Genomic DNA, 56,854 nt, shown 5'->3' on the forward strand with positions numbered 1-56,854 from the left:
ATGACATTGAACGCACCCGAGCCAATGATGACGGCGAGGCCGAGAGGGATGAGGTGCCGGCGAGTTAGTCTTCGCTCAACCCCCGAGACATCTCGGATAAGCTCTTCCACAGACTTGCGAGCACTCGCCTCCTTCCGCATCGCACTCCACAGACCTCGAGGCTGCGGACTTCCATGCTGGGTGGCTTGATCCCCCATTGCGACTCACATCTCCCCCGCAAGAGCCCTATCGCGATCCGTCCCAAACGATGCTTGCCTCTAAGAGCTCGCGCCCTCGACGGTCCGCACTGGACCTCGAGTTGATCAACTCGAAGGCGCGTAGGCGCCGGTAACGACGACGCGGGCGTGGCGATCCGAAGCCCATGGCGGGATAGTCGGACTCGTCGCTCAGAGCGTTACGCCAAGAGAGCTAGAGTCGTATCGCGGTGAGACTGCGCCGCTGCGCTCTGCGGACGCCGACACAAGCCTGACAGTTGGGCCGAAGGTAGCCCTGGCGCCTGAGTCGTTGGTGCAGTTGGCTCAGAGGGGCGCCCGTGCGCTAGGCGTCGCCCTGTTCGCCGTCCTCCTGACGACCATGGCCGCGATCCTCGCGTGGTCAGTGTGGCGGTCCGCTCTCGGCGAGACCGCGCTCCGCGTCGGGCTGGGCTCTGCCGCCCTCACACGGCTCCCTCAGCTGCGTCGCCGCGATCTTCGGTGGCCTAACCGTCCGCATCGCCGACATGGGCGGGGGCGCTGACCTCGTCGCCGGCACCTACACGGGGTCAGTTCGTCGCCCTCGGCGCGTGCGCGCTCCCGAACATCGCCATGATCGCGGGGATCGCGCGGGCACGCCTCGGATGGGACTAGCGCTCACCTGGCTGATCGCGGTCGGCGTCGTGGCCGCCGCCGCTCGCGTCATGGCGGTGTTCGCGCTCGACGGCCCGGCCCGGCTCTACGTCCCGCTGACCCTCGTCGTCCGGGTCGTCGCCCTGGCCGCCATCCTGCTCACCCGACCACGAGCCGCGACCCGGGAACGGTGACGACGGTTCACAGCTCGAGCACGGCCCGCAGCGCGTTGTCCACGGCATCCACCTGTTCCGAGGTCACCTCACCCAGGCGCTCGGTGAGCAGGGACCGGGGTGGCCGGTCGAGGAGGAGCACCGACGCCCATCCCCACTCCGTCGCGACGGCGAGCAGCGAGCCCGGATCCGAGTCCAGCACGTGCAGGGCGTAGCAGGTGGCGACGTCGTCGCTCTCGTTCAGCACGTCCGCCGAGACGACCAGCCGCTTGTCGGACTGACCGCGCCGGCCGAGCAGGCCGCTGTAGCGCCAGACCTCGCCCCTACGCATCCCGGGCGGCGGCCTCGTCCTGCGCGTCGGTCTCGTATCCAGGATTCGCCGCGAACCACCGACCGTGCGCCTGCAACGCCTCACGCAGTTCGTCCTGGCGGACCAGCCGCTCGAGGTAGCCCGACGCTCCCCCGCGCGTCTGCTCCCCGCGCTGCCGCACCCGCCGCGCCACGGCCTCGTCGAAGCTCACGGTGATGCGCTCGGTCATGCGCACGATGGTACGCAGCCTGATGCACGCCCGGTGGCTCACGACCGGGGAGTTCAGCGGTGTGCCGTCGTGATGCGGATCGTCGCGCCAGGCGTCTCGCCATGTACCACCGTGCGCTTGGCGGCGACGATGCGATCGATCCGTTTCGTCGTCGGCCTGCGGGCGGCCGTTCCAGCGCCGGAACCCGATGACGCCTCCGAGCGCATCGAGGGTCGGCTTGACGAGGTTGTCGAGGTCCCAGGCCTCGTTCGCCCTGGTCGGCAGCGGAAGGCGGAACTCGAGCTCGACCTCGAACCGCCCGCCGTCCGGTACCTCTCGCGTTCCGACCGCCTCGGCGACGGCCTCGCGCCACGCTGCTTCTCCCCGCGTGGCGAACGTGGCCGGCCTCGCGCGTACGTCGACCAGGATGTCGTCCACGGTCCCTTCCCTCCAGCTCGCCACGAATGGGCGCCCGGCCCCCTGGAATCTCGCCCGGAGCTGGGACATAGCCTCCCTGAGCCAGGGGGGACCGCATGTCCGATCACAAGACCGGTGGCCGCGTGGGTGCGTCGTGAGCGATGAATTCATCACCGACGGACCGTTCACCTTCACCGTGGGCGGGAGGACTTACGTCGGTCATTTCGACGGCTCCTTCCTCGACGCCGACGGCAACCACATCCCGCACGAGGTGGGTGTCGCCCTCTATGAGGCATCACTGCAGGACGACCCGGCCCCCGTGCCCACCGGGAGGAGCGCCGTGACCGGCGAGCAGGTCTTCAGCGTCAGCGGCACGACGGCGGTGCGAGCGCCGCGGTCGTCCATGGGCGAGTCCGAGCTCCTCGAGCGCCACCTCCAGCGGTGGGTCAAGGAGTTCCCGAGCATCCTCGGCGAGGACGTGCTCATCGTGACCGAGGAGTTCGACCGCTGGACGACGGCGTCGGGCGATGCGGCCGCCGACCGCCTCGACATCCTCGCCCTCGATCCGGACGGGCGGCTCGTCGTCGCGGAGCTCAAGCGCCACCGCGCTCCCGACGGTGTCCTCGTGCAGGCGCTGAACTACGCCGCGATGGCCTCGCGGTTCGACCTGTCGCTGCTCGCGCAGGCGCACGCCCGCTTCCTCGCCAAGAACGGCGAGGAGGTGAGCGCGGAGGAGGCCGGTCAGAGGCTCCGTCGCTGGGCGCCTGACGTCTCCGACGAGACGCTCGCGCCGTGCCGGATCGTCCTCGTCGCCGAGGACTACAGCCCGGTGCTGACCAACACCTGCATGTTCCTGCTCGAGGCCGGCTTGGACCTCCGGCTGATGCGGGTCGGCCTGCACGAGATGCCCGGCGGCACCCACGCCATGACGGCGAATCAGGTGATCCCCGTGCCGCAGGCGAGCGACTTCATGGTGCGGCCCAACAACGAACGGGGACGAGCATCGGGCGGGCGCGGTAACCCGCGGACCGAGCGCCTCGTCGAGAGCGGCGTCATCGCCGACGGCACCGAGCTCACCATCACGGTGCCGAACGTCGGCGAGGACCGAGCAAGCATCGAGGCGTGGCTCCGGGAGGACCCGGAACGCCTGCGGACCACGTGGCACAACGACGCCCGCGAGCCGATCCGGTGGGAGCTCGACGGGTCGCGGTGGCCCATGCGGGGGCTGATCCGGGAACTGATCACCAGGGCGACCGGCGAGCCGCCCCGGACCGGCATCTGGGGTCCGAACTGGCTCGTGGCACCCGACGGCCGCACCGTCGCCCGCATCGACCGCGACCTGCGCGAGCACGACGAGGAAGGGACCGCATGAGCGCGATCCACTCCCCGATCCGCCTCGCGAGGTCGGAACGGCCGACCGTCGCGGTGGGCGCGGCAGGATTCGAACCTGCGACCGACGGCTTGTAAGGCCGGTGCTCTTCCGCTGAGCTACGCGCCCCGGTCCGGAGCGAACGGGGACTTCCGCCGCATAGAAGCAGCGAACAGCACGTTCGCTCCGGAGGCGAGGGAGTTGGTTACCCCGCCAGCTGCTTGAGCGCGTCGCGCCAGCCCTGCTGGTCGCGGGCGTCGCCGGGCCCGTTGTGCTCCGCGAAGCGCACGACACCGTCCTTGTCGACCAGGAACGTGCCGCGGAAGGCGAAGCCCAGGTCGGAGCTGAAGACCCCGTAGCTCTCGGCCACGGCGCCGTGGGGCCAGAAGTCGGACAGCAGCGGGAACTCGTAGCCCTCCTGCTGCGCCCAGACCTTCAGCGCCCAGGTGGTGTCGCACGAGACGCCCAGCACCTGCACGTCGTCGTTCTGGAACGACGAGAGGTCGTCGCGCACCGAGCACAGCTCGCCGGTGCAGATCCCCGAGAAGGCGAAGGGGTAGAACACGAGCAGCACGGCCCGCTCGCCCCGGAAGTCCTTGAGGGAGACCTCCTGCCCGTCCTGGTTCTTGAGCGTGAAGTCGGGGGCCTGCGAGCCCACCTCGACGGTCATCTCGACCTGTCTCCTTGTCCGTCCGGGTCACCGAGAACCCGGTCAGCGTATCGAGGAGCGCAGGTCAGCGACGTCGCTGGGCGGACGCCTTCGGCGGCACGAGCCGGGTGGCCACCCAGCCCTCGGACAGGCTGATGTTCGAGGTCTGCGAGAGCCCGGCCGTCGGGGCCGCCTCGGCGATGTCGGAGGGCTCGACGTGGCCGTCGTTGCCGGTCTTGGGCGTGAGCACCCAGATGACACCGTCGTCGGTGATCGGCGAGCGCGCGTCCATGAGGGTGTCGACGAGATCGCCGTCCCCGTCACGCCACCAGAGCAGCACGACGTCGACGACCTCCTGGGCGTCCTCGTCGAGCAGGTCCTCGCCGCAGCGTTCCTCGATCGACGATCGCACCTCGTCGTCGACGTCGGAATCCCAGCCCAGCTCCTGAACGATCGTGCCCGGCTCGATGCCGAGCTTGCCGGCGAGATCGGACTTGTCCGAATCCCCCGTGGCCGCCACCACGCGCTCTGCCTCCTCTTCGACCGGGGGCGACGTGCGGCGCACGTCACCCGGAAGCGACCAGCGAACACGGCTGCCGGTGATGGCGCAACCAGCCACGCGGGTCTCGACGTGGTCTGCCCCGCGTGAAGGCCGCACGAACACGCGTCATCGGGCTACCGGCGAGTAGACGTGACGGCGAGGTCATGGCAGGTGACGATGGGGTGACCAGTGCAGACCACCGAGCACATCCACGGGACGGCGCCACCACGGACCACCGGGCAGAATCGGTTCCGAACCGGCCAGGAGCCCGCGATCCGGACCCGGCCGCGCGCCGTCCACACCAGCGACAGGGAGAGCGATCCGTGACCACCCAGAAGGGCACCGCAGGCGCGGACACCGGTCGGGTCCACATCATCCGCGACGGGCTCTCGTCGCACCTGCCGGACATCGATCCGGACGAGACCGCCGAGTGGATCGAGTCGTTCGACGCGATGCTCGAGGGGCAGGGCGAGCAGCGCGCCCGCTACATCATGCTGCAGCTGCTGCAGCGCGCCCGGGAGCGTCGCGTCTCGGTGCCGTCGCTGTTCTCGACCGACTACGTCAACACCATCCCCACCGACCAGGAGCCCTGGTTCCCGGGCGACGAGGACACCGAGCGGCGCTACCGGGCGTGGATCCGGTGGAACGCGGCGGCGATGGTGCACCGCGCGCAGCGCCCCGGCGTCGGGGTCGGCGGCCACATCTCGACCTACGCGAGCGCGGCGAGCCTCTACGAGGTCGGCTTCAACTGGTTCTTCCGCGGCAAGGACCACCCCGGCGGCGGCGACCACATCTACATCCAGGGCCACGCCTCCCCCGGCATCTACGCCCGCGCCTTCCTCGAGGGCCGTCTCGGTGCCCAGCACCTCGACGGCTTCCGCCAGGAGCTCTCCCACGCCGGCCCCGGGGGCGGGCTGCCGTCGTACCCGCACCCGCGCCTCATGCCGGCGTTCTGGGAGCACCCGACGGTGTCGATGGGCCTCGGCCCGCTGAACGCGATCTTCCAGGCGCGCTTCGACCGCTACCTGCACAACCGCGGCATCAAGGACACCTCCCAGCAGCACACCTGGGCGTTCCTCGGCGACGGCGAGATGGACGAGCCCGAGTCGCGCGGCGCCATCCACGTCGCGGCGGCCGAGGGTCTCGACAACCTGACCTTCGTCATCAACTGCAACCTGCAGCGCCTCGACGGGCCGGTGCACGGCAACGGCAAGGTCATCCAGGAGCTCGAGTCGTTCTTCCGCGGCGCCGGCTGGAACGTCGTCAAGGTCGTCTGGGGCCGCGAGTGGGACCGGCTGCTGCACGCCGACCGCGACGGCGCCCTGATCAACCTGATGAACACCACGCCGGACGGCGACTTCCAGACCTACAAGGCCAACGACGGCGCCTACGTCCGCGAGCACTTCTTCGGGCGCGACCCGCGCACCAAGGACCTCGTCAAGGACCTCTCCGACGCCGACGTCTGGAACCTCAAACGCGGCGCCCACGACTACCGCAAGGTCTACGCGGCCTACCAGGCGGCGATGGAGCACCAGGGCCGCCCGACGGTCATCCTCGCCAAGTCGATCAAGGGCTACACGCTCGGCCCGACGTTCGAGGGCCGCAACGCGACCCACCAGATGAAGAAGCTGACGCTGCAGGACCTCAAGACGTTCCGCGACGAGGTCCGCGTGCCGATCAGCGACGCCGAGCTCGAGCGCGACCCCTACCTGCCGCCGTACTACCACCCGGGCGCCGACGCCCCGGAGATCGAGTACATGCTCGACCGCCGGCGCCAGCTCGGCGGCCCGCTGCCCGAGCGGCGGCTGCGCAACAAGCCGCTCATGCTGCCCGGCGACAAGGTCTACGACGTCGTCAAGCGCGGCTCGGGCAAGCAGGAGATCGCCACGACCATGGCGTTCGTCCGGCTGGTCAAGGAGCTCACGCGCGACGCGGAGATCGGCAAGCGGGTCGTGCCGATCATCCCGGACGAGGCGCGGACCTTCGGGATGGACTCGTTCTTCTCCAACCTGAAGATCTACAACCCGCAGGGCCAGCTCTACACCTCGGTCGACCACGACCAGCTGCTCGCCTACCGCGAGTCGGAGTCGGGCCAGCTGCTGCACGAGGGCATCAACGAGGCCGGGTCGGTGGGCTCGTTCACCGCGGTGGGGACGTCGTACGCCACCCACGGCGAGCCGATGATCCCGATCTACATCTTCTACTCGATGTTCGGCTTCCAGCGCACCGGCGACGGCATCTGGGCCGCCGCCGACCAGATGGCCCGCGGGTTCCTGCTCGGCGCGACGGCCGGGCGCACGACGCTCGTCGGCGAGGGCCTGCAGCACAACGACGGGCAGTCGCTGCTGCTCGCGGCGACCAACCCGGGCGTCGTCTGCTACGACCCGTCGTACGCGTTCGAGATCGGGCACATCGTGCGCGACGGGCTCGCCCGCATGTACGGCGAGGCCGACCCCCACCGCGACCCGAACGTCATCTACTACCTGACGGTCTACAACGAGCCCTACCAGCAGCCCGCCGAGCCCGACGGTCTCGACGTCGACGGCCTGCTGCGCGGGCTCTACCGCTACGCGCAGGCCCCCGGCGGTCCCGGCCCCCGCGCGCAGATCCTCGCCTCCGGCGTCGCGATGCCGTGGGCGCTGTCGGCGCAGAAGATGCTCGCCGAGGAGTGGGGCGTGCAGGCCGACGTGTGGTCGGCGACGTCGTGGGGCGAGCTGCGCCGCGACGGCGTCGAGTGCGACGAGCACAACCACGCCCACCCCGACGCCGACCCGCGCACGCCCTACGTCACCGAGGCGCTCGCGGACGCGGCCGGCCCGGTGCTCGCCGTGTCGGACTGGATGAAGGCCGTGCCGGACTTGATCCGCAAGTGGGTCCCGGGCGACTTCACCGTGCTCGGCACCGACGGCTTCGGGCTCTCCGACACGCGGCCGGCGGTCCGGCGACACTTCGGTGTCGACGCGGAGAACATCACGGTCGGCGTGCTCGCGGCGCTGGCCCGGCGCGGCGAGGTCGGGCACGACACCGTCGTCCGGGCGGCCCAGCAGTACAGCATCGACGACCCGCAGGCCGCGGGCCCGCAGACGTCGGACTCCGGGGTCGCCTGACGATCACGCGGCGGCTCCCGCCGAGCCCCGCGTGATCGCGTCGTGACCGTTCGTCGCGGGGATGGTGCTCGGGGCTGGTGGGCGACCCCATCCTTCCGGATAGGCTGTCGACGTCACGTCGCTCGGACGCCCCCGGACGATCCGAACGACGCGACTCCGACGTAGGGAGCCACGGCTCCGGCGGCGGATCTGAAGGTCGGGGCGGAAGATCATCGCCTCGTGACATCGGTATGAGGAGCAGGAATGGCAGAAGGCACCGTCAAGTGGTTCAACAGCGAGAAGGGCTTCGGCTTCCTCGCTCCCGACGGTGGTGGCGCTGACGTGTTCGTCCACTACTCGGCCATCCAGGCCCGCGGCTTCCGCACCCTGGACGAGGGTCAGCGCGTCTCGTTCGACGTCGAGCAGGGCCAGAAGGGCCTGCAGGCCGTTCAGGTCACGCCGCTGTAAGGCTCAGCGGAGTCACCTCTCGAAAACGGGGGCGGTGCGTCGGGAGACGCGCCGCCCCCGTCGTGTGTCCGGGGTCGGGCGCGCCGGGGTGTGGGAGCGAGGGAGTCCCTGAGTGCCTGCCACGCAGTCGGGGTGTCCTTCGCACCACGGCGACGCGCTCAAGGAGTCCCTCGCTCCCCCGGGCGCCGGCGTCAGGCCGTGGTCACGACGACCAGCTCGGCACCCTCGGGCCCGGCGTCGAACGACACCGGCCCCGCGCCCGTGATCTCGAGGCTGTCGCCGGGCCCGGCATCGCCGAGAGCACCGCGCACCACGTGCACGTGCCGGAAGGTGCCGTCGCCGGGCGACCAGCTCACCCCGGCACCGAGGCGCACTACCGTCACCGTCACCCCGGGCCGCCGCAGCGGGAGGGTGAGCGAGCCGTCGACCACGTGGTGGGTCAGCGACGGCTCCCCCGCGGGCGGGTCGTCGAGGTCCGGGGCCACCCAGACCTGGATGAGGTGCACCCCGGACGGACCGGCCCGCTCGTCGTGACGCCACCCCGTCCCGGCGACGAGGTGCTGCAGGGTGCCGGCGGGCACCGGGGTCTCGTCGCCGTCCGGGCCGGTGTGGATCATCGTGCCCTCGACGACCCACGCCAGGATCTCGACGTCGCGGTGCTCGTGGGCGCCGTAGGCGACGCCGGGGTCGAGCACGTCGTCGTTGTGCGCGACGAGCGCGCCGAACGACGTGCGCTCGGGGTCGTAGTGCGGCCCGAACGAGAGCCCGTGCCGCGAGCACACCCCACCGGCCTCGGTGACGGGGCGGGCGCTGCGGAGCAGGGTTCGGACGGTCGGCATCCGTGACATGCTCCCGGGTCATGGGCAGCGCCGCGGCTCGGGCGGGCGTTCGCCTGACCACCCTGCGCCGCGTGGAGAAGGCCTCCGGCGACATCGCCGCCGCCGGCGTCGCCGCGATGGCCGAGCGGCTGAGCTGGTTCGCGCGGCTGACCGCCGAGCAGCGCTCCGGGGTCCTGCTCGTCACCCAGACCGGCGCCGGCAACTTCGCGGCCTGGCTGCGCGACCCCGACGCCACCCCGCGCCTGACCGCCGAGGCGTTCCGCTCCGCCCCGCTCGACCTGGCCCGCCGGGTGACGCTGCGCCAGACCGTGGAGCTGGTGCGCATCGCCATCGAGGTGTTCGAGGAGAGCATCCCGCCGCTGGGTGCCGACGAGGAGGAGCGCGCCGCGCTGGTGCGCGGCGTGCTGCGCTTCGGGCGCGAGGTCGCGTTCTCGGCGGCGACGGTCTACGCGAGCGCCGCGGAGGCCCGCGGGGCCTGGGACGCGCGGCTCGAGGCGCTCGTCGTCGACGCCGTGGTGCGCGGCGAGGCCGAGGCCACCCTGCTCTCCCGCGCGTCGGCGCTGGGCTGGGACCCGGCGGCCGAGGCGACGGTCGTCGTCGGCGAACCCCCGGCCGAGGAGCCGCCCGAGCCCCTGCACGCCGTGCGTCGTGCCGCGCACCGGGCCGGCGCGACCGTGCTGCTCGGCACCCACGGCGCCCGCCTCGTCATGATCGCCGGACCCGGCGCACCGCTCGAGGAGCTCTCGGCGTCGTTCGGGCCGGGTGCGGTGGTCACCGGGCCGGCCGTCGCCGGGCTCACCGCCGCCCACCGCAGTGCCGCCGCCGCGCTCGCCGGGCACCGCGCCGTGCGGGCGTGGCCGGGCGCCCCGCGGCCCGTCGCCGCGGACGACCTCCTGCCCGAACGGGTGCTCGACGGCGACGCCCGGGCCGTCGAGCAGCTGCGCCGCGACGTCGCCGCGCCCCTGCGCGAGGCCGGCGGGGAGCTCGCGGCGACCGTCGAGTGCTACCTCGACGTCGCCGGCGTGCTCGAGGCGGCGGCGCGGCGGCTGTTCGTGCACCCCAACACCGTCCGCTACCGGCTGCGCAGGGTGGCCGAACTCACGGGGGTCCACCCCGGCGAGGCGCGGGGGGCGCTGGTGCTGCGGCTGGCCATCGGCCTCGATCGTCTCCACCCGGACCGACCGCCCCGATGAGCCCGTGAGCTGGGCGGACACGCCATTCGTCAGGGTCTCGCGCCAGGTGTGTGACCCAGGGCATTGTGGGAACTCGACAACTGCGCCGGAGCCGACTTCGTCGTCCCGACAGCTTCGGACCGACCCCGACCCGTGATGAGGTGACAGGCGTGATCGCGATCCTCGCTCCCGGCCAGGGCGCCCAGAAGCCCGGCATGCTCGCCCCGTGGCTCGACCGCCCCGAGGCGCGCGGGCGGCTCGAGGCGTTCTCGGACGCCGCCGGGCTCGACCTCGTGCACCTCGGCGTCGAGGCCGACGCCGAGGCCATCGAGGACACCGCGGTGACCCAGCCGCTGCTCGTCGCGTCGGCGCTGCTCGCCTGGGACCAGCTGCGCCTCGAGGTCTCCGTGCCCGACACCGCCGTGGTGGCCGGCCACTCCGTCGGCGAGCTCGCCGCCGCCGCCATCGCCGAGGTGATCGACGCCGAGCAGGCCGTCGCCCTCGCCGCCGTCCGCGGGCGCGAGATGGCCGAGGCCTGCGCCGCGGAGCCGACGACCATGGCCGCGGTGCTCGGTGGCGACGCCGACACCGTGCTCGCCCGCCTCACCGAGCTCGACCTCGAGCCCGCCAACCGCAACGGCTCCGGCCAGGTGGTGGCGGCCGGGCGCCGGGACGCCGTCGACGAGCTCGTCGCCAACCCGCCCGAGGGCGCGCGCGTCCGTCCGCTCGCCGTGGCCGGCGCGTTCCACACCCGTTTCATGGAGCCCGCCGAGAAGGCCCTCGGCGAGTGGGTCGCCGAGCACCGCGGGCAGCTCTCCCCCGCCGACCCGTCCCACCCGCTGCTGCAGAACGCCGACGGCGCCGTCGTCGCCGGTGGGTCGGAGTTCCTCGACCGCCTCGTCGCCCAGGTCACGCGCTCGGTGCGCTGGGACTCCTGCATGGACACGATGCGCGACCGGGGCGTCGGCGCCGCGATCGAGCTGACCCCCGCCGGCACGCTCACCGGGATGGTGAAGCGCCAGATCAAGGGCACGCCGGTCCACAACGTCAACACCCCGGACGACCTGGAGAAGGCCGTGCAGATGATCGAGGAGCACGCGTGAAGCTCCAGCTGACCCCGCAGGCGCCGGGCGCCCGCATCCTCGGGCTCGGCAGCATGCAACCCGACCGGGTCGTGACCAACCACGACCTCGAGAAGATCGTCGAGACCAACGACGAGTGGATCCAGAGCCGCGTCGGCATCGTGGAGCGCCGCTTCGGCGACGAGAAGGACTCCGTGGTGTCGATGGGCGTCGAGGCCGGGTCGAAGGCCCTCGCCGACGCCGGACTCGCCCCCGGCGACCTCGACGCGGTCATCGTCGCGACCTGCACGATGCCGAAGCCGATCCCGAACGCCGCGGCGCAGACCGCCGACCGCATCGGGGTCAACGGCATCGGCGCGATGGACGTCAACACCGCCTGCGCCGGCTTCTGCTACGGCACCGGGCTCGCAGGCGACATGATCCGCTCGGGCACCGCGAAGCACGTGCTCGTGATCGGCTCGGAGAAGCTCTCCGACTGGCTCGACATGAACGACCGCTCGACCTGCATCATCTTCGCCGACGGCGCCGGCGCCGCGGTCCTCGGACCCGCCGCGACCGAGGAGGAGGTCGGCGTCGGCCCGGTGATCTGGGGCGCGGCCGGCGATCTCGTCTCCACGATCCACATCGACGAGTCCGACGCGCTGCGCCAAGAGGGCCAGTCGGTGTTCCGCTGGGCCACCACCAAGATCGCGCCCGTGGCCCTCAAGGCCGTGGAGGCCGCGGGGCTGCAGCCGTCCGACATCGACGTCCTCGTCCCCCACCAGGCGAACCTGCGCATCGTCGAGGCCATCGCGAAGCGCCTGCGCCAGGTGGGCGGGCGCACCGATCTGCGCGTCGCCGACGACATCCAGTACTCCGGGAACACGTCCTCGGCGTCGATCCCGATGGCCATCGACCACATGCGCGGCGCCGGGCGCGTGAAGTCCGGCGACGTCGCGCTCATCGTGGGCTTCGGCGCCGGCCTGTCCTACGCCGGGCAGGTCGTGGTCCTGCCTTAGCCGTCCTGCCCCGACCTGTCCTACGGTGCGCACCCGAGCGCTGCCGTCCCGAGAACGAACCACCGAAGAAAGGGAGCCCGTGGCGACCAACGAAGAGATCCTGCCCGACCTCGCGAGCATCGTGGAGGAGGTCGCCGGCGTGGACGCCGCCGAGGTCACCTCGGAGAAGTCCTTCGTGGACGACCTCGACATCGACTCGCTGTCGATGGTCGAGATCGCGGTCCAGGCCGAGGACAAGTTCGGGGTCAAGATCCCCGACGACGAGCTGGCCAAGCTCACGACGGTCCAGGACGCCGTCGACTACATCTCGAACCACTCCTGAGAGAGGGCGACTTCGTGAGCAGCACCGGCCAGGGGGTCGTCGTCACCGGTATGGGAGCGACGACCCCGCTCGGCGGCGACGTGGCGACCACCTGGGACGGCCTCCTGGCCGGTCGCGGCGCCGCGTCCCGCATCGAGGCGGACTGGGTCGACACCTACGAGCTGCCCGTCAAGATCGCGTCGCAGCTCGCCGTCGAACCGACCGAGATCATCAAGCGTGTCGAGGCCCGGCGTCTCGACCGCAGTGAGCAGACCGCGATCATCGCGGCCCGCGAGGCCTGGCAGCACGCGGACCTCGGCGACTACCCGTCCGCCGAGGGCGGCTCGCCGAAGGTCGACGCGCTGCGGCTCGCGGTCATCATCGGCACCGGCATCGGCGGGGCACTGACCCTGCTGGGCCAGGACGACATCCTCGAGCAGCAGGGCCTGCGCAAGGTCGCGGTCCTGACCATCCCGATGCTCATGCCGAACGGCCCGGCCGCGCACGTGGGCCTGGAGTTCGGTGCCGCGGCGGGCGTCCACGCGCCCGTGTCGGCCTGCGCGTCGGGCGCCGAGGCCATCGCGTGGGGCTGGCGGATGCTGCAGGCCGACGAGGTGGACGTCGTCGTCGCCGGCGGCACCGAGGCCTGCATCCACCCGATCACGCTCGCCGGGTTCAGCCAGGCCCGCACCATGGCGCTGCGCAACGACGAGCCCGAGCGCGCCTCGCGCCCGTTCGACACCGGCCGCAACGGCTTCGTGCTCGGCGAGGGCGCGGGGATGGTCGTGCTCGAGCGCGAGGACTTCGCGCAGGCCCGCGGGGCCACGGTGCACGGGCGCCTCGCCGGCATCGGCACCAGCGCCGACGCGTACCACATCACCGCGCCGGACCCCGAGGGCACGGGCCAGTCCCGCGCCATCGCCGCGGCCCTGCGCACCGCGGGTCTCGACCCGTCGGACATCGGCCACGTCAACTGCCACGCCACCGCCACCAACGTCGGCGACGTGGCCGAGACCGTGGCCGTCAAGAAGTCGATCGGCGACCACCCGGTGCTCACCGCGCCGAAGGGCTCGCTGGGTCACCTCCTCGGCGCCGCCGGCGCCGTCGAGGCGATCGCGACGATCCTCTCGGTGCGCGAGGGGCTGATCCCGCCCACCGCGAACCTCGAGGAGCTCGACCCCGACGTCACCCTCGACGTCGTCGCCGGCGAAGCCCGCAAGGCCTCCCTGGACGCCGCGATCAGCGACTCCTTCGGCTTCGGCGGGCACAACGTCTGCCTGGCGTTCACCCCCGCCTGACCCCGCCCCGCGTGCGAGCGATGCGGCTTTCCTGGCGTCACACGCCAGGAGAGCCGCATTCTCGTGCCGCGCCTAGCAGGGTGTGCGGAGCTGGCTGCCCGGCCGGGGCTCGAGGAGCCTGGGCTGACCACCCTGGGTCTGGACGACGGCGCTGACCTGCCAGCAGAGCCGCGGCACGCGCACGTCGGGCGGGGCGACCGCCGGGTCCTGGGTGGTGACGAACCCCAGCGGGACGACGAGCTCGCCCCCGGCGACCGGGTCGATCCGCCGGACCACCACCGAGCCGACGCGCTGCGTCCGTGCCGTGTCGGCGAACGCCGGGTCGACGCGCGCGTCGGGCACGAGCGTGGCCCGGTAGGCGTTCAGGTCGCCGGCGTTGCGGGCGTCGGTCCAGCGCTGCAGGACGTCGCGGACCGCCGCCGACTCGGGGTGGACGGCGGCCGCGGGCGAGAGCACGACCGTCGGAGGGCCCGCGGACCCGTCGTCGGGCAGCTCGGCCCCCACGAGCGACGGTCCGGTGTCCCCCACCGCCGCGCGACCGACGGCCGCGGCCCGGGCGCCGAGCAGGGCCCCCGCGACGACGAGCAGGACCAGCGCCAGGGCGAGCACGACGGGCAGCACGATTCCCGGGCGCAGGCGGTCGGCCAGCGCACCGTCACGGAACCGCCCGAGCATGCCGTCCAGCCTGCCAGCCTCCCCCGACGCCCTCGGGGGGTGTCCTGGTGCTGCGTTCGCTGTCGGTCGGACGATCAGCCGACCTGGTGCAGTCGGGCCGGCGCGACACCGTCGCCGGCGAAGCGGAACTCCTCGAGGGCGGCGTCCCAGCGGGTGCCGAGGAGGTCGTCCATGCGGCGCGTCAGCGACTCGCGGGTGCCGGCCCCGGCGAGCGCGGAACGGACCTGGTCCTCCCCGAGGACGATGTCGCCGTTCGCGCTCGTACGGCCGTGCCAGAGGCCGAGACCGGGGACATGGCTGAAGCGCTCGCCGTCGGTGCCGGGCGACGGGTCCTCGGTGACCTCGAAGCGGACCATGCCCCAGGCGCGCAGCGCGGTCGCCAGACGTGCCGCGGTGCCCACGGGCCCGGCCCATGACACCTCGGCACGCACCGACCCCGGCGCCGCCTCCTGCACGGACCAGTCCAGCACGACCCGAGCGTCGAGGACGCTCGAGATCGCCCACTCGACGTGCGGGCAGACCGCAGACGGCGACGAGTGGACGTAGATCACGCCACGGGTGCTCACTGCTGCTGACCTCCGACTCGACGAGAAGCGTCTTCCCCAACGTCCTCGTGAGCAGGCAGAGACCGAGCCGATCACAACCGCTGCCGCAGTGTGCACCGTGATGCGCCTGTGGCGCCAGTGTCATCGGATTCCGGGCGTGTCGCGGGCGCCGGAGCCGTAGAGTCGGTTCACCGTGACCGAGGATGACCGCCCGCACACGGACGGTGCCCGGTTCCGCGACGTCCTCGCCGACCGGCAGTTCCGCGCGCTGTGGGCCGCCCAGCTGCTCTCGGTGCTCGGCGACCAGGTCGCCCGCGTCGCCCTCGCGGTGCTCGTCTTCGCCGAGACGGCGTCCGCGGGGCTCACCGCGCTGACCTACGCGCTGACCTTCCTGCCCGACCTCGTCGCCGGGCCCCTGCTCTCCGGGATCGCCGACCGGGCGCCCCGCCGGGCGACGATGATCGTGTCCGACCTCCTGCGCGCCGGCGTGCTCGCGCTCATGGCCGTGCCGGGGATGCCGTTCTGGGCACTGTGCCTGCTCGTCGTGGCGGGTCAGCTCCTGGGCGCCCCCTTCGCGGCGGCGCGCGCGGCGATCCTGCCCCACGTGGTCACCGGGGAGCGCTACGTCGTCGCCTCGGCACTCTCGGGGACGACGTACCAGAGCGGGCAGGTCCTGGGCTTCGCGCTCGGCGGCCCGCTGGTCGCCCTCGTCGGGGTGTCGCCCGCGCTGCTCGGCGACGCGGCGACGTTCGTGGTCTCGGCGGCGATCCTGCGGTGGGGGGTGGCCGAGCAGCGGGCGACCGGGAGCCCCGAGGCGGTGGCGGGCCTGCGCGACGGCGCGCGGATCGTCGCCGGCGACCGGCGGCTGCGCGCGCTGGTGGCCCTCGCGTGCGTGTCCGCGTTCGTGGTGACGATCGAGGGGCTCGCGGCGCCCTACGCGGCGGCGCTCGGCGGAGGCCCGGTCGCCGTGGGTCTGCTGCTCGCCGCGAACCCGCTGGGCGCGGCCCTGGGGATCGTGCTGCTCGCGCGCCTCGTCCCGCCGGGGCGGCGCGACCGTCTCCTCGGCCCGCTGGCGGTGGCCTCGTGCGTGCCGCTCGTCGTCTCGGCGCTCGACCCGCCGCTGGCCGGGGTCGTCGGACTGTGGGTCGTCTCCGGGCTGGCGTGCGCCTACCAGGTGCCCGCCAACGCCGCATTCGTCGCGGCGGTGCCCGACGCCCACCGCGGCCAGGCCTTCGGGCTCGCCGTGACGGCCCTGCGCGTCACCCAGGGCCTCGGGGTGCTCCTTGCCGGGGTGCTGGCCGAGGCGGTCGGCCCCGCGGTCGCGGTGGCGATCGCCGGCGCGGTGGGCGTGCTCGTGGCGCTGGTGTGCGCGCTCGCGTGGTCGCGAGCCCGGGCGGGGTGAGCGGGGACGGCGTCGCGCGAGGGGCGCGCGACGCCGTGCCGCGCCCGTTGTGTGCTCAGTGCCAGTTGGAGTCCCGGTGCCAGTTCGAGTCCGCGTAGTGCCAGTTGGAGTCGCGGTGCCAGTTCGAGTCCGCGTAGTGCCAGTTGGAGTCGCGGTGCCAGTTCGAGTCGGCCACGGGGCTTCCTTTCGAGAGGACGGAGCCGGTCGGGACGGGTCTGTCCCGCCGACACGGACGTGGCCCAACACACACGCTGTGTGGTGAACCCGAGTCCATCGACGCGCGCCGCCAAGGACGCGCGGCGCGTTGACGGAGAGCGACCGAACTGTCACATCTGGCCGCACTCCGCGTCACAACCGCCCCTCGATGCTGCTCAATGGAGCTGTGTGTGACCAGACGGCGACTGGGCGTCAACCAACGGGGTGATCTCTTCCCAATGGGTGACGCCCGCTGCCGAGATCCACAGTCCGTCGGTACCGTGTTCCGCACGCGGACACCGCCCGTCGGGAGTGCCGCCGGAGCTGGAGGAGGTCACTCATCGTGACGGCGCGTGAACCCTCGACGGGTCCTGGCGACCCCGGGTCCGCGCTCGCCCCCGCGTCCGGAGTAGTCGGCCCCGGGGGCTTGGTACGCGCTGTTACCAACGCCGACCTGCCGTCCGGTTCGGGTGGTTCCCTGCGCGCCTGGCGTCCGGCCCGCCGGCAGCGCGGCGCCACCGGGAGCTCCGGGACGCCGGATGTCGCGCAGCCCACACCGCCCCGCCGGCTCGACCCCCGCCGCCTCGATCCCCGCCGCTGGAGCCTGTGGCAGGCGCCACGACGGGTCGTCGTCGCCGTGCTGCTCATCGACGTGCTGGCGGTCGCGCTCTCGGTGGCCGTGGCGGGGCTGGAGCCGGTGGGCCCCGCCGACTGGCGGGCGCTCGGGCTGCTCGTGCTCGGGCTCGTCGTCCACGTCGAGACCGCCCGCGGCATCGAGCGACGCCGCGAGGTCGTCGCCGACGGCCAGCCCTACATCGAGCTCAAGTCGGTGTGGAGCTTCGCCGGCCTGCTGCTGCTCCCGCTCGGGCTCGCCCTGGCGCTGGTGGTCATCACGTTCGCCTACTGGTGGCTGCGCGTCTCCCAGCGCCCCGTCGTGCACCGGTGGACGTACTCGGCGGCCACGGTCCTCATCGCCTCGATCGCCGCGTGGGGCGTGCTCGAGGTGATGCCCGGCGGCCTGCTGGCCAAGGTCGCCGGCCCCGTCGGGCTCGCCGTCCTCGTCGCCGCCGGCCTGACGCGCTGGGTCGTCAACCACGGCCTCGTCGTGTTCATGATCTGCCTCAACGCCCCCGGTACGCCGTGGTGGAAGCGTCTCGGGGCGCCCACCGACACCCTCATCGGCCTCGGCGCCCTGGCCCTCGGCGCCGCCCTGGCCGTCGTGGCGCTGACGACGCCGTGGCTGCTGCCGGTGCTGCTCATCCCGGTCATGGGCATGCACCGCGGCTTCCTCATCCAGCAGTTCGCCCGGGCCGCGCGCACCGACACGAAGACCGGCCTCGCCAACGCGTCGGCCTGGCGCGACCAGGCCGACCGCGAGCTCGCCCGCCTGCGCCGGCGCGGCGGCGAGCTGGGCGTGATCATGGTCGACATCGACGCCTTCAAGGCCATCAACGACCGGCACGGACATCTCGTCGGCGACGCCGTCCTGCGCGCGGTCGCCGACACCCTGCGCTCCGAGGTGCGCCCCTACGACGCCGTCGGGCGCTTCGGCGGCGAGGAGTTCGTCGTGCTGCTCGCCGAGGCGGGCCCGGAACAGATCGGGAGCACCGCCGAGCGCCTGCGCCGCCGGATCAGCGAGTGCGAGGTGACGGTCTCGCCCACCCTCGGCGGCGGCACCGTCTCCGGGCTGACGGCCTCGATCGGCACGGCGTCCTACCCCGAGGCGTCCCACGACCTCGACGGCCTCATGGTCAGCGCCGACACGGCGCTCTACGCCGCGAAGCACGGGGGGCGCAACCGCGTGGAGTGCGCTCCCCCGCGCTAGGGGTGCTCGGCGCTCAGCGGAAGGCCGGGATCCCCGTGACGGCCTGCCCGATCGACAGGGCGTGCATCTCCTCGGTGCCCTCGTAGGTCAGCACGGTCTCGAGGTTCGTCATGTGCCGGAACACGGGGTACTCGAGCGTGATCCCGTTGCCGCCGAGCACGGTCCGCGCGGTGCGGGCGACGTCGAGGGCGGCCCGGACGTTGGCCATCTTGCCGAAGCTGACCTGGGCGGGGTGCAGCGTCTCGGCGTCCTTGAGGCGCCCGATCCGCGACGCCGTGAGCCCCGCCTGGTTGACCGCGACGACCATGTCGGCGAGCTTGCGCTGGGTCAGCTGGAACCCGGCGATCGGCTGGCCGAACTGCTCGCGGTCGATCGAGTACGCGAGCGCCGACTCGTAGCACGCCCGGGCCGCGCCGACCGCGCCCCACAGGATCCCGTAGCGGGCCTCGTTGAGGCACGAGAGCGGGCCCTTGAGCCCGCGGACCTCGGGGAACACCGCGTCGGCGGGCAGCCGCACGCCCTCGAGGACCAGCTCGGCGGTGAGCGACGCGCGCAGCGAGAGCTTGTGCTTGACCTCGTTGGCGGTGAACCCGGGGGTGTCGGTGGGCACGACGAAGCCGCGGATGCCCTTCGAGCCGGCCTCGGGATCGGTCTGGGCCCACACGACGGCGACGTCGGCGAGCGTCCCGTTGGTGATCCACATCTTGGAGCCGTCGAGCACCCAGTCGTCCCCGTCGCGACGGGCCCGCGTGCGCATCGACCCCGGGTCGGAGCCCGCGTCGGCCTCGGTGAGCCCGAAGCAGCCGAGCGCGTCACCGGTGGCCATCGACGGCAGCCACCGCTGCTTGTGCTCCTCGGAGCCCCAGCGGTGCAGGGCGAACATCGCGAGCGAGCCCTGGACCGAGACGAAGCTGCGCAGCCCCGAGTCGACGGCCTCCAGCTCGCGGCAGGCGAGGCCGTACGACGTCGCGTTGGTGCCCGCGCAGCCGTAGCCCTCGAGGTGCATGCCGAGCAGGCCCAGCGAGCCCAGGCCCTTGGCGATGTCGCGGGGCAGGGTGTTCGACTCGTACCACTCGGCGATGCGGGGCGAGAGCTCCGCGGCGGCGTAGTCGCGCACCGCGTCGCGGATGTCGCGCTCCTCGGCGCTCAGGTCGGCGTCGACGCCGAGGAAGTCGCTGGGGTCCGGAGCGGGAGGTGCCATGCCCTCACGGTAGGTGCTCCACGGCGTCGGGACCGGCCCAGAAGGCCGCGAACCCCGGATGCAGTGGCAGGTCCGACACGCCGGCCACCGGCGTCCAGCGCAGCTCGGTCGCCTCGCCGTCGGTGGGCTCCAGCGCCGGCGCCTCGTCGGTCTCGAGACGGGCGTGGACCGTGACGTAGGACCAGCCGCCGTGGTCGTCGACGGTCTCGCCGGTCAGGTGGACGCGGGAGTCGTCGACACCGGTCTCCTCGACGGCCTCGCGCAGCGCGGCCTGGCGGGCGGTCTCGTCGCTGTTGCGCGCGCCACCGGGGATGCCCCACGTCTCGCCGTGGTGGCTCCACCAGACGCGGTGGGCGAGCAGGACGCGGTCGCCGTGGCGCAGCAGGAGCCCCGCCGCGCCGAAGCGCCCCCAGTGCCGGTGCCCGGCGTCGCACACCACCCAGCCGTCGCCGTCACCCCGCACGGCGATCACGGTAGGCCGTCCGGCGTGGGAGGGCAGGACGTGACGGCGGACCGGGTAGACGGATCCCATGAGTGACGTGCCCCCGTTCGGGGCCGAGGAAGAACTGCTGCTGGTCGACCCCGCGAGCGGCGCGCCACGGGGCCGCTCCGGCGTCGTGCGTGACGAGGCCGCCGGCGAGCTCGACGGCGAGATGCGCACCGAGCAGGTCGAGACGGCCACCGCCCCGCACCACTCCGCCGACGACCTCGCCGACGACCTGCGTCGCCGGCGCCGGGAGGCCCGCGACGCGGCCCGGACGTCCGGGGTCGAGGTGGCGGCGCTCGCGACGTCGCCCGTCGCCCCGGACGCCGAGGACGAGCCCGCCGCGGTCGGCGAGGGTCGCTACGGGCGGATCGCCGAGCGCTTCGGGGCCATCGCGACCTCGCAGCTGACGAGCGGGCAGCACGTGCACGTCGAGGTCGGCTCGCCGGAGGAGGGCGTCGGCGTCCTCGACCGGATCGGCCCGTGGCTGCCGGTGCTGCGCGCGCTCGCGACGAACTCCCCGTGCTGGCGCGGTCACGACACCGACTACGCGAGCTACCGGTCGGTGGTGTGGTCGCGCTGGCCCTCCGCCGGCCCGACGCGGGTGTTCGGCTCGCTCGCCGCCTACGACGCGGCCGTCGAGGCGATGCTCGCGACCGACACCGTGCTCGACGACGCGATGGTCTACTTCGACGCCCGCCTCTCCCGCCGGCTGGGCACGGTGGAGGTGCGGGTCAGCGACGTGGCGCTGGAGGTCGATGACGCCGTGCTCGTCGCGGTGCTCGCCCGCGCGCTCGTCACCACGGCCCGGCGGGCGCACCGGGACGGCGGCGAGCTGCCCACCGCGCCGGTGGAGGCGCTGCGCCTGGCGCACTGGCGGGCGTCGCGCTGGGGGCTGACCGGCGAGCTCGTCGACCCGCGCAGCGGTCGCCCGGCGGCCGCGAGCGCGGTGCTCGACGCGCTGCGGGCCCACGTCGCCGACGCCCTCGCCGACGCCGGGGACACGGAGCGGGCCACCGACGGCCTCGCCCGCCTGCTCACCGACGGCACCGGCGCCGAGCGCCAGCGCGCCGCGGCGACCAAGTCCGACGGGGACCTCGCCGCCGTCGTCCACGACGCGGTGCAGCGCTTCCTGCCGGAGTAGAGCCGACCGGCACCTTCCGCAGGACCGCGGGACGTTCGATCATGCGAACCGTGCCGGTCGCGCGGGGAGGCCGCGACAGCTCGCCAGGACGGACGCTCCTCAGGGCCCGCGGGACGCTCAGGGACGCAGCGGGACGACGGCCGCGCGGGCCGCGATGCCCCGGGCCATGGCACCGAAGACGGTGGGCGCGCCGGCGAGCAGGGCCCGGCCGTAGACCAGGCCGGCGAGGCCGGCGGGCACGAAGACGACGTCCAGGCGCAGGTGCGAGCCGTGGCCGGACACGTCGGGGTCGACGGCGAGCTCGAGGGTCAGGCGGCCGGGCGTGCGCATCTCGGAGCGCAGTCGCAGCCGGACCCCCGGCTCGACGGCCTCGACGCACCAGCCGTCGACGACGTCGCCGACCTCCAGCGCCCGCCCGGACGGTCGGCCCCGGTAGCCCCCGACGCCCCCGAGGAGCTGGTCGGCCCAGCCCCAGACGGTCCACGCCCGCAGCGGGACGAACCAGCCGGCGTCGCCGCCGATCCCGTCGACCACCGACCACAGCTCCCGGACGTCCGCCGGCGAGGGCTCCGTGGTGCCCCACCGGTGCACGGTGCCCCCGGAACCCGCGAGGTCGGTGGGTCCGGCGAGGGCGGGGTCGCCCGCGGGGGCCGTCGGCTCGTCGCGACGGCCGAGGGCCGCCCGGACCGCGGCGTCGTAGGTGGTCCGCCCGCCCGGGGGCGGCCCGATGGCGGTGAGCACGTCGTCCTCGGCGCAGACGAGGTCGCCGGCGAGCGACTCGATCAGCGGCGTGGCCAGCTCCCGCGACAGGGGCGTGAGGGCCTCGACGACCCGCCCGGCGAGCGCGGGCCCGCCGGGCGGCACGGGGACGGGCACCGGCACGACGGCGCTCTGGGGCAGCCCGGCGAGGCGCAGGTAGCGCCGGATCAGCTCGAGGTAGCTCAGGACGTCGGGGCCGCCGATGTCGAAGCGCCGGTCGACGTCGGCGGGCAGGTCGAGGGCGCCGACGAGGTAGTGCAGGACGTCGGCGATGGCGACGGGCTGCGTCCGGTGCGCGAGCCACGGCACCGCGGGCAGCACGGGCACGCGCTCGGCCAGGTAGCGGATCATCTCGAAGCTGGTCGAGCCCGAGCCGACCACGATCGACGCCTCGAGCGCGGCGGTGGGGACGTCGCCGGCGAGGAAGACGTCGGCGACCTCCGCGCGCGACGACAGGTGGCGCGAGGACGCGGACGACGACGGCCGCAGCCCGCCCAGGTAGACGAGGCGCCGCACGCCCGCGTCGGACGCCGCCGTGCTGACCGTCCACGCGGCGGCGCGGTCGCGCTCGGGGAAGTCGGGGCGTTCGAGGGCGTGCGCGAGGTGGACGACGGCGTCCGCGCCGGCCACGAGCGCGGCGACCGCGGCGGGGTCGGCGAGGTCGCCGTCGACGGGCTCGACCTCCTCGGCCCAGCCGGTGGCCACGAACTTCGCGCGACTGCGCACGAGGACCGTGACCTCGTGTCCCGCGTCGAGCAGGCGCCGCACGAGGCGCACGCCGATGTAGCCGGTCGCCCCGATCACTGCGCAGCGCATGCCGCCATCCTGGAGCGGGTCGATCTTCCCGGCACCCCGGGAGCGTCAGCTCACCGTGGGCTTGCCCGGCCGGTCGGCCGCGCGCTGGTCGACGAAGAGGCCGCCACCGCGCCGTGCGACGAGCACGAGCTGCCACACGGCGAACGCGAGCAGGACCAAGCCGATGATCCCCTGGTCGAGGACCAGCGCGACGAGCCCACCGGTGAGGGTCGCCCAGATGACGAGGTCGCGCGCCGTCCGCCGTGCCGTCTTCACCGGGTCACCCCTCTCCGTCGGGTCACGAGCGTCGCTCGATCGTGCACCCCGACCGGTGTCAGTGTGGCGCGCCGCGCGCGGAATCGCAGCGCACCGCGCCACAGCACCGCCGTCCCCACCCGTTCGCCGCGTTCCGTCAGCGGAGCGTGAGAACAGGTTGTGACGAACGACACACGCGTTCGTCAGAGTGGCCTGGATCAAATGCGTTTGCCCGACGCGCAGTACGGATAGATCATGGGGGCTCGCTGATACGCGGCCCCGGCACGTCCGGAGGCCGTGTCCGTGACGACATGTCGCGGGCCGAGGGAACCGTTCCGGTCGCCTCGACGTCATAGATGAGTACTGAGGTGCTCCGGACCCCGGGGCGCGGGCCCACCCCGGGCCGCTCCGAGGACCGTACACGCACGACCCCCGGATACGAACCGACGCCCGGCGCACGACCGTGCCGCAGGGGCCGTCGCGAGGTGCGCGCACGTGCGCCTCGCGTCGGGCCCGGCGGCACCACGGCCGCCCTGCTCGCGACGAGCAGGCACGGCCGAGCTGACCCCGACGAGCGAGATTGGACTGGCACGATCATGGACTGGGAGCTCGCGGCCTGCCGCGACCACGACCCCGAACTGTTCTTCCCCCTCACCTCGCACGGTCCCGGCTCCGCCCAGGCGGCCGAGGCCAAGGCCGTGTGCGCGAGCTGCCCCCTGCAGCGGGGCTGCCTGCAGTGGGCCCTCGACACCGGCCAGGAGGCCGGCGTCTGGGGCGGCACCAGCGAGGACGAGCGCCGCGCCATGCGCCGCGCCGCGCGCATCGGCTCCGTCGCGAGCCCGCACGCCGCGTAGGAACCCGCAGAGCGCACACACGAAGGGCCCGCCCCCGATCGGGGGCGGGCCCTCCGTCGTCTCGTCCGGAGCTGCTCAGCCCCGGCCGGTGACCTTGCGCGCGGCGAACTGCAGCACCTGGCCGCCGGTGGAGATCACGGCACCGGCCAGGCTGAAGCCGGTCTTCACCGCGATCGCGGCGGCGTTGCCCACGATGCGCACCGGGTTGTAGTCCGGCGCGCTCTGGCGCACCTGCTCGGCGGCGTCACGCACCGACCGGTCGACCTGCTGGGCGGCCGACTCGCTCGCGCGGTTCACGCGGCGCGCGGCGGTGTCGCCCGCGTCGTCGAGCTCCGCGGCGACCCCGGACGACACGGTGGCGGCACGGTCGCCCGCCTGCGCCGTCGCGGCCCCGGCCTCGTCCGCACGGGCCTTGGCCTCCGAGCCGGCGTGCTGGGCGACGCGCGTGGCGTCCTTGGCGACGCGCTCGCCGGCACGCGAGGTCGTGGTCGCGACCTGCTCACCGGACACCTGCGCGACGGTGGCGGCGTCCTTGGCCGCCGCCGAGGGCGACTTGTCACCCGACGCCGCCTTCGCGGCCTGGTCGGCCACACCGCTCGCGCCGGCCTCGGCCTGCGCGGCGGCCTTCTTGGCCGACTCCTGCACGCGGTCGGCGTCCTTCTTCGCGGTCGCCCGGGCGTCGTCGCCGACCTTCTTCGCGCTCGACGAGGCCTTGTCGGAGGCGGACTGCGCCTTGGCGCGGGCGCCCTCGGCGTTCGCCTTCGCGGTGGCCTTGGCCGCCTCCGCGGGGGCGTTGTCCGCACCGGCCTTGACCTGGTGGGTCTCGCGGACCTTGCCGTCGTTGCCGTGGACGACGACCTTGCCGCCGCCGTCCTTCGTCACGATCTCGGTCGCCCGCTCGACGGCCTCGGCCTGCGTGGGCGCCTTGGCGCTGGCGCGCTGGGCACCCTTCTTCTGCACCTGCCAGCCGTCCTCGGTGGGAACGACGTACCGGTCGGCCATGACAGTCTCAACTCCTGTTCGACGGTGTCTTCAGCCGGTTTGATGCCCAGGCCTCGACCTGCACAAACGCACCAGTAACCGGCGACGCAATCACCCGTTCAGTGCCTCCGCCGCGCGCTCCTGCAGCTCGAGGTAGCGCTTGGTGGCCTCGTCGCGGACCTCTTCCAGCCGCGCGATCCACGAGGCCTGCGGCGAACCCTCGGGCACCACCACCGGACCGTAGCGCCGCACGAGCTCCGGGCCCACGACCGAGGCGGCCGTCGCGACACCGGCCGAGCCCGCGGCCTGGGCCCAGGCGACCGGGCCCATCGGCACGCAGCCGAAGAACTGGCTGACCCCGGGGGTCTGGACCACCGCGAAGAGCGCGCCCGCGGAGACGACGCTGGCGCCGATCACGAGCGGGCTGCGGCCACCGCCGGCCACGATCGTCTGTCCCAGCTGGGTCCCGACGAGCGCGGTCAGCGCGACCGTGCGGGCCCGGGCCGGGCTGCCGTACGGGGTGGCCTGGGCCTGCAGCCACGCGAGGCTCGCCCCGCCTGCGGTGGCCATGGCGCGCAGGCCGATCTCGTTGTTGAGTGCCTCGCCCAGCGACGCCTCCGGCCCCTCGGCCAGCAGCGACGCCGCCGACCCGGGCTCGGGCGCGCGCACCGCGAGGGCCAGCGACGGCACCAGGTCGGTGAGCAGGTTGACCAGCAGCAGCTGGCGGGCGTTGAGCGGCGAGGTGCCCGTGGTGGTGGCGCCGAGCACCGTGAACGCGATCTCGCCGAGGTTGCCGCCGACGAGCACGCCGAGCGCCTCGCGCACCGACGCCCACATCGCCCGGCCCTCGACCAGCGCGTGCAGGATCGTCTCGAGACGGTCGTCGGTGATGACGAGGTCCGCGGCAGCGCGGGCCGCCGGGGTGCCGCGCTGCCCGAGCGCGATGCCCACGTCCGCGAGCCGGATGGCCGGGGCGTCGTTGGCGCCGTCGCCGGTCATCGCGACCGTGCGGTCGAGACGCTGGAACGCCTGGACGATCCGCACCTTGTGCGACGGCGTGCCGCGCGCCACGACCCGGACCTTGGGGAGCATCTCGTCGAGCTCGTCGTCGTCGAGGGCGTCGAGCTCGGAGCCGGTGACGACGATCCCGCCGTTGAGCACGTCGAGCTCGTCGGCGACGGCCTCGGCGGTGCTCGGGTGGTCGCCGGTGATCATGACGACCTGGACCCCGGCGTCCCGCAGGTCGCGCACGGTGGCCTGCGAGCCGGCGCGCACCGGGTCGGTGAACCCGACGAAGCCGGTGAACTCGAGGTCCGCGACGTCCGTGTCGTCGAGCATGTTGTCGTCGCCGCCGTCGGCGTCGCGCTCGGCCACCCGGGCGGCGTGCTGATCGGCGGTGAGGACCTTCTCGGCCACCGCGAGCACGCGCATGCCCTGCCCCGCGAGCAGCTCGGTGTGCTCGACGAGGCGCTGGCGGGCCTCGTCGTCGAGCTCCGTGCCGGCCCACGTCGTGGCCCGTGCGATGACGACCTCCGGCGCGCCCTTCACCGAGACGAGGCGGAACGGTCCGTCGTCGGCGGAGGCGTCCTCCGGGGTGTCCACCTCGCCCAGCGTCGCGTGGTACCCGCGCGACGGGTCGAAGTCGAGCGAGGCCACCGGCCACCAGCCGGGGCGCTTGTGGGACGGGTCGACGTCGAACTGCTGGCCGCCGTAGACCACCGCGCGGTCGGTGAGGTGCGCGAGCCGCTCCCCCGGCGCCGGGCGCGGGGTCGCGCGCAGCGCGGCCGCGAGCACGCGGCGCTGGCGCTTGCGCAGCCGGTCGGTGGGCCGCAGCTTGATGCCGTCGGAGATCGCCGAGAGCGCGAGACGGCCCTCGGTGAGCGTGCCGGTCTTGTCGAAGCACAGGACGTCGGTGCGCCCGATCGCCTCGATCGTGCGCGGGTTGCGCACCAGCGCGCCCTCCGCGGAGAGGCGCCGGGCCGACGCGAGCTGCGCGGCCGAGACGACGAACGGCAGGCCCTCGGGGACGCTCGCGACCGCGAGGCCGACGCCCGAGTGCAGGTTCTGCTGGAACGGCAGGCCGCGCAGCGCGCCGGCCGCGACGACCGCGGCCGCCGACCCGAGCGCGAGCGGCGTCGTGATGCGGGTCAGGCCCGCGAGGCGCTCGTCGACGCCCGCGACCGGTGCGCTCGCCTTGGCGGCCGCCGTGGAGCGCCCGACCTCGGTGCTCGATCCGGTGGCCACGACGACGGCGCGCCCGCGGCCGGTGGCGACCGTGCTGCCCTCGTAGAGCATGGAGCGGCGGTCGGCCACCGTCCGGGCGATCACCGGCGCCGGGGTCTTGATCACCGGCAGCGACTCGCCGGTCAGCGACGACTCGTCGATCTCGAGCGCGTCCGAGTCGAGGACGCGGCAGTCGGCCGGCACGACGTCGTCGGGGCCCAGCTCGATGACGTCGCCGACGACGACCTCGTCGGCGCCGATCCCGCGTGTCGTGCCGTCGCGGCGCACCCGGGTGCGGATCGCGGAGCGCTCGAGCAGGCCGGCGACGGCGCGCTCGGTGGCGACCTGCTGCACCCCGCCGATGAGCGCCGAGAACGCGGTGACGCCGACGACGATGGCCGCGTCGACGACGGCGCCGATGGCCGCGGAGAGCACGGCGCCGCCGGCGAGCACCGGGGTGAGCGGGTTGTTCAGCTCGTCGAGGAACGCGCGGCCGAGCGTCGTCTCGGTCTCCGCGGCCGCCGGGTCGTCGCGGTGGCGACGGTGGGCCTCCGCGGTGGTCAGGCCGCGCTCGGTGACGTCGAGGCGGGCGAGCACGGTGCTGGTCGGCATGACGTGCCACGGCGTGCGGCTCACGCCGGGCACCACGACGCGGCGGCCGAGCTCCGTGGCCGCCCACGCCCCGTTGCCGAGCGAGACGCCCGCGGCGCCGTTGACGGCGAGCCCGGCGAGCCCGGGGGCGCGCGGCGTCGTCCCGGCCGTGGCCATCACGGCGCCGAGCACGGACCCGGCACGGGCCAGGTTCACCGACCGGCCGGACACCCCGCGGGCGACCTTGACGCCCTCGATCAGCAGCGCGGCGGTGCCCAGGTCGTCGCCGACGAGCACGTGCGCGCCCCACGGCGCCGCGCCGTCGGGACGGGAGACCCCGATGCCGACGTCGGCGGCCGCCAGGGCGCGACGGTCGCGGGACACCACGAGCACGCCGGCACCGGCGGCCTGCAGCTCGCGCACCGAGGTGCGCAGGGCCTCCCCGCCGGCGACGGCACGGTCGCCGAAGGCGGGGCCCTCGGTGCCGCCGACGATCAGCGTGACGTCGGCCCGGCGCGCCGCGGCGGCCAGGGCCTCGGCGGCCGAGGCGGGCTCGGGCAGCACACCCACGACGGCGGTGAGCCGCTCGTCGCGGCGCAGGCCGAGCACGTGGGTGGCGCCGTCGGCGCGCAGCGCGTCACCGGCCTCGGCGGCCTCCGGGGTGTCACCGCCGGGGACGTCGTCGAGCCCGGCCAGCAGCCAGTGTTCGCCGTCCTCGGAGACGCGGTGCGGCGCGGTCGGCGCGGCGGGGTCGAACAGCTCGTGGACCCGCGGGACGAGGTCGTCCAGCGGGTCGGCGGTGCCGTCGGCGTCGGGCAGGGCGACCAGGTCGCCGAGCATGAGCACGCCGGTGGTCAGCGCCTCGGCGTCGAGCAGCACGGTGTCGACGCGGTCCATCCGCCGCAGCGCGCTCGGCTCGACGACCACCGCGCCGCGGCGCGACAGGACGCGGCCGAACGTCGTCGCGAAACCCTCGCGCCCGAGGCGGCCGGCCTTCGGCAGCGTCGACAGCGCGACGCCGGCGGCCTTGCGGACGTCGCCGGTCGCGGCCGTGGTGGCGGCGAACCCGCCGGCAGCCGCCATCCCCACCACGTCGCCGTGCTTCTCCACGGGCCCCGCGGGCAGCGGGACCGGGCGCTCCTCGAGGAGGTCGTCGTCCGGGACGGCGGCGGCGTGCTCGGCCGACTCGAGCAGCCGGGGCTCGACGTCGGTCCACGTCGCGGTGCGCGCCCTGGCCTCCGCGACCTGCATGGTGCGGTAGGCGGCGTCGACGAGCAGGCCGGTGGTGCCCTGGCCGAGCGCCTGGGCCGCGGCGTTGGACAGCGCGAGCAGGACGTTGGCCCGGTCCTGGCCGAGGGAGCGCTCGACGGCCGCGCGCAGGCGGGGCTGGTGGTCGACGAACGTCGCGGACGACGCGAGCTCGGCGGGCAGCGGGGTGCGGCGCAGGATGCGGCCGATCGCGGCGACCCCGAGGCCCGCGAGGTCGGCGGCGAGCGCGGTGAACGCCTGCTGCGCCGGGCCGATCGAGGGCGAGCCCGCGGGCGCGACGGCGTCGCCGCCCTCGCGCTCCTCGAGGATCTCGACGAGGTCGACCAGGTCGTCGACGAGCTCGTCGCCGGGCAGGCCTGCGGGCGCGTCACCGACGGCGGCCAGGCCGACGACGACGGCACCGAGCGCCGCGTTCACGGCGGCCCACTCGACGTCGGGGTGGGCGGCGAGCGCCTTCTCGACCGCGCGGCCCAGCTCCGCCCCGGACTCCCGGGTCACCGCGGGCACACCGACCTGCACGCGCCCGGCGCCGCGCCACACGCGACGTCCGCGGTGCCGGAACGGGTCGACGCGGTCGAGCACGCCGCCGGCGATGCCGAGCGGGTCGACGACGCGTGCGAGCAGGCCGCGCTGCGGCCGGGGGGCGGGTTCGGAAGCCATGGGGGTGGCTGTCGTCCTCTCGTCGGATCGGGCCGGGCCCGGGGATACGCGTGGAGGTACCCGATCGCGCCACCACGGGCGCACGCGCCGCGGGCACGGACGGTGCAGCGCTCTCTACCCGCCGTGCACCAGCTTACGGGCGGCCCAGCGCCGGAGGTCGCACCGACCGCGACCCCGAAGTGGCCGTCGGGTGAACGTCACGCCGATCGGGTGGCGTCCCGGAGTCCTGCGCGCCTCGCCCGGCCGACCCGGGGCCGGACGCCAACGACGCCACCGCCTGCAGGAGCCGGCCCGCCGGACGCCACGAGGCGATCCGCAGGGCGGTACGCCGCAGCGCGGCGACGGCCCGGTTGCCGGGCAGGAAGAAGTGCCGCGAGCGTCGCGCCGCGCTGTGCGCCGCGACGGCCGCCGGGCGGTGGGCCGCCTCCCAGCTCGCGAGGCCCGCCTCGACGTCCCCGGGATGGGCGGCGACGTGGGTGCCCAGCGTCTCGCCGCCGACGAGGGCGAGCGCCGAGCCCTGCCCCGAGTACAGCGTGGGGCACCACGCGGCGTCGCCCACGAGCACGACGCGGCCGCGGCGCCACGAGCCGAGGCGGATCTGGGCGACGGTGTCGACGTGGGTGGTGCCCGCCTCCTGCACGCCGTCGAGGATCTCGGGCATGAGGCCCGCGAAGTCGCCGTAGACGCGACGCAGCGTGCCGACGGGGTCCGCGGCCGCCCGGGCGGCGGCGTCGCGCCCGTCGGCACCCGCGAGGTCCGCCCCCAGCAGGTCGGCACGGAACGTGAAGAACACGACCGGCGCGTGCTCCTCGACGGCCATGAGGTGCGCCGTGCGCCCGGCCTCGGCCGGCACGACGTAGTCGCCCTCCCGCAGCCCCGCCGGCAGCCGCGGGAGCACCGCGGAGATCACGACGTGGTCGAACTCGTGGCGGAACTCCGACTCGGGGCCGAACACCATCCCGCGGACCGCGGAGCGCACCCCGTCGGCGCCGACGAGGAGGTCGAACCGTTCGATGGCCGGCCCGTCCGGGCCCTCCAGGACGACGTCGACGGCGTCGCGGCGCGGGTGGACCCGGCGCGGCACGGTCGCGAACCGCACCGCGACCTCGTCGGGTCGGGCGGCCCAGAGCGCCGCCTCCAGGTCGCCGCGCACGAGGGCCAGCGCGTCCGGGTCGTCGGCCAGCGACGCCTCGACGCGCGAGACCGTGCGGCCCCGGGCGTCGACCCCGGTGATGATCCCGTCGACGGGCAGACGGGTGCGCAGCGTGTGGGAGACGCCGAGGCGGTCGGCCGCGGCGAGGCCCTCCGGCGCCAGGCGCACGAAGTAGCCGCCGGTGCGCCGCTGGGCGGCGCGTTCGCACACGACCACCGACCAGCCGGCCCGGTGCAGGGAGGCCGCGGCCGCGAGACCGGCGACGCCGGCGCCGACGACGAGCGCCCGAGGCCGTCCGTTCCGCCCGGTGCCCTCCACGATCTCCACACTAGGCGCCGCGAGGTGTGCCGACCGTCGGCAGGGACGTGGGCTCGCTCTCCGTCCGCGGATCTCCCGGTGCGGCCCGGACGTCACGAGGACCCGGACGGCACACGGCCCCGCCACCCGCAACGGGGTGACGGGGCCGGTGGTGGTGGCGCCGGGCTCAGGCGCGCGCCGGGTCGACCCGGCGGAAGTGGGAGCACTCGCATTGCGCGCAGTCGTCGCCGAGGTAGTAGTGCTCGTGCGACTCGCGCGGGTGCTTGCAGGAGCAGAGGTCCACGAGCGGGACCCGGGCCAGCGAGGGCGGCATCGGGGTGCGGAGGAGGGGACGGTGGGACCGACGGTGGTCGATGAGCTTCATGTCCTGGAGTTCCGTTGAGGTGGAGGGGTCGGCAGGGGCGGTCGAAGAGCGGTCGTGGGCACTTCGGGCCCGCACACGCGGTGGGCGCGTACGGAGGGCGCGGGGTGGGCGGTCTGCTCTCCCCGAACCGCGGCGAGATCGCGTCGTGCCCGTGCCAGTTCGCGTCGGGCCCGCTCGAGCTCGTCATGGGCCTGATCGCGCTCGCGCGTGACCAGGGCCACCTCGTCCTGCAGGGACACGATCATCGCGGCCGCGGTGAGGGTGAGCCCCTCGTCGAACAGCTCGCGGATCCTCCAGGCGTGGGCCAGCTGCCGGCGCGTCCAGCGCCGATGTCCACCCGCGGAGCGTTCCGGGCGGACCATCCGACCCGCGTCGAGACTCCGGAGGAACGCCGGGCGAACCCCGAGGAACTCCGCCGCCTGACCGGTGGTCAGAGCGGGGGTGTCCTCGTCGTCGAGGCTCTCGGCGCCCACGGCTTCCGTCGCGTCCTTGCGTTCGTGCTCTGCGTCGCCCGACCCACCGTGAGCAGGGCGGACGTCCCGAAGTTCTACTCGGGACTGCAATTTCTGTCAATGCTGCGCCCCGAGCTGGGCGGCAGCTCACCCGATGGGGTCGATCCCCGGCGCATCCGGGCGGTGACGGAGCGAGGTCCATCACTCGAATTCGGGAATCCGGTATGTCGTTGTGCCCCGATCCGGGTACTGACAGTGGGATGATGGGGGCTCGCTGACCGGGGAGGGGAGCGACGCGATGACCGATGTCCGCTCGACCTCGTCGGATCCCGCGTCCGGTCCTGCGCCCGGCCCCCTGCCCGAGCGTCTCGGCCAGCGCTTCGTCCTCGGCGAGCTGCTCGGCCGCGGCACGTGCTCGGAGGTCTACCGCGCCCACGATCTCCTGCTCGACCGCGAGGCCGCGGTCAAGATCTTCCCGGTGGCCGACGACCCGCGCATCGAGCGCGAGGTGCGGCTGACGGCCTCGCTCGACCACCCGAGCCTCGTCCCGGTCTACGACGTCGGCCACGACGCCGGCCGCGCCTTCGTGGTCATGGCGCTGCTCGAGGGCGGCAGCCTCGCCGACCGTCTGGAGAGCGACGGCCCGCTCGGTGTCGGCGAGACCCTGCTCGCGATCGCGTCGGTCGCCGACGGGCTGAGCCACGTCCACCGCGGCGGCGTCCTCCACCGCGACGTCACGCCGCGCAACGTGCTCTTCGACGGCGACGACCGGGCACACCTCTCCGACTTCGGCGTCGCCTTCGTGGCCGACGCCCCGCGCATCACCGACACCGGCATGGTGGTCGGCTCCGCGCCGTACCTCGCGCCCGAGCAGGTGCGCGGCGAGACGGTCGGTGCCCCGGCCGACGTCTACGCGCTCGGCCTCGTGATGATCGAGGCCCTGACGGCGCGCCCGGCCTACGAGGGGGCGCCCCTGGCCGCCGCGCGGGCGCGTCTCGAGCGGCGGCCCGAGATGCCGCCGGGGCTCGAGATCGAGGTGCTCGCCCTCCTCGAGGCGATGACCGCGGACGACCCGGCCCACCGCCCCACCGCCGAGAACGTCTGCGTCGGGCTGCGCCGCGCCGCGCTGGCCGCGGAGGCCCCGACGCCGCCGCACGCGATGGTCCCCGTCGCCGGCGCCGGCACCCCGGACGCCGCCACCGAGACGCTCCGGGGTCCGTTGGTCACGGTCGACGTCGTCCCGCCCCAGGGGATCCCGGGGCGGCGCCGCCGTGGCGTGGCCGAGGCCGGCGGCTTCATGGTCGCCGCGTCGGTGGCCGCCGCGGTCCTGCTCGCCGGCGGGGTCGTCGTGGCGTCGGCCTGGACGGTCGACCGCGTCAACACCGCCACCCCGCCCGCGGCCACCGTGCCGCCCCCGACCGCGGAGGTCGTCGCCGATCCGGGCGGGGCACCGGGCCTCGGCGGCGGCCACTCCTCGGGCCGTTCCGACGACGACTCCGACGACGACTCCGGCAGCGCGGAGTCCGGTTCCGACGGTTCTGACCGCACCGCGCAGGCGGCGCGCCTCGACACGGAGACGAGCGATCCGGCCCCGGCCTCCGACGGCGGCGCGGCGTCGAGCACGCCGCCGTCGTCGAGCAGCACGTCGGAGACGTCGGAGACCTCCCCGACCTCGGAACCGCCGTCCTCGGAGCCGGGGGACCCCGACGACGCGCCGAGCCTGCTGCCCTCGGTCCCGGTGCCGAGCCTGCCGACGATCACGGTGCCCACGCGGCCCACCGGGAGCTCGCCGCCGACCACCACGTCGACGCCCGCCCCGACCACGAGCTCCGGCACGACGTCGTCGACCACCCCCGCGGCGGACACCACGACGAGCACGACGACCACCACGACGACGCCGCCGGCCGCCCGGACGCGCACCGTGCTCGACCCGGCCGTCGAGGCGCTCGGCGGCCTGCTCCGCCGCTAACGGGAGGCCAGCGACCGCACGTCGAGGCGCTGCAGCACGCGGTCGGCGGCCTCGGGGTCGACGCCGGCCTCGGAGCGCGCCGCGAGCACCTCGCGCCGGGCCGCGGCCAGGGCCAGCGACTGCAGGCGGACCCACTGGTCGCGGCGCCGGCGCAGGGTCCCGAGCCGCTGCTCGTAGTCGGCGCGGTCGGCGGAGTCCTCGCCGGGCGCCTCCCCCGCGCCGCCCTCCCCCACGCCGAGGCGGGCGAAGCGGGCGCGGAGCTCGCCGAGGACCTCCTCGCCGATGGTGTCGTCGACGCCGAGCGCGTCGCGGTCGAGGGCGGCGAGCTCGGTGAGCGCGGCCTTGCGGGCCCGCACGACGAGCCGGTGCTCGGCCTCGCGCCCGACCTCCTCGCTCTCGCGCACCCCGAGCGCCCGCAGCAGCAGGGGCAGGGTGAGCCCGGGCAGCACGAGCGTCGCCACCAGCACGCCGGCGGCGATGATCACGAGCTCGGTGCGGAACGGGAACGGGGAGCCGTCGTCGGTCACACGCGGCAGCGCGAGCGCGAGGGCGAGCGTCGCGAGTCCCCGCATCCCCGACCACGTCAGCACGGTGGCCTCGGCGACCGTGCGCGGCGCCGTGCCCGGCGGCGAGCCCCGGCGCCGCACCGACACGAGCGCGCCGACCATCCACACCGCGCGCACGCCGATCACGACGGCGGCGACGACCGCGGCGTCGGCGACCATCCGGCCGAGCTGGTCACCGGCGTCCTCGATCACGGCGCGCAGCTCGAGGCCGATGAGCGCGAACGCCGCCGCGGTCACGAGCATCTCGACCACGTTCCAGAAGGCACTGCCGGTCAGGCGCTGCTCGACGTCGTCGGCGTCGGCGCGCTGGCGCATCTGCAGGGCCGCCACGACGACGGCGATCACGCCGGAGGCCTCGACGACGTCCGCGGCGAGGTAGACCGCGAACGGCAGGACGAGCGTCAGCGCGCTCGGCGCGACGGGGTCGGTGAGGCGGTCGGCCAGCGCCCCGGCGAGCCACGCGGCCGCGAGCCCCACCGCCACGGCGCCGACCGCCGACCACACGAGCAGCAGGCCGGTCTCGGCGCCCGGCTGCTCCCCCGCGACCGTCGCCGCGATCGCCGCCTGGAACACGACCAGCGCCGTCGCGTCGTTGAACAGGCCCTCGCTCTGCAGCACACCGACCAGCCGGCGCGGCATCCGCAGCGGCCCGGCGACCGCCTCGACGGCCACCGGGTCGGGCGGGGCGACGGCGGCACCGACGGCGAGGGCCGCACCCAGGGCGATCCCGGGGACCAGCCACACCACCGTCGCGCCGACCACCGCGACCGTGACCGCCACCAGCAGCACCGCCAGGAACAGCACGGCCCGCCACCGCGCCCGGAACACCGACCACGAGGCGCGCTGCGCCGTCGCGAACAGCAGGGGCGGCAGGAACAGCGGAAGGATCAGCTCGGGGTCGAGGTCCGGGGCGTCGACGCCGGGCACGAACGCGGCGGCCGTGCCGACGAGCACGAGCAGCACCGGCCACGGCAGGCGCAGACGGTCGCCGACGCCGACCAGCACCACCCCGACGAACAGCGCCGCGACGACCAGCGGCAGGACGGCCATGATCCGGACCCTAGGCGCGGGAACGGCAGGGCAGGGCGACGGAGGAGCGCTGCCGGGCCGTCTCCTCGTCGCCGGGAGGGCTCTAGGCGCGGCAACGGCAGGGCAGGGCGACGGAGGAGCGCTGCCGGGCCGTCTCCTCGTCGCCGGGAGGGCTCCAGGCGCGGCAACGGCAGGGCAGGGCGACGGAGGAGCGCTGCCGGGCCGTCTCCTCGTCGCCGGGAGGGCTCCAGGCGCGGCACCGGCCCACCGCCCCGGGATGCCCTCGCCCGGACCGGCCCGGCAAGCTGTGCGCCGTGGCGGGATTCCGGGATGTCGTGGGGCGGGCGCTGCAGGCCGGGCTCGACCTGCTGAACAAGCAGGTGGACGGGCAGCAGCGGAGCAGGCCGTCGGGTGGCGAACCCCGCCCCCGGGACGGCGGCGCCCCCGTCCGCACGGCCCCCGCGAACGAGCGGGCGCGGACGATCTCCTACGCGCCCGACCTCGACGGCGCCGCCGACCCGGGCGAGATCGTGTGGACCTGGGTGCCCTACGAGGAGGACGCCTCGCAGGGCAAGGACCGTCCCGTGCTCGTCGTCGCGCGCGGCGGCGACGGCGACCTGCTGGGGCTGATGCTCTCCAGCCAGGAGCACCGCCGCGACGACGAGAACTGGGTGCCGGTCGGCTCCGGCCCGTGGGACCGCGAGGGCCGCGACTCGTACGTGCGGCTCGACCGCGTGCTGGAGATCGAGGAGCACGGCATCCGGCGCGAGGGCGCGGTCATGCCCGCCGACCGGTTCGAGCGGGTGGCCGCGGAGCTGCGCAGCGGTTACGGCTGGCGCTGACCGGCGCTGACCCGCACTGGCCCGTACGGCCGGGGCCACCGCGGCCCTCCACCCGTTCGCAGGAACGGTTACCCTCCAGCGCACCGACCCGGCACGACCGGGACGTCGCGGGAGGGGGCAGCGCGTGACGCTCGTCCCGCCCGCGTGGTGGAGCGACCCGCCGGGCGACTCGCCCGGCCCGCCCCACCGCGTCGTCCCGGTTCTCCGGGGCCCGAGGGTGTAGGGAGTGCCCGTGCCGATCGAGCCCGCGTCCGCGTCACCCGCCTCGCCAGCGTCGTCCCCGTCGTTCGCGGGCGCCGAGCACGCCGAGGAGGTCCTCGACGCGCCCGGCTCCGCGGAGAGCACGGTGCCCGTCGTGCTCGGCGCCGGCGTCACCGATCGCGGCCACCGCCGTCGTCGCAACGAGGACTCGTTCGCGCTGACCCGCGCGACCACGCCCGACGGCACCGCCACGGTCGTCGCGGTCGTCTGCGACGGCGTCGCGTCCGTGCCCGGCGGGGACACCGCGTCGCGCACCGCCTGCGACGTGGCCGTCGCCGCGGGCCACGAGGCGATCACCAGCGGGCAGGATCTCGACGACGTCGCCGCGACCGCCGCCGAAGCGGCCCGCAAGGCGGTGTCCGCGCTGGCCCCCGGTTCGGGCTCGGCGCCGGCCTGCACCTACGTCGCGGCGGTGCTCGACGCGGGCCGCGCGGTCGTCAGCTGGGCGGGCGACAGTCGTGCCTACTGGCTGTGTCCCGGCTCGCCCGACGAGTCGGCGGTGCTCACCGAGGACGACTCGTGGGCCGCCGAGATGGTCGCGGCCGGGATCGTCGGTGCCGACGACGCGCTGTCCGACCCGCGCGCCCACGTGATCACCCGCTGGCTCGCCGCCGACGCCCCCGACGTCGTCGCCCGGCACCGCAGCTGGGAGCTCGACGAGCAGGGCGTGCTGTTCCTGTGCAGCGACGGGGTGTGGAACCACCTGCCCGAGCCCGCGGTGCTCGCGGCGGTGCTGGACGGGATGCCCACCGACGCCGAGTCCGTGCACGCCGGCGCGCTCGCGCTCGTCGACGCGGCCCTCGCGGAGGGCGGACACGACAACGCGACGGCGGTGCTGCTCGCGCTCGCGCCCACGGGGTAGCGCCTCACAGCGGTGTGCGCGCCGCCAGGTGGGCCGGGGTCATGGCAAGGGCGATCATGACCTCGCCGGCGTCGAGGTAGGGCCGGTCGGGGATCTGCTCGAGCTTCGTGCGGGTGCGGGTGTCGACGCCGTAGCCGTCGGCGACGGCCAGGATCTGCCACCGGCGCAGCGGGAAGCGCTCCCCGTCGAGGACCGCGCGGAAACCGGGCACGCCCTCCACGGGTACCGGTGAACCACCGGGGCGACAACGTGAGAGGTCCGACAGAGTCGATCTCAGCTCACGGTTAACGCCCGTGTCCCGTGGAGCAGCGCGCCGGTCAGGCGGGCGCGCGGGTCGGCGGCGACGTCGAGGGGATCGGGCTCGACGTCGGCACGGACGAGCAGGTCACCGAGCGCCGCGATCATCGCGCCGTTGTCGGTGCACAGCCGGATCGGCGGCACGCGCAGGGTGATCCCGGCGGCAGCGCAGCGCTCCTCGACGAGCCCGCGCACCCGCGAGTTGGCGGCGACCCCGCCGACCATGAGCAGGGTGTCGGCACCCTGGTCGGCGCAGGCGGCGACGGCCTTGCGGGCGAGGGTGTCGGCCACGGCCTCCTGGAACGACGCCGCGACGTCCGGCACCGGCAGCGGGCCGTCGTGGGCCTCCACCCACCGGGCGACCGCCGTCTTGAGGCCCGAGAACGAGAACGTCCACGGCGGGTCCGACGGGCCGGTCAGCGGGCGCGGGAAGGCGATGGCGCGCGGGTCGCCCTCGCGCGCGGCGCGGTCGATCGCCGGGCCGCCCGGGTAGGGCAGGCCGATCAGCCGCGCGACCTTGTCGAACGCCTCGCCCGCGGCGTCGTCGACGGTGTCGCCGAGGTGCACGACCTCGTCGCGGGCCAGGTCGCCCACGCTGAGCAGCGACGTGTGGCCGCCCGAGACGATGAGTGCGACGCAGCTCTCCGGCAGCGGTCCGTGCTCGAGGACGTCGACCGCGGCATGCCCGGCGAGGTGGTGCACGGCGTAGAGGGGGACGCCCGCGGCCAGCGCGTACGCCTTCCCCGCGGCGAGGCCGACCTGTAGCGCGGGGCTCAGGCCGGGACCCGCGGTGACGGCCACGGCGGTGACGTCGGCGAGATCGACCTCCGCGCGCTGCAGGGCGGTGCGCACCATCGGCGCCATCGCCTCGAGGTGCGCCCGCGCCGCGACCTCGGGGACCACGCCGCCGAAGCGCGCGTGCTCCTCCATGCTCGAGGCCAGCGCGTCGCCGAGCAGCCGTCCCTCGGAGACGAGACCGACGCCGGTCTCGTCGCAGGACGTCTCGATACCGAGGACCAGGGGCGTGCTCACGCCTCCCAGTCTCCTCCCCGTTCCGCGGGCAACCTGCTGCGGTGGCCTTCCGGGAACCGGGTGCCGCCTGGTCCTCGCCGGCATCGGGTGATCAGCAGGCCGTCATGGGTGTCGAGGAGATCGACATCGCCCACCGGAGCCTGGTGATCACGGGCCTTGCGGCGGCCCCGGAGGTCGGCTCGCCCACCGTCGCAGCGCCGAGAATCCGGCGAAGGGCGCCCCTCGCCGATCTATCCGATCGAAGGTGCCCTTCGCTCAGAACCGGCGGCGTCAGAACGCGCCGCTCACGCCGGCACCAGCCGGCGTCGCGTGCGGACGGGGTCGGCGCGGTACCAGGCGAGCGTCGTCGCGATGCCCTCGTCCCAGCTCGTCGCGCGGGTCGGGAACGTTGCGCGGAACGCGGAGTCGTCGACGAGGAACGGCTGCTCGAACTGGTAGAGCAGCTCCGCACCCTCGCGGGCCACCGGCGAGACGAGGCGCAGGCCCGCGACCATCGCCGGGGTGATCCGGCCGAGGCGTGGCGGGTGGCCGGCGGTGGCGAAGACGCGCTCCACGAAGTCGCGCCCGGTGATCGGCGGCGGCACGGGGGTGTGCCAGACGCGGCCCGTGGCGCTCGCGGGCGCGAGGCCCAGCTCGACGAGCGCGGCGCCGACGTCCGGGGTGTAGCCGGCGGTCATCGGCAGGTCCGGGTCGCCGGGCCAGCGGGCGGTCCGGCCCTCGGCGGCGCTCGCGAAGATGCCGCCGGCGAGCAGCGACTCGACCCCCGGGCCCCACAGCTCCGGCGCGCGCCCGATCACCGTCTCGACCTCCCCCCGCGCGTGGGCGGCGAGCACCATCTCCGCGAGCCATGCCCGCAGCACGCCCTTGCCCGAGACGGGCGCGACGGGCGTGTCCTCGCGCATCGGGGCGTCGACGCGCCCGTACATCCAGGTGTCGTCGGCGAAGACCAGCCGGGCGCCGGCCGCCCCCGCCGCGTGGAGCAGAGCGCGCGTGGCGGCCGGGAACGCCGAGCGCCAGGAGGCGAACGGCGGGTTCATGCAGTGGTGGACGACGGCGGCGTCGCGGCATGCCGCGCGGATCGCCGGCGGATCGGTGGCGTCGGCGGCGATCGCCTCCGCGCCCGTCACCGGTGTGCCGGAGCGCGTCACCGCCCGGACCGGCAGGCCGCGACGGACGAGCTCGGCGCAGACCGCGCGGCCGATGCCGCCCGAGGCGCCGACGACGACGTGGGTGGTGTTCATACGTGCTCCTTCGTGGTGTCCGGGGTACCGAGCAGGTGGTCCAGGGCCCTCGCCGCGACGGCAGCGGGCAGGGCGCCGACGAGGGCGTTGCGCAGCGCGACCGCGATCGGCGAGCGCCAGGCGGCGACGTCGCCCGCGGTGCGGGAACGGCGCGCGACGGCCTCGGCGACGGGGCGGCGCCGCCGCTCGTAGGCGGCGAGGGAGGCGGCATCGGCGGTGGCCTCCTCGGCGAGCACGACCGCGTCGAGGAAGGCCTGCGCGGCGCCCTGGCCGAGGTTCGGGGTCATCGCGTGGGCGGCGTCGCCGAGCAGGGCGACCCGGCCGCGGTGCCAGGTGGACGGCGGCGTGAGGTCCTCGAGGCGGTGGACGAGGACGCGCCCCTGGACGGCGTCGAGCACCGCGGCGACCGGCGCGTGCCAGCCCTCCAGGCGTGCGCGCAGCCAGGGCAGGGGCTCGGCGTCGGCGGGCACCTCGGCGGTGGGGACCATCGCGTACAGATAGGTGCGGCCGCCGGGCAGCGGGGCGAGCCCGACGAGGTCGCCGCGCCCCCAGCTCTCGCCGCCGGCGTCGAGCCGGTGGTCAGCGATCATCCGGAACGCGGTGTGCCCGGTGTCGCGGGCCGGGGCGTCGGGCCACAGAGCCGTGCGGACGGAGCTGCGCACCCCGTCGGCGGCGACGACCAGCTCGGCCTCGTGCACTCCCCCGGCGTCGTCGCGGACGACGGCGGGGCGGTCGGCGTCACCGGGATCGACGGAGCGGACTCCGACGCTCTCGCGGAGATCGGGCGCCGCGGCGCGCAGCAGGGCGTGCAGGTCGGGGCGCGGCAGCACGACGACGCCGTCGCCCTGGCGTCGCCGCAGGTCGGCGGCGTCCGTCCGCGAGAGCCAGCGCCCGGACATCGTGCGGATACCGCCCCCGATCTCGACGATGCCGAGCTCGCGGGCCCGCACTCCGAGCCCCAGGGCGTCGAGCGCCCGCAGGGCGTTGGGCCACAGCGCGATGCCCGCGCCGGCCTCGGCGGCGTGCTCGCGCCGCTCGAGGACGGTGACCTCCCAGCCGCGCTGCGCCAGCGCGATCGCGCTCGCCATCCCGCCCAGCCCCGCACCCACCACGACCGCCCGTGCCATGACCCCACACTCCCTCTACGCCTGTAGTAGTTGGTACTCTACGGCTGTAGTAATCCGGGTGGAAGGGGCCGTTCGTGGACCGTCGGGACGTCCTGGCCGACGCGGCGATCGCCGTGCTCGCGGAGGCGGGCAGCCGGGGCCTGACCCACCGCGCCGTCGACGCCGCCGCGGGTCTCGCCGAGGGCACCAGCTCCTACTACTTCCGCACCCGCTCGGCGCTGCTGCAGGCCTGCGTGGAGCGGATGGCCGCGCGCACGCTCGAGGAGATGGCGAGCGGGACCCCGGCGGTCACGTCCGTCGACGCCCTCGTCGAGGCGTGCGTCGCGATCGTCGGGCGCTGGGTCACCAAGGACCAGGAGCGGCTGCTCGCGCGCTGGGAGCTCGCGCTGGAGTCGACCCGGCGCCCCGAGCTCGAGACCGCCCTGCGCGCCACGGGGGCGCGCATCCGCGAGCGGGTCGCGGACACCCTCGCGGGGCTGGGCGTCGCCAAGCCGCGCCAGCGGGCCGACGACCTCGTCGCCTGCCTCGACGGCCTCGCGTTCGACCAGCTCGCGGGCGCCGGGCGGCCCCCACGCGACGACGCCGGCCTGCGCGCCTCGATCACCGACGTCGTCCGGGGCTTCACCGCCTGACGCGCTCCCGCGGCAGCGCCACCAGGACGGCGACCGCCAGCACGATCTCGAGCGCGAACGCGGCCTGTTGCAGGATCGCGTCGGCGAGCGGGAAGTGCTCCAGGTGGAACGTGTGGAACACGGCGTGGGGCACCGCGAACACCAGGAACGCCACGACCACCGCGATGATCAGCCGGCGTTCCGGCCACCACGCCGCGAACGCCAGCGCGACGCCGAGCGCGAGGGTGCCGGCGCCGTGGTCACGTACGAGGTGCTCGTTGTAGGGCGGGAGCAGGGCGACCCACGGGGTGCCGCCGTAGGGGAACGTCTCGTAGAACGCCAGGGGCAGGAACAGCGCCCAGAGGCCGATGACGAACTGCATCGCCGCGAGGACGGCGAGGAGCACCCGGGCGATCATCGGGTCGCCCCCGTAGCGAGGAACTGCTCGAAGGTGCCGACGCCGTCGGCGTGGTCGCGCGCGAGGTTCGCGCCGTCGCGGAACGCCCGCGCGATCGCCCCGGGCAGGCGCAGCGGCACGACCGGGCGGCGGCGGCCGGACAGCTGCGCCCACGTCCGCGCGAGGTCGGCCATCGTGCGGACCTCGGGGCCGCCGAGGTCCGCGACCCGGCCCTGCGCGGGACCGGCGGCGAGCGCGGCGAGGCGGGCGGCGACGTCGGCGACCGCGACCGGCTGGAACGACGCCCCGGCGAGCACCGGCAGGAACCCGGCGCGGGAGGTCGTCGCGAAGAGCGTCGCGAGCAGGTCGTGGAACTGGGTGGCGCGCAGGATCGTCCACGGCAGCCCGGACCCGGCGATCAGCTCCTCGCTGCGGACCTTCTCGCGGTAGTAGCCCAGCGGGATGCGGTCGGCGCCGACGATCGAGATGTGCACCAGGTGCCCGACGCCGGCGCGCCGTGCGGCCTCCACGACCCGCCCCGTCGACGCCGCGTCGCCCTTCGGGCGGCCGGCGAGGTGCAGCACCGTCGACACCCCGGCCATGGCGGCGTCGAGCCCGGCGCCGGTGTCGAGGTCGGCGACGGCCCGTCCCGGCCCGTCACGGCGGCTCAGCACGCGCGGCTCGTCGAGCATCGGCACGAGCGCGCGTCCCAGCGTGCCCGTCCCCCCGGTCACCAGCACGGTCACGACGTCCTCCCGGTCCTCTCGGGGCGCCCTCGCGGCGCCCGTCAGGACCCTCGACCGGACAGCCCCGCGGAACGTGACAGCTGCGCGGCGAGGAACGTCAGTTTCTCGGGGTTGCGGAGGATGCGGACGGTCCGCACCTCCTCGTCCCCCTCGACGGCCAGGACGCCGTTCAGCCGCCCGTCGAGGAAGGCGAGGACGGCCGGCGCGCCGTTGACCTCGGCTGCGGCCCCGGTCCCGTGCCAGCGGTCCGGACCGAGGATGCCGACGAGGAACCGCGCCACCGCCTCCCGGCCGTGGATCGGCCGGCGGGCGGCCTTGACCTTGCCGCCGCCGTCGGACCAGACGGTGACGTCGGCCGCCAGGAGCTCCTCGAGGCCGGCGAGGTCGCCGTCGCGGGCCGCCGCCACGAACCGGCGGAGCAGGGGGCCGACGTCGGCGGGCGTCGCCGTCACCGTCGGGACGGCCGCGAGGTGCTTGCGCGCCCGCGTGTGCAGCTGGCGCGACCCGGCCTCGGTGACGTCGAGGACGGCCGCGACCTCGGCGTGGCTGTGGCCGAACGCCTCGCGCAGCACGTAGACGGCGCGCTCGGGCGGGGTGAGGCGCTCGAGCGTCGTCAGCAGGGCGAGGGACACCGACTCGCGCTCCTCGAGCGCCACGGACGGATCGGTCGTGAGGATCGGCTCGGGCAGCCACGGGCCGACGTAGGTCTCGCGGCGGGCGCGGGCGGAGTCGAGCCGGTTGAGGCAGAGCCGGGTGACGACGGTGGTCAGCCAGGCGGCCGGGTTGTCGACGGTCTCCCCGTGCCCGGCCCAGCGCAGCCAGGCGTCCTGGACGACGTCCTCGGCGTCGTGCGCGGAGCCGAGCATCCGGTAGGCGAGCCCGAACAGACGGGGCCGTTCTCCGGTGAACACCTCGGTGGCCGCCGTCACGGTCACCATCCTGCCCGGGATCGCTTGCCTTCGACCGCACTCGAAGTCCTACGGTCGACGTCGTGAGCGTGACGACGGAACGGTTGCGGGGCCTGATCGAGACGACCCGGGGCGAGCTGCCCTCGCTCACGGTCGAGCTGGTCCGGGACCTCGAGGTCCACGAGCAGATGAGCATCGCCGACGTCGCCGAGCTGACCGGGCTGTCGGCCCACACGTTGCGCTACTACGAGCGCATCGGGCTGGTCGAGGTGCCGCGGGACGCCGCGGGACGCCGGCTGTACGACCGGGAGGCCGTCGGCCGGGTCGTGTTCATCACCCGGCTGCGCGACTCGGACATGCCGATCGCGGCCATCGCGCGCTACGTGGAGCTGGTCAAGCAGGGGCCGGACACCGAGCCCGAACGCCTGGCGCTCCTCGAGGCGCACCGCGCGGACATCCTCAACCGTCTGCACGACCTGCAGGGCGCCCTCGCCGTCGTCGACTACAAGATCACGACCTACGGAGGTGCCTGCGGCACGTGAGCACTTTCGCGTGCCCCAGCACCGATTTCTGCTCACATGCCGGAGGCACACCATGTCCGACCGTCACCTCGGCCCGCTGCCCGTCCCCTCGCTGGGCCTGGGCTGCATGGGTCTGAACTGGGCCTACGGGCCCGCGGACCGCGACGAGTCGATCGCCACCGTCCGGCGCGCGCTCGACCTCGGCGTCACCTTCCTCGACACCGCGGACGTCTACGCGAACGGCGAGAACGAGCGCCTCGTCGGCGAGGCGATCGCCGGTCGCCGCGACGAGGTCACGCTCGCGACGAAGTTCGGCATCCAGACCGACCCGACGACCGGCTACCCGAACGGCCAGGTGGACGGGTCGCCGGAGTACGTGCGGCGCTCGATCGACGGGTCGCTGCAGCGGCTCGGCGTCGACCACGTCGAGCTGTACTACCTGCACCGCCCCGACCCGGCGACACCCGTCGAGGAGACCGTCGGCGCGATGGCCGAGCTCGTCGCCGCGGGCAAGGTGCGCCACCTCGGGCTGTCCGAGGCGTCGGCGGAGACCGTCCACCGGGCCGCGGCCGTCGCCCCGATCGCGGCGCTGCAGTCGGAGTGGTCGCTGTTCAGCCGCGACATCGAGTCCTCGGTGGTGCCGGCCGCCCGCGAGCACGGGATCGGCCTCGTGCCCTACAGCCCGCTCGGGCGCGGGATGCTCACCGACGCCTCGGTGCGCGACCTCGCGAGCGACGACTTCCGGCGCACCCTGCCCCGCTTCGCCGAGGGCGCGCTCGACGAGAACCTCGCGCTGGTGGAGCAGGTGCGTGAGGTCGCGAAGCGCCGCGGGGCGACCCCGGCGCAGGTAGCGCTCGCGTGGCTGCTGGCGCAGGGTCTCGACGTCGTGCCGATCCCGGGCACCAAGCGCCGGACCTACCTGGAGGAGAACCTCGGGGCACGCGACGTCGTGCTCGACGCCGACGACCTCGCGGCGTTGTCGTCGCTCGTGGCCGTCGGGAACCGCACCGGCGACATGTCGTGGGTGAACCGCGACACCGCGGCGCGCGGCTGACCGTTTCCCAAGAACTGTTCAAGGGCGTTCCTGAACTGCGGAAAGAATGCCCGCCCGCGGTGGCGCCCGCCGCATTCTGGGCTAATCTCCGTCGCATCACGGCCCGGTCACGCTCCCCCGCTCCCCGACCGGGCCGTCGACGGAGGTGACCCCACCCATGACTGCTGCCGCCCTGCCGCGCTCCCCCCAGCAGCTCACGACCGTCCTCGGCGTCGCCGTCGGCGCGATGGGCGCCGCCGTGCTCGGCTCGCACGTCACGGACGTCTCGCTGCCCGAGGTCGGGTCGACGACGGCGGAGCTGGACCTGGCGGCCGCCCACCACGGCACGGCGTCGGTGACCGCGGTCGCGGCGGTCGCACCGGACGCCACCTCCGCCGCGGCGACCGTGCCGGAGCTGACGAAGGCCGCCGCGCGGAACGCGCAGCACCAGAAGATCGAGGACGCGATCGAGCGTTTCGAGTCCCGGATCGGGACGACGCGCTACGAGGGCTACTGCGAGCGCGCGGTCGAGAACGCGTTCGGCACCCAGCACCACTACGCCAGTGCCCGCGAGGACTGGCGGTCGCAGGACCAGCACCGCGACTGGCAGCACGCGCCGCGCGGCGCGATGGTCTTCTACGACACGTCCGCGAACGCCCACGTCGCCCTGAGCCTGGGCGACGGACGCGTGGTGTCGTCGAGCGCGCACGGCCGGGTCGGCATCGTCCCGATCGACCACTTCCAGCACCCGCTGGGCTGGGCGTACGCGCCGTACTGACCCGTCCTATGTGAGTGAAATTGTGGGCTATAGCCCACAATTTCACTCACGTACGACGATCGGACTAACCCTCCGCGTCGCCCTCGGCCTCGAGGAACGCCTCGCGGATCTGCTCGACCATCGCCGGGTCCGGGGCCTCCCACAGCCCGCGGTCGACGGCCTCGAGCAGGCGCTCGGCCATGCCGTGCAGCGCCCACGGGTTGGCCTCGCGCAGGAACGCGCGGTTCTCCGGGTCGAGGACGTAGTTCTCGGTCAGCGAGCCGTACATCCAGTCGCTGACCGTGCCGGCCGTGGCGTCCCAGCCGAACAGGTAGTCGACGGTCGCGGCCATCTCGAACGCGCCCTTGTAGCCGTGACGGCGCATCGCGGCCATCCAGCGCGGGTTGACGACACGGCTCCGGAAGACCCGGGCGGTCTCCTCGATCAGGCTCCGCGTGCGCACGTTCTCCGGCCGGGTCGAGTCGCCGACGTACGCCGCCGGCGCCGCCCCGGTGAGCGCGCGGACCGTGGCGATCATGCCGCCGTGGTACTGGTAGTAGTCGTCGGAGTCGGCGATGTCGTGCTCGCGGGTGTCGATGTTCTTCGCCGCCACCGCGATCCGCCGGTACGCCGCCCGCATCTCGTCCACGGCCGACTCGCCCTGGCGCCCGCGGCCGTAGGCGTGCCCGCCCCAGGTCGTGTAGATCTCGGCGAGGTCGGCGTCGCCGCGCCACTCGCGGGAGTCCATCGCCTGCAGCAGCCCCGCCCCGTAGGCGCCGGGGGGTGAGCCGAAGATCCGGGTGGTCGCGGCCTGCCACGACGACCCCGACGCCGCGTCGGCTCGGGCGTGCGCGGCGACGAAGTTGTCCTCGTCGGCCTCGTCCGCGAGCCCCGCGACCAGCTGCACCGCGTCGTCCATCGTCGCCACGACGTGCGGGAAGGCGTCGCGGAAGAACCCGGAGATCCGCAGGACGACGTCGACGCGGGGGCGGCCGAGCTCGGACGTCGGCGTGACCTCCAGCCCCGTCACCCGCCGCGAGGCCTCGTCCCACACCGGCCGCACGCCCATGAGCGCCAGCGCCTCGGCGACGTCGTCGCCGCTCGTGCGCATCGCCGCGGTGCCCCACAGGCTCAGCCCCACCGACGTCGGCCACTCCCCCTCGTGGTCGGCGCGGTAGCGCTCGAGCAGGGAGTCGGCGAGCATCTGCCCGGTCTCCCAGGCCAGCCGCGACGGCACCGCGCGCGGGTCGATCGAGTAGAAGTTCCGGCCGGTCGGCAGGACGTTGACCAGCCCGCGCAGCGGCGACCCGCTCGGCCCCGCCTTGACGTGCCCACCGTCGAGCGCGTGCAGCACGCTGTCGATCTCGGCGGTGGTGCCGTCGAGGCGCGGGACGACCTCGGTGGCGGCGAAGGTCAGGATGTCGGTGACGGTGTCGTCCTTGCGGCCCAGCACCTCGAGCGTGACCTGCGCGGGGTCGGCGTCCGCCCAGGCCCGCTTCTCCATGCCGAGGACGAGCGAGTGCGCGAGCTCCTCGACGCGGTCGACCTCGGCGCGGGGCGCGTCGTTCTCCGCGAGGCCCAGCGCCTCGCGCAGCCCCGGCAGCGACTGGGTGCCCGACCACAGCTGCCGCGCGCGCAGCACCGCGAGCACCATGTCGACGCGCTCCTGCCCGGCCGGGGCGCGCCCGAGGATGTGCAGGCCGTCGCGGATCTGGGCGTCCTTGATCTCGCAGAGCCAGCCGTCGAGGTGCATGACGAAGTCGTCGAAGCGCTCGTCGTCGGGCTGGTCGGAGACGCCGAGATCGCTGTCGAGCTTCGCGGCCTGGATGAGCTGCCAGATCTGCCCGCGGATCGCGGTGATCTTGCCGGGGTCCATCGCCTGGATCGAGGCGTACTCGTCGAGCAGCTGCTCGAGCCGTGCGAGGTCGCCGTACGACTCGGCGCGCGCCATCGGCGGGACGAGGTGGTCGACCAGCGTCGCGTGCGCGCGGCGCTTGGCCTGCGTGCCCTCGCCCGGGTCGTTGACGAGGAACGGGTAGATCAGCGGCAGGTCGCCGAGGATCGGGTCGGGGGCGCAGGACGCGGAGCTCGCCACCGTCTTGCCCGGCAGCCACTCGAGGTTGCCGTGCTTGCCGACGTGCACCAGCGCGTGGGCGCCGAACGAGCTCTGCAGCCACCGGTAGGCCGCGAGGTAGTGGTGGCTCGGCGGCAGGTCGGGGTCGTGGTAGATCGCGATCGGGTTCTCCCCGAAGCCGCGCGGGGGCTGCATCATCACGACGACGTTGTCGCGCTGCAGGGCCGCGACGGTGATCGCCTGCTCGTGGATGAACATCGATCCGGGCGCGGGGCCCCAGTGCTCCTCGACGCCCGCGCGGAAGTCCTCCGGCAGGCCCGCGAACCAGCGGGTGTACTCGTCGACGGGGATGCGGATCGGGTTGGCGGCGAGCTGCTCCTCGGAGAGCCAGTCCTGGTCGTAGCCGCCGGCGTCGATGAGGGCGCGGATGAGCAGGTCACCGTCGCCCTCGGCGAGCCCCGGGACCTCGCCGATGCCGTAGCCGGCGTCCTTCATGGCACCCAGGAGCCGCACGACCGAGGCGGGCGTGTCCAGGCCGACGGCGTTGCCGATGCGGGCGTGCTTGGTCGGGTAGGCGGACAGGACGAGCGCGACCTTCTTCTCCGCGTTCGGGACGTGGCGCAGGCGGGCGTGCGACACGGCCAGCCCGGCGACCCGCGCGGCGCGCTCGGGGTCGGCGACGTACACCGGGAGCCCGTCGCCGTCGGTCTCCTTGAAGCTGAACGGCACCGTGATGATCCGGCCGTCGAACTCCGGGACGGCGACCTGGTTGGCGGCGTCGAGCGGGCTGACGCCGTCGTCGTCGTCGAGCCACTCGTCGCGGGTCCGCGTCAGGCACAGGGCCTGCAGGATCGGGACGTCGAGAGCCGCCAGCGCACCGGTGTCCCAGCTCTCGTCGTCCTCGCCGGCACTCGCGCTCGCGGGCTTGGACCCGCCGGCGGCCAGCACCGTCGTGACCATGACGTCGGCGTTGCGCAGGACGGCCACGAGGTCGTCGTCGGGGCTGCGCAGCGACGAGCAGAACACGGGCTCGGGCACCCCGCCGGCGTCGACGACGGCGCGGCACAGGGCGTCGACGAACGCCGTGTTCCCGGCCATGTGGTGCGCGCGGTAGTAGACGATCGCGACGCGCGGGCGCGCCCCGTTGGCAGCGAACGTGCTGTTCGCTGCTTCTAGGCGCTCGAACTCCGCGTTCGCGGCCTCCTCGGGGCGCTCCCAGCCGTCGAGGCGGCCCCAGCTCGGCATCTCGGCCGGCGGGTCGAAGCCGCGACCGGTGAGCAGCACGGTGTCGGAGAGGAAGTGGTGGAGCTGCGCGAGGTTCTCCGACCCGCCCTGGGCGAGGTAGAGGTGCGCCTGGGTCGCGACGCCGACCGGCACCGTCGACGACTCCATCAGCTGCGCGTCCGGGCTCTGCTCGCCCCCGAGCACGACCACCGGGCGCGGCTGGGACGGGGCGAGCAGCGCGTCGAGCCCCGCCTCCCACGCCTGCCGGCCGCCGAGCAGCCGGACCACGACGAGGTCGACGCCGTCGAGGAGTCGGTCGAGCTCCTCGCCCACCGCCACCCGCGCCGGGTTGGCCCAGCGCCAGGCACCCTCCTGCCCCGGTGCGCTCGCGCGCGCCGAGCGCAGGTCGGTGTCCGAGGTCGAGAGCAGCAGGAGCACCTGGCCTCCAGGCCGAGAATGTCTGAACACCTAGATAGATGTTGAGGATGGAACACGCTTACTCTGTCACGGATGTCCGCAGCCCGACGACGTGACGCCGCCGCTCCGGCCGCGGCACGTGACCGTCCGGACGCCTGCCCGGGGGCCTGGCGGCGCCACGACGCCGCCGACGGCGCCCTCGCGCGGTTCCGCCCGGTGGGCGGGGCGACCTCGTCGGCGGAGCTGCGCCTGCTCGCCGCTGCCGCCGACACCGCCCCCCTCGAGCTGACCTCCCGCGGATCCTGGCAGGTGCGGGGCCTCTCGGACCAGGGTGCCGACGATCTCGCCGCCGCGCTCTCCCGCGTCGGCGGCGAGGCTCCCCTGCTCGACGCCCGCGGGCGCGACGTCCCGTGCAGCGTCGTGGCCTCGCCGCGCACCCCGGCCGTGGACGCGCCGGCGCGGGCCGTCGCCGACGCGCTGCGCGGCCGCGACGACGTCCCCGGTCGCCTGCTCGTCGCCATCGACGACGGCTCCGGCGATGTCCTGGGTCTCGACGCCGACGTCACCGTCGTCCTCGGCGGCACCCTGTACCTCGCCGGCACGCCCACCGGGATCACGGGCGACGACCCCGCCGCCCTGGCCCTCGCCGCCGTCGAGGCGTTCCTCGCAGTGCGCGGCGACGCCTGGCGGGTCCGCGAGGTCGGCGCCGACGCCGTCCTCGAGCCCCTTCGTGAGCACTTTCCGGTGCGGGAGCACCGGAAAGTGCTCACGAGCCCGGAGGGCAAACTGCTCGAGGTCCTCCCCCGGCTCGGCGAGGTCGACACGTTGGCCGCCGCGGTGCTCGCCGACCTCGGGGACGAGGGCGCGACGCTGCGGGTCACCCCCTGGCGCACGGTGGTCCTGCGCGACGCCCCCGCCGACGCCCGCGCGCGGCTCGAGGGCCTCGTCGAGACGGGGCCGTCGCCGTGGTCGACCCTCTCGGCCTGCGTCGGCGCGCCGCGGTGCGCCAAGTCGCACACCGACGTCCGCGGCGACCTCGCCCGCGCCGTCGCCACCGGCCGCGCGGGCGGGCTGCTGCCCGCGCACTGGGTCGGCTGCGCGCGGGCCTGCGGCACCCCGGCGGGCCCGGTGGCCGTGGTGGAGGGCACGCCCGGCGGTACCTATCGCACGATCGTCCGAGCAGGGAAGGTGTCCCCGTGAGCGCCGGTCCGACGGAGTCGACGCAGTCGGCCGTCCCCTCCTACATCGCCGACGGCCCGGAGATCTACCGGCGCTCGTTCGCGATCATCCGCGACGAGGCCGACCTCACCCACCTGCCCGAGGACGCCCACGACGTCGTCATCCGCATGATCCACTCGTGCGGGATGGTCGACCTCGCCGCCGACACCGAGGTCTCCCCCGGCGCGATCGCCGCGGCGCAGCGGGCCCTGCGCGCGGGCGCCCCGGTGCTCTGCGACGCGGAGATGGTGGCCAGCGGGATCACCCGGCGCTTCCTGCCCGCGGGCAACGAGGTGATCTGCACGCTCAACGACCCGCGCGTGCCCGACCTCGCCGCCGCGCAGGGCACCACCCGCAGCGCCGCCGCCCTGGACCTCTGGCACGACCGTCTCGACGGCGCCGTGGTGGCGATCGGCAACGCCCCGACCGCCCTGTTCCGGCTGCTCGAGATGATCGAGGCGGGCGCGCCGCGGCCCGCGGTCGTGCTCGGGCTGCCCGTCGGGTTCGTCGGGGCGATGGAGTCGAAGGCGGCGCTGGTGGCCCACCCCGCCTCGCCGGAGCACGTCGTCGTGCACGGACGCCGCGGCGGCTCGGCGATGACGGTCGGTGCGGTCAACGCGCTGGCGCTCGGGTGCGCGGCGTGACCGGGACGCTGTACGGCGTCGGCGTCGGGCCCGGCGACCCGTCGCTCATGAGCGTGCGCGCCGTCGACCTCGTCCGCGGCGCCGACGTCGTCGCCTACCACTGCGCACGCCACGGCCGCTCGAACGCCCGCGCGATCGTCGCGCAGTACCTCGGCACGCAGGTCGAGGAGCAGCTGACCTACCCGGTCACGACCGAGTCGACCGACGACTACCAGGGCGCCCTCGACGCGTTCTACGCCGAGGCCGCCGCCCGGCTCGCCGCGCACCTCGACGCCGGCCGCGACGTCGTGGTGATCGCCGAGGGCGACCCGTTCTTCTACGGCTCGTACATGCACCTCCACAAGCGCCTCGCCGACCGCTACCCCACCGAGGTCGTGCCCGGCGTGACGTCGGTGGCCGCGGCGGCCGCCGCGCTCGGTCGCCCGCTGGTGGAGCGGGACGAGGTGCTCACCGTGCTGCCGGGCACGCTGCCCTCCGACGAGCTCGCCGCCCGCCTCGCCGACACCGACGCCGCCGCGGTGATGAAGCTCGGCCGGACGTTCACGAACGTCCGCGCCGCGCTCGCGACGGCGGGCCGGCTCGACGAGGCGCACTACGTCGAGCGCGCCTCCACCGAGGCCCAGCGCACCGCCGCCCTCGCCGACGTCGAACCCGGCTCGGTGCCGTACTTCTCGGTCGCGGTCGTGCCGTCGCGGGTGCACGCCGACACCACGCCCGCCGCGCGCGAGGAGACCGCGGCCGCGATGGCCGGGCACGCCGGCGAGGTCGTCGTCGTCGGCCTCGGGCCCGGCGCCCGCGACCGCCTCACCCCCGAGGCCTCCGCCGCCCTCGCCGCGGCCGAGGACGTCGTCGGCTACACGACCTACACCGCGCGGGTCCCGGTGAACCCGCGCCAGCGCGTGCACGCCTCGGACAACAAGGTGGAGTCCGAGCGCGCCGCGTTCGCCCTCGACCTCGCCCGCGGCGGGCGGCGGGTGGCCGTGGTGTCGTCGGGGGATCCCGGGGTGTTCGCGATGGCGTCCGCGGTCGTCGAGGTCGCGGCCGCCGACTACCCCGACGTGCCGGTGCGCGTCGTGCCCGGGGTGTCCGCGGCCCAGGCCGTCGCCGCCCGCGTCGGCGCCCCGCTGGGCCACGACTACGCGATGATCTCGCTCTCCGACCGGCTCAAGCCCTGGGACGTCGTCGAGCGCCGCCTCGCCGCGGTGGCCGACGCCGACATGGCCATCGCGATGTACAACCCGGCCTCGCGCTCGCGGACCTGGCAGGTCGAGGCCGCCCGCGACCTGCTGCTGAAGTACCGCGACCCCGGCACCCCCGTGGTCGTCGGCCGCGACGTCGACGGGCCCGAGGAGTCGGTGCGCGTGGTGCGGCTCGCCGACCTCGTGCCGGGCGAGGTCGACATGCGCACCCTGCTGATCATCGGGGCGTCGACGTCGCGCTGGCCCGCGCCGGGCACGGTCTACACACCGCGCCGGTACGGCTGACGGTCACTCGCCGGGGAGCGGCTCCCAGGTCCAGTCCCCGTCCTGGCGCTCCCGGCCGACGATGCGCCCGCACGTCGGGCAGAACAGCTCGTAGGCCGCCAGGTACTCGTTGCCCGCGTCGAAGTTCGTCGCGACCCAGGCGTGCTGGAGCCCGCCGAGGCACAGCCACTGCTCGTCGCCCATGACGGCGATGGTGTCAGGCGACCTGGGTGAGCGTCGCGGATTCGGCGGGTCGGGTCTCCCAGACGTCGAACGGGAGGTCGCCGACGGAGGCGAACAGCTCGGACGCGCCGGCCGCCAGCGCCTCGGGCGAGGCCCAGACGGAGATCGCGACGATGCGCGAGCCGTCGGGCTCCTCGAAGGCGCCGATCTCGTCGAGACCGTCGATGCGCGCGGAGGTCTCCCGGATGACGGCCATCGCGGCGAGCATGTCGGCGCGGTACTCGGGCTTGGGGAAGTGAACGACCTGGAACAGGACGCGGGACACGGGTGCTCCTTCGGATCGGTGGACGAGGCGTCGGGCCGACTCGAGCGCCGCGCCCCACAGCGCCTCCCACAGCCCGGTGAGGACGCGGCGCTCGCTCATCAGGCCCAGAGCCCCACGGGGTTGCCGTCGGGGTCGGCGACCACGGCGATGCGCCCGTAGCCCTCCGGCAGGTCCATCGGCAGCGCGAGGGTGTCGGCGCCGAGCTGGCCGGCGCGCGCGAGCTCCTTCTCGAGGTCGTCGACCCGGACGTAGATCTTCACTCCGGTGTCCCCAGGCGCCTGCGAGGGCCCGATGCCCCCGCTGATGGCGTCCGGGCCCGCGCCGGTGTCGACCATCGCGTAGCCCTCCATCGACGGGTCCGCCGCGGCGGTCCAGCCGAACAGCTCGGTGTAGAAGGCGCGGATCTTCTCGGGGGCCGTGCTGGTGATCTCGAAGTAGGCGACGGGCTGGCCCATGGTGACCTCCTCGGTCGGTTGGCGTGGAGCTAACGTTAGTGACTGCTTTCGTAAGTGTCAACGGACGGATGTGGTTTCGGACCGGGCATACTCGACGCGTGCGGCGCTTCCGCCGGTCGCCTCCCCGCCGGCCCCTCGACGCGGTCGAGCTCGCGGAGGCGGCCGCCCTCGGCGATCTCGTGGCCGTGGTGTGCGTGCTGACCCGCCTGTTCCCGATCGGCCCGCTCGGCACGGTGATCGCCGCCTTCCCGGCCGCGGTGCTGGCCGCGCGACGTCCGGGACGGGCCGGCCCGATCGGGGTGCTCGTCGCCGTGGTCGTCGCGTTCCTGACCGGCGGCGTGGGTCCCGCCGGGAGCGCGGCGACGGCGGCGTCGCTCGGCTGGCTGCTCGGCGTCGGCACCCGGCGGGGCTGGTCGACGCTGCGGACCGCCCTGATCGGTGTCGTCGTGCTGGCCCTGCCGACCTCGTTGCTGGGGACGGCCCTGCTCGCCGTGTTCGCCGACTACCGCGAACTCGTCCTCGACCAGCTGCGCACCTCGTGGGGAGGGCTCGCGCGCCTGCTGCGCGGCGGGCTCCCCGAGGTCGTCGCCGCCGGGGACCGGGCGGTGCGGGCGATCACCGACTACTGGTGGGTGACCCTGCCCGCCCTCGCCGTCGTCAGCACGCTGCTCGGGGTGGCGCTCGCGGGCCTCGTCCTCGCCCGACCGCTGCGCGCCGTGCAGCGCGTCCTGCCCACCGACCTCGCCGGGCGCCTGCCGGGCGGACGCCGCGGCGAGGCGGTCGCCCCGCTGCCCCTGCACCTGCGCAGCGTGGTGCTGCCGTCGGGCCCGCCCGTCGACCTCGACCTGGACACCGGAACGTTCGCGGTCGTCACCGGGCCGAACGGGGCCGGCAAGTCGACGCTCGGGCGCGTGGTCGCCGGCCGCCCGCCGTCCGGCGGTGCCGCCGAGCGGCCGGGCGACGCCGGGCTGGGGGTCGCCGGCGGGACGGGGATGGTGTTCCAGCGGCCCGACAGCCAGGTGCTCGGCGTGCGGGTCGCCGACGACCTGCGGTGGGGCCTGCCTCCGGACGCCCCGGTGCCGGTCGACGAGCTGCTCGCGCGGGTCGGTCTCGAGGGCGCCGGCGACCGGGAGACCGCGACGCTCTCGGGCGGCGAGCTGCAGCGTCTCGCCGTGGCCGCGCTGCTCGCCCGGCGGCCGGCCGTCGTCGTCAGCGACGAGAGCACCGCGATGCTCGACCCCGACGGCCGTACCGAGGTCACCGACCTGCTGCGCAGCCTCACCCGCACCGAGCGCGTCGCCGTCCTGCACATCACCCACCACGACCCGGGATCGGCCGACGTCGCCGTCGCGCTGCCGGGGCCCGACGTCGCGCCCGCGTCGGCGCCGGGTGAGTGGGGGCCGCCCCGGCCGGCGGCGGGCGGCACGCTGCAGCTGCGCGGCGTCGACGTCGTCCACGACGCCGGCACGCCGTGGCGCCGCCCGGTGCTGCGCGACGTCGACCTGCGCATCCCGCCCGGGCACACGGTGCTCGTCACCGGCCCGAACGGGGCGGGCAAGACGAGCCTCGCGTGGCTGCTCGCGGGCCTCACCCGGCCGGCGCGGGGCACCGCGACCCTCGACGGGGCGCCGCTGCGCAACGGGCGCGACGGGGCGCTGCTCGCGGTCCAGCACGCCCGGCCGGCGCTGCTGCGCCCGACGGTCGGCGAGGAGGTCGAGGACGCCGCCGGCGTCGGCCCGCGCACCGCCGACACCACCCTCGCCGCGCTCGGCCTCGACCCCGCCGTGTACCGCGACCGGCCCGTCGACGAGCTCAGCGGCGGCGAGCAGCGCCGCGTGCTGCTCGCGGGCCTGCTGGGGGCGGGACCGCGCGTCCTCGTGCTCGACGAGCCGCTCGCCGGGCTCGACACCGACGCCGCCACCGCCGTCCGCGACGCCCTGCGCGCCGCGCGCGCGGCCGGGACGACGCTGGTGATCGTCACCCACGACACCGCGCCCGTCGCCGACCTCGCGGACGCCGTCCTGCACGTCGAGGACGGGGTGGTGCACGGGCCGCCGTCGCTGGTCGGGACGTCGCCCGCCGAGGGGCCCGAGCGGCGGGCGCGCGGCGCCCTCGGGGCGGTGCGCACCCTGCCCGGCCCGTCGTTCCTGCACCGGGCCTGGGCGGGCACGAAGATCGCGGCGCTGGTCGCGGTGGCGGCGGCGCTGTTCGTCGACCCCACCTGGCCGACGCTGGGCGCGGCGACCGGGGTACTCCTGGTGGGCGCGGTGGCGGCGAAGTTGCCCCGGGGTGCGGTGCCGCGTCCACCGCGCTGGCTGCTGCTCTGGCTGCCGGCGATCGTGCTCTCGACGATCAGCGCCCGCCCGCCGCTGCTCGACGTCCTCGGCACCGAGCTGAGCATCGGCGGGCTGGAACGCGTGGTGCTGTTCCTCGCGACGACGCTGGTGTCGCTGCTGGGGGCGGCGCTGCTGGTCGCCACCACGCCGCTGGGCGCGTTCCCGCCGCTGCTCGAGCGCGTCGTGCGGCTGGGTCGGCGGCTGCGCCTGCCGCTGCAGACCCCGGCGACCGGGATCGCGCTCGGCCTGCGCCTGGTGCCGCTGCTGCTGGCCGAGGGCCGGACCGCCTGGCTCCTGCTGGGGCAACGCCGGCCCGCGGGGCGGCTGCGCATCCCCCTGCGCGAGCAGGTCCGGCTGGCCGTCCGCGCGGCGATGCTCGCGTGCGCCATGGCGGCGCGGCGGGCCGCCGAGACCGGCGAGGCGATCACCGCCCGCG

Annotated in this window: 53 protein-coding genes and 1 tRNA gene (2 of these 54 cut by a window edge); 24 read left to right on the top strand and 30 right to left on the bottom strand. The window is 74.9% G+C overall.

The genetic code is table 11. The features are described from left to right. Positions 1–140, bottom strand: the start of a protein-coding gene (locus WCD41_RS22850; RefSeq protein ID WP_337716752.1) for an APC family permease. 1,264 nt of this gene lie to the left of the window's left edge; only the first 140 of its 1,404 coding nucleotides appear in the window; the start codon lies at positions 138–140; its stop codon lies beyond the left edge, outside the window. A gap of 695 nt (positions 141–835) precedes the next feature. On the opposite strand from WCD41_RS22850, the gene WCD41_RS22855 reads away from it, so the two are divergent. Further along, positions 836–1,018, top strand: coding sequence for a hypothetical protein (locus WCD41_RS22855; protein ID WP_337716754.1), 183 nt, complete (start codon positions 836–838; stop codon positions 1,016–1,018). A gap of 7 nt (positions 1,019–1,025) precedes the next feature. Here WCD41_RS22855 and WCD41_RS22860 read toward each other — a convergent pair whose 3' ends face one another. Together WCD41_RS22860 and WCD41_RS22865 are read right to left on the bottom strand one after the other, a co-directional pair. Further along, entirely contained in the window at positions 1,026–1,328 is a 303-nt protein-coding gene (locus tag WCD41_RS22860) for a hypothetical protein (RefSeq protein WP_337716756.1), read from the bottom strand. Next, complete coding sequence (locus WCD41_RS22865; protein WP_337716758.1) at positions 1,321–1,953, bottom strand: RusA family crossover junction endodeoxyribonuclease; 633 nt, start codon at positions 1,951–1,953, stop codon at positions 1,321–1,323. Before WCD41_RS22865 ends, WCD41_RS22860 begins: the two co-directional genes overlap by 8 nt. A 133-nt stretch (positions 1,954–2,086) precedes the next feature. Between WCD41_RS22865 and WCD41_RS22870 the strand changes: the two genes are divergently transcribed. Further along, entirely contained in the window at positions 2,087–3,304 is a 1,218-nt protein-coding gene (locus WCD41_RS22870) for a hypothetical protein (protein ID WP_337716760.1), read from the top strand. 54 nt (positions 3,305–3,358) lie between these two features. Here the strand turns inward: WCD41_RS22870 and WCD41_RS22875 are convergent. The 3 genes from WCD41_RS22875 to WCD41_RS22885 all read right to left on the bottom strand — a co-directional run bounded on the left by WCD41_RS22875 (position 3,359) and on the right by WCD41_RS22885 (position 4,470). Beyond that, positions 3,359–3,430 (bottom strand) — tRNA-Val (locus tag WCD41_RS22875). A gap of 76 nt (positions 3,431–3,506) precedes the next feature. Next, positions 3,507–3,971, bottom strand: coding sequence for a peroxiredoxin (locus WCD41_RS22880; RefSeq protein WP_337716762.1), 465 nt, complete (start codon positions 3,969–3,971; stop codon positions 3,507–3,509). A gap of 64 nt (positions 3,972–4,035) precedes the next feature. Continuing rightward, complete coding sequence (locus tag WCD41_RS22885; RefSeq protein WP_337717017.1) at positions 4,036–4,470, bottom strand: DUF3052 domain-containing protein; 435 nt, start codon at positions 4,468–4,470, stop codon at positions 4,036–4,038. Between the two features lie 344 nt (positions 4,471–4,814). Here WCD41_RS22885 and aceE point away from each other — a divergent pair, with 344 nt between their 5' ends. After that, complete coding sequence (gene aceE, locus WCD41_RS22890; protein WP_337716764.1) at positions 4,815–7,598, top strand: pyruvate dehydrogenase (acetyl-transferring), homodimeric type; 2,784 nt, start codon at positions 4,815–4,817, stop codon at positions 7,596–7,598. A 243-nt stretch (positions 7,599–7,841) separates the two neighbouring features. Further along, positions 7,842–8,045 carry a cold-shock protein gene (locus tag WCD41_RS22895; protein ID WP_116710338.1) on the top strand — a complete coding sequence of 68 codons (204 nt, stop codon included), beginning with the start codon at positions 7,842–7,844 and terminating at the stop codon, positions 8,043–8,045. A gap of 191 nt (positions 8,046–8,236) precedes the next feature. Here the strand turns inward: WCD41_RS22895 and WCD41_RS22900 are convergent, their stop codons facing one another. After that, complete coding sequence (locus WCD41_RS22900) at positions 8,237–8,884, bottom strand: pirin family protein (protein WP_337716766.1); 648 nt, start codon at positions 8,882–8,884, stop codon at positions 8,237–8,239. A gap of 20 nt (positions 8,885–8,904) precedes the next feature. Between WCD41_RS22900 and WCD41_RS22905 the strand changes: the two genes are divergently transcribed. The 5 genes from WCD41_RS22905 to WCD41_RS22925 all read left to right on the top strand — a co-directional run bounded on the left by WCD41_RS22905 (position 8,905) and on the right by WCD41_RS22925 (position 13,735). Beyond that, on the top strand, positions 8,905–10,077 hold the full coding sequence (locus WCD41_RS22905; RefSeq protein ID WP_337716768.1) for a PucR family transcriptional regulator: 1,173 nt from the start codon (positions 8,905–8,907) through the stop codon (positions 10,075–10,077). A gap of 149 nt (positions 10,078–10,226) precedes the next feature. Further along, positions 10,227–11,159, top strand: a complete 933-nt coding sequence (locus WCD41_RS22910) for an ACP S-malonyltransferase (RefSeq protein ID WP_337716770.1) — start codon at positions 10,227–10,229, stop codon at positions 11,157–11,159. Further along, a complete protein-coding gene (locus WCD41_RS22915) occupies positions 11,156–12,136 on the top strand; it encodes a beta-ketoacyl-ACP synthase III (RefSeq protein WP_337716772.1) in 981 nt (326 codons plus the stop codon). Before WCD41_RS22910 ends, WCD41_RS22915 begins: the two co-directional genes overlap by 4 nt. Positions 12,137–12,215: 79 nt before the next feature. Further along, the gene (locus WCD41_RS22920; protein WP_116710334.1) at positions 12,216–12,458 is read left to right on the top strand and encodes an acyl carrier protein; all 243 of its coding nucleotides are present in this window, start codon (positions 12,216–12,218) and stop codon (positions 12,456–12,458) included. A 14-nt stretch (positions 12,459–12,472) separates the two neighbouring features. Then, on the top strand, positions 12,473–13,735 hold the full coding sequence (locus WCD41_RS22925) for a beta-ketoacyl-[acyl-carrier-protein] synthase family protein (protein WP_337716774.1): 1,263 nt from the start codon (positions 12,473–12,475) through the stop codon (positions 13,733–13,735). 72 nt (positions 13,736–13,807) lie between these two features. Here the strand turns inward: WCD41_RS22925 and WCD41_RS22930 are convergent, their stop codons facing one another. Both WCD41_RS22930 and WCD41_RS22935 read right to left on the bottom strand, forming a co-directional pair. After that, complete coding sequence (locus WCD41_RS22930; protein WP_337716776.1) at positions 13,808–14,410, bottom strand: Cif family virulence factor; 603 nt, start codon at positions 14,408–14,410, stop codon at positions 13,808–13,810. 74 nt (positions 14,411–14,484) lie between these two features. Further along, on the bottom strand, positions 14,485–14,976 hold the full coding sequence (locus tag WCD41_RS22935) for a DUF3145 domain-containing protein (protein ID WP_337716777.1): 492 nt from the start codon (positions 14,974–14,976) through the stop codon (positions 14,485–14,487). A gap of 172 nt (positions 14,977–15,148) precedes the next feature. On the opposite strand from WCD41_RS22935, the gene WCD41_RS22940 reads away from it, so the two are divergent. Together WCD41_RS22940 and WCD41_RS22945 are read left to right on the top strand one after the other, a co-directional pair. Then, positions 15,149–16,357, top strand: coding sequence for an MFS transporter (locus WCD41_RS22940; RefSeq protein ID WP_337716779.1), 1,209 nt, complete (start codon positions 15,149–15,151; stop codon positions 16,355–16,357). 538 nt (positions 16,358–16,895) lie between these two features. Further along, positions 16,896–18,377 (top strand): GGDEF domain-containing protein, encoded by a 1,482-nt coding sequence (locus WCD41_RS22945; RefSeq protein WP_337716781.1) that lies wholly within the window; start codon positions 16,896–16,898, stop codon positions 18,375–18,377. Positions 18,378–18,390: 13 nt separating this feature from the next. Here WCD41_RS22945 and WCD41_RS22950 read toward each other — a convergent pair whose 3' ends face one another. Together WCD41_RS22950 and WCD41_RS22955 are read right to left on the bottom strand one after the other, a co-directional pair. Next, positions 18,391–19,578: an acyl-CoA dehydrogenase family protein gene (locus tag WCD41_RS22950; RefSeq protein ID WP_337716783.1), complete on the bottom strand. Its 1,188-nt coding sequence runs from the start codon at positions 19,576–19,578 to the stop codon at positions 18,391–18,393. A 4-nt stretch (positions 19,579–19,582) separates the two neighbouring features. Then, entirely contained in the window at positions 19,583–20,041 is a 459-nt protein-coding gene (locus tag WCD41_RS22955) for an NUDIX domain-containing protein (RefSeq protein ID WP_337716786.1), read from the bottom strand. 67 nt (positions 20,042–20,108) lie between these two features. Here WCD41_RS22955 and WCD41_RS22960 point away from each other — a divergent pair, with 67 nt between their 5' ends. Then, the gene (locus WCD41_RS22960) at positions 20,109–21,206 is read left to right on the top strand and encodes a carboxylate-amine ligase (protein ID WP_337716788.1); all 1,098 of its coding nucleotides are present in this window, start codon (positions 20,109–20,111) and stop codon (positions 21,204–21,206) included. Between the two features lie 117 nt (positions 21,207–21,323). On the opposite strand, the gene WCD41_RS22965 is transcribed toward WCD41_RS22960, so the two are convergent. Continuing rightward, positions 21,324–22,781: a DUF2867 domain-containing protein gene (locus WCD41_RS22965; RefSeq protein WP_337716790.1), complete on the bottom strand. Its 1,458-nt coding sequence runs from the start codon at positions 22,779–22,781 to the stop codon at positions 21,324–21,326. A 45-nt stretch (positions 22,782–22,826) separates the two neighbouring features. Continuing rightward, a complete protein-coding gene (locus tag WCD41_RS22970; protein ID WP_337716792.1) occupies positions 22,827–23,036 on the bottom strand; it encodes a hypothetical protein in 210 nt (69 codons plus the stop codon). Between the two features lie 575 nt (positions 23,037–23,611). Here WCD41_RS22970 and WCD41_RS22975 point away from each other — a divergent pair. After that, positions 23,612–23,869, top strand: coding sequence for a WhiB family transcriptional regulator (locus WCD41_RS22975; protein ID WP_337716794.1), 258 nt, complete (start codon positions 23,612–23,614; stop codon positions 23,867–23,869). 75 nt (positions 23,870–23,944) lie between these two features. On the opposite strand, the gene WCD41_RS22980 is transcribed toward WCD41_RS22975, so the two are convergent. The 5 genes from WCD41_RS22980 to WCD41_RS23000 form a co-directional block, all read right to left on the bottom strand. Further along, complete coding sequence (locus WCD41_RS22980) at positions 23,945–24,871, bottom strand: DUF2188 domain-containing protein (RefSeq protein WP_337716796.1); 927 nt, start codon at positions 24,869–24,871, stop codon at positions 23,945–23,947. A 90-nt stretch (positions 24,872–24,961) separates the two neighbouring features. Next, entirely contained in the window at positions 24,962–29,593 is a 4,632-nt protein-coding gene (locus WCD41_RS22985) for a cation-translocating P-type ATPase (protein ID WP_337716798.1), read from the bottom strand. Positions 29,594–29,726: 133 nt separating this feature from the next. Next, positions 29,727–31,064 carry an FAD-dependent monooxygenase gene (locus WCD41_RS22990; protein ID WP_337716800.1) on the bottom strand — a complete coding sequence of 446 codons (1,338 nt, stop codon included), beginning with the start codon at positions 31,062–31,064 and terminating at the stop codon, positions 29,727–29,729. 166 nt (positions 31,065–31,230) lie between these two features. Next, a complete protein-coding gene (locus tag WCD41_RS22995; protein WP_337716802.1) occupies positions 31,231–31,428 on the bottom strand; it encodes a hypothetical protein in 198 nt (65 codons plus the stop codon). Next, positions 31,425–31,901, bottom strand: a complete 477-nt coding sequence (locus WCD41_RS23000; RefSeq protein WP_337716804.1) for a MerR family transcriptional regulator — start codon at positions 31,899–31,901, stop codon at positions 31,425–31,427. The genes WCD41_RS22995 and WCD41_RS23000 overlap by 4 nt, the downstream gene beginning before the upstream one ends. A gap of 277 nt (positions 31,902–32,178) precedes the next feature. On the opposite strand from WCD41_RS23000, the gene WCD41_RS23005 reads away from it, so the two are divergent. Beyond that, positions 32,179–33,849, top strand: a complete 1,671-nt coding sequence (locus WCD41_RS23005; RefSeq protein ID WP_337716806.1) for a serine/threonine-protein kinase — start codon at positions 32,179–32,181, stop codon at positions 33,847–33,849. Here the strand turns inward: WCD41_RS23005 and WCD41_RS23010 are convergent. Further along, positions 33,846–35,465, bottom strand: coding sequence for a Na+/H+ antiporter (locus WCD41_RS23010; protein WP_337716808.1), 1,620 nt, complete (start codon positions 35,463–35,465; stop codon positions 33,846–33,848). The genes WCD41_RS23005 and WCD41_RS23010 overlap by 4 nt on opposite strands. Before the next feature lie 293 nt (positions 35,466–35,758). Between WCD41_RS23010 and WCD41_RS23015 the strand changes: the two genes are divergently transcribed. Further along, entirely contained in the window at positions 35,759–36,286 is a 528-nt protein-coding gene (locus WCD41_RS23015; RefSeq protein WP_337716810.1) for a type II toxin-antitoxin system PemK/MazF family toxin, read from the top strand. A 232-nt stretch (positions 36,287–36,518) separates the two neighbouring features. Next, complete coding sequence (locus WCD41_RS23020) at positions 36,519–37,409, top strand: PP2C family protein-serine/threonine phosphatase (protein WP_337716812.1); 891 nt, start codon at positions 36,519–36,521, stop codon at positions 37,407–37,409. 4 nt (positions 37,410–37,413) lie between these two features. On the opposite strand, the gene WCD41_RS23025 is transcribed toward WCD41_RS23020, so the two are convergent. The 4 genes from WCD41_RS23025 to WCD41_RS23040 form a co-directional block, all read right to left on the bottom strand. After that, positions 37,414–37,620: a hypothetical protein gene (locus WCD41_RS23025; protein WP_337716814.1), complete on the bottom strand. Its 207-nt coding sequence runs from the start codon at positions 37,618–37,620 to the stop codon at positions 37,414–37,416. A gap of 62 nt (positions 37,621–37,682) precedes the next feature. Beyond that, a complete protein-coding gene (gene tsaD / locus WCD41_RS23030; protein ID WP_337716816.1) occupies positions 37,683–38,738 on the bottom strand; it encodes a tRNA (adenosine(37)-N6)-threonylcarbamoyltransferase complex transferase subunit TsaD in 1,056 nt (351 codons plus the stop codon). 284 nt (positions 38,739–39,022) lie between these two features. Then, on the bottom strand, positions 39,023–39,979 hold the full coding sequence (locus WCD41_RS23035; protein ID WP_337716819.1) for an NAD-dependent epimerase/dehydratase family protein: 957 nt from the start codon (positions 39,977–39,979) through the stop codon (positions 39,023–39,025). Next, on the bottom strand, positions 39,976–41,106 hold the full coding sequence (locus tag WCD41_RS23040) for an FAD-dependent monooxygenase (RefSeq protein ID WP_337716821.1): 1,131 nt from the start codon (positions 41,104–41,106) through the stop codon (positions 39,976–39,978). Before WCD41_RS23040 ends, WCD41_RS23035 begins: the two co-directional genes overlap by 4 nt. A gap of 74 nt (positions 41,107–41,180) precedes the next feature. Here WCD41_RS23040 and WCD41_RS23045 point away from each other — a divergent pair, with 74 nt between their 5' ends. Beyond that, positions 41,181–41,738, top strand: coding sequence for a TetR/AcrR family transcriptional regulator (locus WCD41_RS23045; RefSeq protein WP_337716823.1), 558 nt, complete (start codon positions 41,181–41,183; stop codon positions 41,736–41,738). Here the strand turns inward: WCD41_RS23045 and WCD41_RS23050 are convergent. From WCD41_RS23050 to sigJ, 3 genes are read right to left on the bottom strand one after another with little or no spacing between them, the layout of a single operon-like run. After that, positions 41,728–42,123, bottom strand: a complete 396-nt coding sequence (locus WCD41_RS23050; protein WP_337716825.1) for a hypothetical protein — start codon at positions 42,121–42,123, stop codon at positions 41,728–41,730. The two genes, WCD41_RS23045 and WCD41_RS23050, sit on opposite strands and share 11 nt — an antisense overlap. Positions 42,124–42,131: 8 nt before the next feature. Beyond that, a complete protein-coding gene (locus tag WCD41_RS23055) occupies positions 42,132–42,860 on the bottom strand; it encodes an SDR family oxidoreductase (RefSeq protein WP_337716827.1) in 729 nt (242 codons plus the stop codon). Positions 42,861–42,901: 41 nt separating this feature from the next. Next, positions 42,902–43,798, bottom strand: coding sequence for an RNA polymerase sigma factor SigJ (gene sigJ, locus WCD41_RS23060; protein ID WP_373695177.1), 897 nt, complete (start codon positions 43,796–43,798; stop codon positions 42,902–42,904). A gap of 53 nt (positions 43,799–43,851) precedes the next feature. Between sigJ and WCD41_RS23065 the strand changes: the two genes are divergently transcribed. The 3 genes from WCD41_RS23065 (at position 43,852) to WCD41_RS23075 (ending at position 46,100) form a co-directional block, all read left to right on the top strand. Next, entirely contained in the window at positions 43,852–44,310 is a 459-nt protein-coding gene (locus WCD41_RS23065) for a MerR family transcriptional regulator (protein ID WP_337716831.1), read from the top strand. Positions 44,311–44,362: 52 nt separating this feature from the next. Then, positions 44,363–45,343, top strand: coding sequence for an aldo/keto reductase (locus WCD41_RS23070; RefSeq protein WP_337716833.1), 981 nt, complete (start codon positions 44,363–44,365; stop codon positions 45,341–45,343). Positions 45,344–45,500: 157 nt separating this feature from the next. Then, the gene (locus tag WCD41_RS23075) at positions 45,501–46,100 is read left to right on the top strand and encodes a C40 family peptidase (protein ID WP_337716835.1); all 600 of its coding nucleotides are present in this window, start codon (positions 45,501–45,503) and stop codon (positions 46,098–46,100) included. A 64-nt stretch (positions 46,101–46,164) separates the two neighbouring features. Here the strand turns inward: WCD41_RS23075 and cobN are convergent, their stop codons facing one another. Next, entirely contained in the window at positions 46,165–49,815 is a 3,651-nt protein-coding gene (cobN, locus tag WCD41_RS23080) for a cobaltochelatase subunit CobN (protein WP_337716837.1), read from the bottom strand. A 72-nt stretch (positions 49,816–49,887) separates the two neighbouring features. Here cobN and WCD41_RS23085 point away from each other — a divergent pair, with 72 nt between their 5' ends. From WCD41_RS23085 to WCD41_RS23095, 3 genes are read left to right on the top strand one after another with little or no spacing between them, the layout of a single operon-like run. Then, on the top strand, positions 49,888–50,994 hold the full coding sequence (locus WCD41_RS23085) for a 4Fe-4S domain-containing protein (RefSeq protein ID WP_337716839.1): 1,107 nt from the start codon (positions 49,888–49,890) through the stop codon (positions 50,992–50,994). Further along, positions 50,991–51,656 carry a precorrin-8X methylmutase gene (locus tag WCD41_RS23090; protein WP_337716840.1) on the top strand — a complete coding sequence of 222 codons (666 nt, stop codon included), beginning with the start codon at positions 50,991–50,993 and terminating at the stop codon, positions 51,654–51,656. The genes WCD41_RS23085 and WCD41_RS23090 overlap by 4 nt, the downstream gene beginning before the upstream one ends. Continuing rightward, on the top strand, positions 51,653–53,140 hold the full coding sequence (locus WCD41_RS23095) for a precorrin-2 C(20)-methyltransferase (RefSeq protein ID WP_337716841.1): 1,488 nt from the start codon (positions 51,653–51,655) through the stop codon (positions 53,138–53,140). Before WCD41_RS23090 ends, WCD41_RS23095 begins: the two co-directional genes overlap by 4 nt. 3 nt (positions 53,141–53,143) lie before the next feature. Here WCD41_RS23095 and WCD41_RS23100 read toward each other — a convergent pair whose 3' ends face one another. From WCD41_RS23100 to WCD41_RS23110, 3 genes are read right to left on the bottom strand one after another with little or no spacing between them, the layout of a single operon-like run. Next, on the bottom strand, positions 53,144–53,323 hold the full coding sequence (locus tag WCD41_RS23100) for a hypothetical protein (RefSeq protein ID WP_337716843.1): 180 nt from the start codon (positions 53,321–53,323) through the stop codon (positions 53,144–53,146). A 13-nt stretch (positions 53,324–53,336) separates the two neighbouring features. Beyond that, positions 53,337–53,726, bottom strand: coding sequence for a hypothetical protein (locus WCD41_RS23105; protein WP_337716845.1), 390 nt, complete (start codon positions 53,724–53,726; stop codon positions 53,337–53,339). After that, positions 53,726–54,082 carry a VOC family protein gene (locus WCD41_RS23110; RefSeq protein WP_337716848.1) on the bottom strand — a complete coding sequence of 119 codons (357 nt, stop codon included), beginning with the start codon at positions 54,080–54,082 and terminating at the stop codon, positions 53,726–53,728. Before WCD41_RS23110 ends, WCD41_RS23105 begins: the two co-directional genes overlap by 1 nt. Positions 54,083–54,180: 98 nt before the next feature. Between WCD41_RS23110 and WCD41_RS23115 the strand changes: the two genes are divergently transcribed. Then, a protein-coding gene (locus tag WCD41_RS23115; protein ID WP_337716850.1) for a DUF2232 domain-containing protein crosses the window boundary here: on the top strand, positions 54,181–56,854 show its 5' portion. The gene runs 104 nt beyond the window's last position; only the first 2,674 of its 2,778 coding nucleotides appear in the window; the start codon lies at positions 54,181–54,183; the stop codon falls past the right edge of the window.

Source organism: Actinomycetospora aeridis (genome assembly GCF_037400275.1).
In the GTDB taxonomy this organism is placed as follows: Bacteria; Actinomycetota; Actinomycetes; order Mycobacteriales; family Pseudonocardiaceae; genus Actinomycetospora; species Actinomycetospora aeridis.

What these genes read in the sequence shown, in the direction of transcription:
- WCD41_RS22980 (WP_337716796.1), bottom strand. Translation starts at nt 24,871, where the DNA reads ATGGCCGACCGGTACGTCGTTCCCACCGAGGACGGCTGGCAGGTGCAG.
- WCD41_RS23070 (WP_337716833.1), top strand. Translation starts at nt 44,363, where the DNA reads ATGTCCGACCGTCACCTCGGCCCGCTGCCCGTCCCCTCGCTGGGCCTG.
- WCD41_RS23085 (WP_337716839.1), top strand. Translation starts at nt 49,888, where the DNA reads ATGTCCGCAGCCCGACGACGTGACGCCGCCGCTCCGGCCGCGGCACGT.
- WCD41_RS22860 (WP_337716756.1), bottom strand. Translation starts at nt 1,328, where the DNA reads ATGCGTAGGGGCGAGGTCTGGCGCTACAGCGGCCTGCTCGGCCGGCGC.
- WCD41_RS23005 (WP_337716806.1), top strand. Translation starts at nt 32,179, where the DNA reads ATGACCGATGTCCGCTCGACCTCGTCGGATCCCGCGTCCGGTCCTGCG.
- WCD41_RS22905 (WP_337716768.1), top strand. Translation starts at nt 8,905, where the DNA reads ATGGGCAGCGCCGCGGCTCGGGCGGGCGTTCGCCTGACCACCCTGCGC.
- WCD41_RS22855 (WP_337716754.1), top strand. Translation starts at nt 836, where the DNA reads ATGGGACTAGCGCTCACCTGGCTGATCGCGGTCGGCGTCGTGGCCGCC.
- WCD41_RS22975 (WP_337716794.1), top strand. Translation starts at nt 23,612, where the DNA reads ATGGACTGGGAGCTCGCGGCCTGCCGCGACCACGACCCCGAACTGTTC.
- WCD41_RS22900 (WP_337716766.1), bottom strand. Translation starts at nt 8,884, where the DNA reads ATGCCGACCGTCCGAACCCTGCTCCGCAGCGCCCGCCCCGTCACCGAG.
- WCD41_RS22985 (WP_337716798.1), bottom strand. Translation starts at nt 29,593, where the DNA reads ATGGCTTCCGAACCCGCCCCCCGGCCGCAGCGCGGCCTGCTCGCACGC.
- WCD41_RS22965 (WP_337716790.1), bottom strand. Translation starts at nt 22,781, where the DNA reads ATGCGCTGCGCAGTGATCGGGGCGACCGGCTACATCGGCGTGCGCCTC.
- WCD41_RS23110 (WP_337716848.1), bottom strand. Translation starts at nt 54,082, where the DNA reads ATGGGCCAGCCCGTCGCCTACTTCGAGATCACCAGCACGGCCCCCGAG.
- WCD41_RS22930 (WP_337716776.1), bottom strand. Translation starts at nt 14,410, where the DNA reads ATGCTCGGGCGGTTCCGTGACGGTGCGCTGGCCGACCGCCTGCGCCCG.
- sigJ (WP_373695177.1), bottom strand. Translation starts at nt 43,798, where the DNA reads ATGGTGACCGTGACGGCGGCCACCGAGGTGTTCACCGGAGAACGGCCC.
- WCD41_RS23035 (WP_337716819.1), bottom strand. Translation starts at nt 39,979, where the DNA reads ATGAACACCACCCACGTCGTCGTCGGCGCCTCGGGCGGCATCGGCCGC.
- WCD41_RS23010 (WP_337716808.1), bottom strand. Translation starts at nt 35,465, where the DNA reads ATGGCCGTCCTGCCGCTGGTCGTCGCGGCGCTGTTCGTCGGGGTGGTG.
- WCD41_RS22960 (WP_337716788.1), top strand. Translation starts at nt 20,109, where the DNA reads ATGAGTGACGTGCCCCCGTTCGGGGCCGAGGAAGAACTGCTGCTGGTC.
- WCD41_RS23075 (WP_337716835.1), top strand. Translation starts at nt 45,501, where the DNA reads ATGACTGCTGCCGCCCTGCCGCGCTCCCCCCAGCAGCTCACGACCGTC.
- WCD41_RS23040 (WP_337716821.1), bottom strand. Translation starts at nt 41,106, where the DNA reads ATGGCACGGGCGGTCGTGGTGGGTGCGGGGCTGGGCGGGATGGCGAGC.
- WCD41_RS22880 (WP_337716762.1), bottom strand. Translation starts at nt 3,971, where the DNA reads ATGACCGTCGAGGTGGGCTCGCAGGCCCCCGACTTCACGCTCAAGAAC.
- WCD41_RS23105 (WP_337716845.1), bottom strand. Translation starts at nt 53,726, where the DNA reads ATGAGCGAGCGCCGCGTCCTCACCGGGCTGTGGGAGGCGCTGTGGGGC.
- WCD41_RS22995 (WP_337716802.1), bottom strand. Translation starts at nt 31,428, where the DNA reads ATGAAGCTCATCGACCACCGTCGGTCCCACCGTCCCCTCCTCCGCACC.
- WCD41_RS22895 (WP_116710338.1), top strand. Translation starts at nt 7,842, where the DNA reads ATGGCAGAAGGCACCGTCAAGTGGTTCAACAGCGAGAAGGGCTTCGGC.
- WCD41_RS23100 (WP_337716843.1), bottom strand. Translation starts at nt 53,323, where the DNA reads ATGGGCGACGAGCAGTGGCTGTGCCTCGGCGGGCTCCAGCACGCCTGG.
- WCD41_RS22950 (WP_337716783.1), bottom strand. Translation starts at nt 19,578, where the DNA reads ATGGCACCTCCCGCTCCGGACCCCAGCGACTTCCTCGGCGTCGACGCC.